Origin of the sequence: Rhodophyticola sp. CCM32 (genome assembly GCF_004751985.1) — a bacterium.
Lineage (GTDB): Bacteria > Pseudomonadota > Alphaproteobacteria > Rhodobacterales > Rhodobacteraceae > Rhodophyticola.
The window spans coordinates 2,676,549-2,730,915 of record NZ_CP038492.1 but is presented as its reverse complement, the minus strand read 5'-3'; the positions used below and the strand labels follow the sequence as shown (position 1 = coordinate 2,730,915).

Below are 54,367 nucleotides of genomic sequence, written 5' to 3'. Positions count from 1 at the left end.
CATCTGGATGGAAGGCGCCGATATCCTCCGCCTCGACAGTGCCGACCCCGCTGTTCTGGCCGAACAGCAGATGACCCGGGAGGGGGACCGGTTTGTGGTTTTCGCGGGCAAAGCCGCAACCTCGGCCCAGATCTCTCCCCGGCCGCTGCGGCTGACCGCGCTTGACCCGCAGGCGCGGTATCGCATCACCGTGCTGAACCGGGCCGATAGCCCCGCGCTCAGCCGGGGCACACCGATTTTGAAGACCGAGACTATTGAGGTTTCAGGCGCCTGGCTGATGCATCATGGTCTGGTCCTGCCGTGGAATTTCCCCGAAACCATTTGGGTGATCGAAGGAGAACGCCTGTGACATCTGATACGACATCTATGACGGCCCAATTCCCTGACCTGAAAGGAGCCTCGGTTTTCATCACCGGTGGCGGGTCGGGCATTGGCGCGACCCTGACCGAGGGGTTTTTGCGGCAGGGCGCGCGGGTGGCTTTTGTCCAGCGCTCCGACGCGTCCGGTTTTGCCACGCGGATGGAACAGGAGACCGGCAACCGGCCCTTGTTCATGCCCTGCGACATCACCGATATTCCCCGGCTGAAAGCCTGTATCGCCGAGGCTGCCGAGGCCCATGGTCCGGTGACGGTGCTGGTCAACAACGCAGCCAATGACAAGCGTCACACCACCGGGGAAGTGACCGAGGATTTCTGGGACTGGTCGCAGGCGATCAACCTCAAAGCCTATTTCTTTGCCTGTCAGGCGGTGATGGAAGGCATGCAGGCCGCCGGTGGTGGCTCGATCGTGAATTTCTCATCCGTGTCCTACATGATGGCCAATGCGGGCTATCCGTCTTATGCCACGGCCAATGGCGGGATCACCGCCATGACCCGCAGCCTGGCGCGGGAATTCGGGCCCGACAAGATCCGCGTCAATGCACTGATGCCTGGCTGGGTTCTGACCGAAAAGCAACTTGAGATGTGGGCCAACCCCGAGGACCTGGCCGACCATATGAGCAAACAATGCCTCAAAGAGCACCTTAGCCCTGCGGATATTCTGGACGGCACCCTGTTTCTGGCCTCGGAAAGCAGCCGGATGATGACCGGTCAGGTGCTGGTTATTGATGGCGGCGTGGTGTTTCCGGGATGAGCGCAGAAACCACATATGCGGACTGGATTGCTGTCGATTGGGGCACCTCGCGCTTGCGGGTCTGGGCGATGGGCCGGGATGGAACAGTGCGGGCGCGGGCGGCCTCTGACGAAGGGATGGGCGGGCTGGACCGTGACGGGTTTGAACCCGCGCTGTTGCAGTTGATCGAACCCTGGCTGGGGACGGGCATACAGCCGGTCATGGCCTGCGGCATGGTGGGGTCCCGTCAGGGCTGGGCCGAGGTTCCCTATGAAACCACGCCCTGCACCCCGACCGCGTTGCGCCCCATGGCCGTGCCCACGCAGGATGCCCGTATCCGCCTGTTCATCATGCCCGGTGTCAGTCAGGCCAGCCCGGTGGATGTGATGCGCGGGGAAGAAACCCAGATCTCCGGTTTTCTTGTAGAAGAGCCCTCCTTTGACGGGGTGGTATGCCTGCCCGGCACCCATACAAAATGGGTCCATATCAGCGCGGGCGAGGTGGTCAGCTTCCAGACCTTCATGACCGGAGAGATGTTCCAGTTTTTGTCCGAGCACAGCGTTCTGCGCCACGGTATTGCAGCTGACGGCACCGATGAGACCGTATTTGCAGAGACCGTGAGTGATGCAATCTCGCGCCCCGAAAAGATGGCGCAGCGCCTGTTTTCGATCCGCGCCGAAGGGATATTGCAGGGCCTAACCCCCCAGGCTGCCCGAGCCAGATTATCCGGTGCGCTGATCGGGGCAGAGCTTGCCGCCGCCCGGCCCTACTGGCTGGGCCAGCAGGTGGTGGTGGCGGGCGCGCCCGGGCTGACGGCACTATACAGTCAGGCGCTTGGCGCGCAGGGCGTTGACACGCGGGTTCTGGATGCCGGACCTTTGACATTGATGGGTCTGGGCCGGGCCTATGCCACCATATCGGAGACAATTTCATGAGCCGCCCCCTGATTGCCATTCTGCGCGGGATCACCCCGCCCGAGGCCGCCCCGATTGCCGAGGCCCTGATCGAGGCCGGGATCGACCGGATCGAGGTGCCGCTGAACTCTCCCGATCCGCTCGACAGTATCGCGATCATGGCGCAAAGCTTTGGCGATCAGGCCCTGATCGGCGCGGGCACGGTGCTGACCCGGCAGGATGTGGCCCATGTGGCCGGTGCGGGCGGGCGTCTGATCGTCTCGCCGAATTTCGATGCCGAGGTGGTGGCGGCCACCAAGGCGGCAGGCATGCAGAGCTTTCCCGGTGTGCTGACACCTTCGGAATGTTTTGCCGCTTTGAAAGGTGGGGCCGACGGGCTGAAGATCTTCCCAAGCAATCTGCTGGGGGTTGAGGGGCTGAAGGCGATCCGTGCGGTGCTGCCCCCGGGCACGCAGGTCTATATGGTCGGCGGCGTGGGGCCGCAGAATTTCGCCCAGTGGGTCGCGGCCAGCGCCGACGGGTTTGGCCTGGGCACGGGCATCTATACCCCGGGGTTGAGCCTGGCCGATGTCACCGTCCGCGCGGTCGAGATTGTGGCGGCCTATGATGAGGCCGTGGCATGAGCGCCGGGGTTTTCGACACCCGCAGCAATGAGCTGGGCGAAGGGCCCTTGTGGCATCCGCGGCTGGAGCAGTTGTTCTGGTTCGATATTCTGGGCAAGCGCCTGTTCACCAAACCCGGGGAGACCCGGCAGGAATGGCTGTTTGACCGCTATGTCTCGGCCGCGGGCTGGGTGGATGACCATGTGCTGCTGATGGCCAGCGAGACCGATCTGTTCTGCTTCGACATCACCACCGGTGCGCAGGACCATTTGGTGCCGCTGGACGCGGAGAATGCCGCCACCCGCTCCAATGACGGGCGCGCGGACCCGCATGGCGGGTTCTGGATCGGCACGATGGGCAAACAGGCCGAGCCTGAAGCCGGGGCGATCTATCGCTACTACCGGGGGGAGCTGCGGCGCCTTTATGACAGGATCACCATCCCGAATGCGATCTGCTTTGCGCCGGGCGGGGCGCATGCCTATTTCACCGATACGGCAGAACGGATCGTCTGGCGGCAGGTGCTGGACGGGCAGGGCTGGCCCGTGGGCACGCCCGAAATCTATCTCGACCATCGGGAGACCGGGCGGAACCCCGATGGCGCGGTGGTGGATCGTGACGGGCGGTTTGTCTGCGCCGAATGGGGATCATGGCGGGTGGCGGTCTATGACCCGTCGGGCCGGTTTCTGGAGGAGATCCCGCTGCCGGTCGAGCAGGTATCCTGCCCGGCGTTTGGCGGTGGCAGGCTGCATATCACCACCGCGCGCGAAGGGTTTTCGGCAGACCAGCGGGCGGCGCATCCGCAGGCCGGCATGACCTTTGTCACCGATACCGATCTTGTGGGACAGGACGAAGCCCGGGTCATCTTATGAAACGCACCCTCGGCACCTGCTATTATCCCGAGCACTGGCCCGAGGATATCTGGGCCGAAGATGCCAGGCGCATGGCCGATCTGGGTCTGACATGGGTGCGGATCGGCGAGTTTGCATGGAGCCGTCTGGAACCCGCGCCCGGCGATATGCAGTTCGACTGGCTGGACCGGGCGTTTGAGGTATTGGGTGCGGCGGGCCTGCGCGTCGTTCTGGGCACGCCCACCGCCACGCCGCCGCGCTGGATGCTGGACAGATATCCCGACATGCTGGCCCTTGATGCGCAAGGACGGCCGCGCGGCTTCGGCTCCCGTCGGCATTACTGTTTTTCCCATGACGGCTATCGCGATGAAGCGGTGCGGATCACCACCGCCCTGGCCGAACGTTATGGCCAGCATCCCGCCCTTGGCGCCTGGCAGACCGATAATGAATATGGCTGCCATGACACGGTGATTTCCTATTCCGATGCCGCCCGTGACGCATTTCGTATCTGGCTGGCTGACCGCTATGGCACGGCGGATGCGCTGAACCGGGTCTGGGGCAATGTGTTCTGGTCGATGGACTACACGGATTTTGACCAGATCGACCTGCCGAACCTGACCGTGACGGAACCGAACCCGTCCCATGTGATGGATTTCCGGCGCTTCTGTTCGGATCAGGTTGTGCGGTTCAACGCGGCACAGGTGGAGGTGATCCGCGCTCGGTCTGATGCGCCGATCAGCCATAACTATATGGGCCGGATCACCGAATTCGATCATTTCGCGACCGGCGCGGAAATGCAGATCGCCACCTGGGACAGTTATCCGCTTGGTTTTCTGGAGGACCGGCTGGAGGCGACCGCAGAGCATAAACGCCGCTATGCCTGTCAGGGGGATCCGGATTTTCAGGCGTTTCACCATGATCTTTACCGCAGCGTGGGCCATGGCCGCTGGTGGGTGATGGAACAGCAACCCGGCCCGGTGAACTGGGCCCCGCACAACCCCGCGCCCCTGCCCGGCATGGCCCGGTTCTGGACGTGGGAGGCTTTTGCCCACGGGGCGGAGGCGGTGTGCTATTTCCGCTGGCGGCAGGCGCCTTTTGCCCAGGAACAGATGCATGCGGGCCTGTTGCGCCCGGACAGTGCCGAGGCTGCGGGATATGCCGAGGCGGCACGTGTCGCGGCAGAACTGGCCCAGGCCCCGGAGGTGGAGCAGGCCCGGTCCCCCGTGGCGCTGATTTTCGATTATCAGGCCGCCTGGTCCTGGGAGGTGCAGCCCCAGGGCAAGGGGTGCGATTATTTCCGGCTGGTGTTCGAGATCTATCGCGGGCTCAGGAAACTGGGCCTGTCCGTCGATATCCTGCCGCCGGATAGGCGTGATTTCACCGGATACCGGATGATCCTCGCGCCGGGGCTGGAAATGCCGCCGGAGGGGCTGGTCGATGCGATTGCGGGCTCGGGTGCGCAGGCCCTGTTCGGCCCGCGCTTCGGGTCAAAAACCGCAAACTATGCGATCCCCGTGCCTTTGCCCCCGGCAATCTCTGGTCTCTCCGCTGTGGTGGCGCGGGTGGAGACCCTGCGCCCGGATATGCCGGTGGCTGTTGAGGGTGGCGGTGCGGTCAGATTGTGGCGGGAACATCTGGAGGGGCAGGCCGAGGTGCTGGATCGCGATGCGGCGGGTGCCCCTGTTTTGCTGCGTGCAGGCCCGGTGCAATATCTGGGCGGCTGGCCCGATCCGGCGTATCTGGCCCGCATTCTTGAGCGTCTGGCCGCTGCCTCAGGGCTGGAAACGGTTGCATTGCCGCAAGACATTCGTATCCGCCAATCCGGCCCCACGCGCTTTGTCTTCAACCACGGGCCGGAAGCGGTGACATTCGAAGGCCAGTCGATTCCGCCTGCGGGTGTCCTGCGCGGTTGAGGCGGGCTGGTCGATGTGACCCGTTTCGCGGCCTGTACAGGACCCCGCCTTTAACATGCGCCATGACGTATCGCTAATGTCCCGCGCGCGCCGAAGGCATGACAGAGGATTGGGGATGCAGGTTCAAGGCGGGGCGCTTGTCTTACGACCAAACCGGACTTTCAAAGAGGCGGCCCTGTTCGATCTATGCGCGGGACCAGGACGAAGCCGCTCTCGCGGCATTGGCGCACTTGGCGGGTGTTTGGCACTGATCCAGCTGTTTTGGAATTTTGCAGACCTGCCTGACGATTGAGGTTTCTCAATCGGACAGGAGGTTCCAATGACACAGGAGAAGGTGAGCCCGCTACGTGCTCGGATGATCGAAGATATGCGGATCAAAGGGCTCGGGGAGAGCTCGCAAAAGGCGCATATACGGGCTGTTCGTTATTTTGTAGAGTTCCTTGGCAGGTCGCCGGACACCGCGACGGAAGAAGACTTGCGGGCTTACCAGCTGCACATGGTCAACACGAACGTCACCCCATCGACTTACAACGTGCGGCTTGTCGGGTTGCGGTTCTTCTTCGAGACGACCTGCAAGCGCCCCGAGCTGAAGGACTGCCTGCATTTCCGCACGGAAGCACCGGTCACATTGGCCTCTTTTCCCTCTTTCGCCGCGATCTGAACTAAGGTCAGCTTTGCTGGCTTTTACGATTTTGGGTCAGTTGATGACGTAAAGGTTAAAACCGTCTGACGGTCTTACACCACTCTGCGTCGGATGATCCCGGGATTCTTGTCAGGCATTCTGGGGGCCCTTGCAGAAGGGCAGGGCGTGCCGCCTCACTATAGTTTTTCGGGTTTACCCTGAAACAGATGGTATCGAAAAACGCGGTCGAGCCAAAGGCGAGAGGCCGCTTTTTTCGATCCAGGGCTTATCCGAAACGCTTTATCGACCGGCTCAGCCCTTCGCCACCGGCGCGTTATAGGTCGCGTCAAGCCGGGACATCAGATAATCGGCGGCGCGCACAGGCGGGTATTTCGGTGTGCCGGTGCCCGGCAGGGCCTTCACCACCACATCGGGGTTCGCCTCCACAAAGAACGCCACCGATCTGCGGGCGCGTTTCGGGGGCAGCACCCGATGCGGCGTGGACACATAGATGTCATTGGTCCAGCGCATCAGGCAGTCGCCGATATTGACCACATAGGCACCCTCCACATGCGGTGCGTCGATCCAGTCAGCCCCGCGCGGTTTCACCTGCAACCCGGCCTCGCCATCGGTCATCAGAAGCGTGATGGCACCGTAATCCGTATGCGCCCCGGCCCCGATTTCCCCCTCGGTGCCGGTGCCGGGCGGGTAATGCAGCACGCGCAGCGCGGCCAGCGGGTCATGCAACGCAGTGTCGAAATGTGTCTCCGGCAGGCCCAGATCCAGCGCGACGGCGCGCATGATCCCGGTGCCAAGCGTCATTGCCGCATCGTAATAGGCCCGCATCGTGTCGCGAAACCCGTGCAGGTCGGGCCATTGGTTCACCCCGCGAAACGGCTCATTGGCCAGCACGCGGGGATCATCGGGGGCCAGATCCAGCCCCATGTTGAAGCTTTCCTTTCGATCCGCCGCGCCGCTGTTTTCATCCAGTGATTCCAGCCCGTCATGGGCCCAGCCCCGGTAATGCGGTGTCTTCAGGATCGAGATGTTCTGTTTCTCGGCCAGAGGCAGGGCAAAGAACCGGTCCGCTTGGGCGAAGACCTCCGCGCAAAGGGTTTGGTCCACGCCATGGCCTGTCAGCAGAAAGAACCCCGGACCCCGGGCCGCCGCCCCCAGATCGGCCACAAACCCGTCGCGATCCGCGCCGCCTGCAAATCTCTGCCAGTCCAGAATGGGGATCATGAGGGCACCTTTGATCTGGCGACGCGTCTGGCCGCAATTCCGATAAACAAGTCTACCTTCGCCGCGACCTTTTTCAAATGTGCAGCCCGGCTTTGTGATGTGGCTTTGTCGATCTTGTAACAGGCGGTGAAACTGGTTTTGCACCGTCTGGCGCAGATCAGGCGCAGGCCACGCAGCAAGGTGCGCCTGCCCGGGGCACCGACCAGTTGGGTCAGCCACCAACTGGCCCCACAGGTCGTGAACACGGCAAGCCGGGTGATATTGGTCAGGCCCGGGCGGATATTTGCGTCTGCGCCATCGGGCATTCTGAACGCAACGCCCGGCACCATCACCCGGTCAAGCCAGCCTTTCAGCATCGCGGGCAATCCGTGCCACCAGGTTGGATAGATAAAGATCATCGTGTCGCACCATTGAAGGTCGTCAATATCCTGTTGAACCGCTTGTGTGTTGCGGGCCGGATCGGGGTAGGCTTCAAGCTCCGCGCCGGTCAGCACAGGGGTGAAGCCCCGCCTGTAAAGGTCACTTACCCGCAGCTCCGTCCCTGCTGCGCGCAGCCCGTCCACGACCACGTCGCGGATTGCAGCAGTAAAACTGTCCGGGTGCGGATGGGTATAGACAACAAGGACGCGCATCGTGGAAAATCTTTCTGTGTCCTAATCGAAGACCTCTGAGTGGTGTTGACCCGCTCATATCGCAAAGCAGGGGGAACCGCATCCTTTCCCGGTAGAAAGGTGAGATGGCGCCGGTTGCGCTTGCTTTTGAGGTTGACGGACGGCCCCACCTGTCTTAGCACCGCCACCGGTCTGGCGGAGTAGCTCAGTTGGTTAGAGCAGCGGAATCATAATCCGCGTGTCGGGGGTTCAAGTCCCTCCTCCGCTACCATTATTTTCAACGACTTAGCCTAGTTGTTTGATCCCACAGTTTGATGGTGCGATCTGTTCTTTGGAATGGAAGGAAGCATTATGGGACAAGTACGTCACGGCTGCGCCACGACCTCTGGCCGTTCCGCACCAATCCAGTTCCTGAGTGCACGAAAACCCGACGCATTGTTGTTGAATTGGGCGTGCTGCCCTGTCTTGATCCGATGGACATCCAAATGCGCTTTGGAGATGTCGATCCCGATGCTATCCTTCATTGTCTTCGCTATGTCCTATGCTTGTCGTGCAGAGCTGCAAGCTGCTGCGTATCCGTTCAGGCCTCATGCAAAGACGGTGGATGATCACATTCTAAGACGGTTCATCACAACCGAGCCCGTCACGATCCAACCACCGCCGATGCCCGCCATGAAAGGCGTCGCGCGCATCGGCTCCATTTTCGCATGGAGACCAAGAAAATCATAAGACAAGCGTGTTGCAGTCATCCTGATTCAGGATTCCCAGATTGCTCATGATGTGATTCCTTGTGTGTGAGGCAGATATGGGGTCACAGATGGGCAAGCCACATCCGATAGAGTTACGCGAACGTGTTGTTGCGTTTGTGGATGAAGGACACGGTCACCGTGAAGCGGCACGACACTTTCGTGTGTCACCCCGGTTTGTGAACGACTTGATCAAACTGCGGCGCGAAACCGGGTCGCTGGCACCACGTCCGCAAGGCAACGGTGGCGGTCACGGCAAACTGGCGAGCGTAGCTGACTGGATCGAAGCCCGCGTGGCCGGGAAAGGAGAGATCACGCTCGATGAACTGGTCTCGGAGTTGGCCGAGACGCATGGTATCGACGTGCATCGCGGCCACATCAGGCCTTGAACATGAGGCCACCCGTGCCAGAAACTCTAATCAGAAATGACCCAAAGATTGGGGGCTAGACAATAGCCCTTCATGGCCAACTATCTGGACAGGCTGGCTTTCATCGACGAGACTTCGGTCAAGACCAACATGGCCAAGACAACCGGATGGGCTCCTTATGGCCAGCGCTTGGTCGATCACGCACCCTTCGGCCATTGGCGCACCCAGACCTTCATTGGTGCACTGCGCCATGATCGGTTGGACGCCCCATGGGTCATCGACGGGGCCATGAACAGCGAGATGTTCACCCTCTACACCGAAACCCAACTGGTGCCGACCCTGCGCGAGGGTGACGTTGTCATTCTTGATAACCTCTCCAGCCACAAGGCACCTGCCGCCGCTGAAGCTCTGCACAGCATCGGCGCATGGTTCCTGTTCCTGCCGCCATACAGCCCAGACCTCAACCCCATAGAGATGGCGTTCTCAAAGCTGAAATCCCTGATCCGAAAAGCCACCGCGCGAACATACGACCAGTTATGGGCCGCTGTCGGACAGGTCTGCGACCTCTTCTCAGAAGAAGAATGCTACAACTACTTCAAAGCCGCAGGCTATGAGGCCAATTGACTGCGATACGCTCTAGAATTTCAGACCAGTACTTTTAACAATTTCCGCTTTATTTATATGGCAGCTTTTGCAGCAGCAGTGCCCCGGCCAGCGGGGCGGCCGCGCAAAGCGCCAGAACCGGGCCGTACCCCGCCAGACCGAACAGCGCCGCCCCCATAAACGGGGCCAGCGCGAAGAACAGAAGCGATGGCAGGGACACCGCGCCTGACAGCGCCCCGAAATCCTTTTGCCCCAAGGTTTCGCGGGTGATCACCGGGCGCATGATGCCGACCACGCCATAGCCCGCCCCCTGCAGCAGCCCGAAACCCAGTACCAGCCCGGCGATCCAGCCAGCCGCCGCCATCATCAGCGCGCCGCCTGCCAGTGCCGCCATGGCGCATTGCGCGATGCGCAGGGCGGACAGGCGGTTGCCCATGGCCATCATCGCCACCCGGCCCGCCACCTGTGCCGGGCCGATTACCGCAGCGGTCAGGATCGCCATATCGTCGCTGACCCCCTGCGCGGCCATGATCGGCAACAGATGGCTGAGGAAAATACCGCTGGTCAGCGCGGCAAGGGCAAAGCCCGTGGCGATCACCCAGTATTCGGGCTGTCGCAGGACCGGGGGGCGTTTGCCCGTGGATGCCATAGTGCCGGATGTTTCGGGCGCGGGTGTGCGGGGGGCCTGTGTCTCCAGGCGTCGGGCCGCGACCCGTGCCAAAGGGGCCGCAACACCCAGCACCAACCCGGACATGATGATGATCGCCATCCGCCAGCCCCCCAACTGGGTCAGCCAATGGCTGAGCGGATAGGCCACTGTGCTGGCAAAGCCGCCCACAAGAGTGATGGCGGTGATGGCCGCCCGCGCGCCTGCGCCATAGGCCCGGGTGACGATTGCAAAACAGGATTCGTACAATGTCAGGCCCATGGTCACGCCGATTGCGGCCCAGATCAGGTAGAAGGCGGTAAGCGTTTCGACCCATATGAGGCTGAGCAACAGGCCCGCGCCCAGAACCGCGCCTCCGGGCATGCTGAACGGGGCCGCGCCCGCATCAATCAGGCGCCCGAACAGCGGCGCGCCAAGGGCATAGATCGCGATGGCGATTGTGAAGGCGCCCATGATCTCTGTCGTGGTCCAGCCGAATTCGGCCTGCCAGTCCAGCACCAGTGCCGGGAAGCTGTAGAACAGCCCGGCCCAGATGGTCACCTGCATCCCCATCAGCGCCAGAATGGCCCGGTCACGGATCGGTCCCATTATCATTGTCGGGCCATTTGCCGGTCTCTCAGAACCATTGCCCCGGTTCCATAAGCCCCAGTTGCATCAACTGTTGCGAGGACCATTGGAAACGCGCCGATTTATGCCAGCGGAAATCGGTGATCTCATGGCGGGATCCCGGGTTGGTTCTCAATGCCTTGGCCACGCGGAACGAACATAAAGCTGCCGACAGGGAATGATGCCAGGGGCAGGCATAGGTATTCATTTCTTCATCATTCAGCGTGTTGTCGTCGCGCAGCTGCAACCCGTGCTGTGCCTGAAACAGACCCACCCGGTCGATCTTGCGTTTGGGTTCGGGCACATGTTCCTCAAACCGCCAGCGCAATCCGCCATAGAAGTTCAATTGCCGCTCCAATACGGTGTCTTCCTGATCCCGCCTTGTGGCGGCGTAATAGCCCGAACTGTCCATATGGGCCGTATCCAGAGAGACGGCATCGGGATAGGCGGTCAGATCATCGGCATAAAGGTCGATCACATAGGTCAGAATCGAATTGCGCCGCTCTTCCATCACGAAGGTCACGGCCTCGCCGATATTGCGGTCTTCGCAGAACGGGAAGAACAGATACTCGCCATTGAAACAGTAATGGATCCATTCCTCCGGCACCTTGGCGATCAGTATGTTGACCACCTGCTGTGTCACGCCCGGCTGGCGGGTCCGGTGCCGGATGATATCAACCTGACCTCCGGCGATGATCTCATCGCTCAGGCTCACGCCCTCCGGGGCGACAAGAAACACCCGGGCAAAGCCCAGTTGCAGCACATGCATCACGGTCGATGTGACCTCGACCGCATCTTCGGCGATGACAATGGCGAACGGGCCTTTGCCGAACCCTGAGCTCGGGGCGGCACGGAATGCGCCAAGACTGGGATAGATCATTGCGACCTGCTTTACCTGACTGTCGGGCCAATCTGCCGCGCGCGTGGTAAGATTGCAATTGCCTGCCGTTGAAGGCCCCGCCCCCTTGCGGTACACGGCACCCCTGACCTCGTTGGGAACAGATGCATGACCACGCCGAAAAAGCTTTATGTCAAAACCTATGGCTGTCAGATGAATGTCTATGACAGTGAACGTATGGCCGAGGCCCTTGGCAGCAAGGGCTATGTGCAGACGGACACGCCTGACGATGCGGATATGATCCTGCTGAACACCTGCCATATCCGCGAGAAGGCGGCCGAGAAAGTGTATTCCGAACTGGGCCGGTTCCGTCCCCTGCGCGAGGCAAACCCCGATCTGAAAATCGGGGTTGCGGGATGTGTTGCCCAGGCCGAGGGCGAAGAGATCATGCGCCGTCAGCCGATGGTTGATCTGGTTGTAGGACCGCAAACCTATCACCGTCTGCCCGCGATGATCGACAGGCTGGCCGAAGGTGGCAAGGCGCTGGATACGGATTTCCCCGAAGAGGATAAATTCGCCCATCTGCCGAAGCCCCGCAAAGCCCCGCGCGGGCCGACCGCGTTTCTGACGGTGCAGGAGGGATGTGACAAGTTCTGCGCTTTCTGTGTTGTGCCCTATACCCGCGGGGCCGAGGTCAGCCGACCGGTGGACCGTCTGCTGCGCGAAGCCGAGGATCTGGTGGCACGTGGCGTGCGCGAGATCACGTTTCTTGGTCAGAACGTGAATGCCTATCACGGGGCCGGGCCCGGCGGGGCGGAATGGGGGCTGGCGCGTCTGATCCGGCGGATGGCGGATATCGACGGGCTGGAGCGTATCCGTTTCACCACCTCCCACCCCAATGACATGGAGGATGACCTGATCGCCGCTTTCGGCGATTGCGACAAGCTGATGCCCTATCTGCATCTGCCGGTTCAGTCGGGCTCTGACCGTATTCTGAAGGCGATGAACCGCAAACATACTGCCGAGACCTATATCCGGCTGATCGCGCGTATCCGCGACGCCCGGCCCGATCTGTTGCTCTCGGGGGATTTCATCGTTGGTTTCCCGGGGGAGGAGGAAGAGGATTTTCAGGCCACGTTGGGCCTTGTGGAAACCGTGGGCTACGGGCAGGCCTATTCCTTCAAATATTCTGCCCGTCCCGGCACCCCGGCGGCGGAACGCGCAGGTGTCGATGAGGCCGAAGCCAGTGACCGGTTGCAACGTCTGCAGGCGCTTTTGTCGCGGCACCAGCGTGCGGCGCAGGATGGGATGGTTGGCCGCGAGGTGAAGGTTCTGTTTGAAAAGCCGGGGCGGATGCCGGGCCAGATGGTTGGCAAATCAGACTATCTGCATGCGGTGCATGTGGAGGGGCCCGAAACCCTGCGCGGGCAGATCGCCCCGGTCAGAATCGTTGAAAGCAGCGCGAATTCTCTGGCCGGTCTGCTGATTTGAGCGCCTGTTTGCAGATATGAGGGCTGATCAGGCCTGCCAATCGTCTGATTGTTCGCTGATCACGCTTTGGTGTTCCGACGGATGGCCCTCATATGGGGTTGCGTCTTCGAGGCCGTATCTACATTTGGTGAAAAGTCCCTTCACAAGTCCGTAAAACTTGCTATCCTCCTGCACATAAATGGTGTTTTGCGCATGTCCTGCCAGGCTCTGTGCATCAAACCTGGAACTGGGGGATTTTGTTGTGGTGACACATTTCTCATCGGCCTTTGGGTCGATACTCAAGATAAGTTTATGTGGATTTGTACTTGGCGCGCTTGCGCTGTTTCTGCCCGCCGGGGCGGTGCAGGCACAGCAAGCCATCACCGGCACTGTGGAGCCGACGATCTGGATTGACCCGGACGGGTGTCATCACTGGGTCGCGGATGGCGGTGTGGAAGGCTATATGGAAGGCCGGGTAAATCCGCAAAACGGGCGGCCCGTCTGCATGGCGCTTAACACCTGCGCGGTGATGAATACCGATGTGCTGTTTGCAACCGACAGTGCGCGGCTGACCGGGTCGGGCCGGGCCCGGCTGGAAAGTTTTTTCCGCGATGCCGGCGCCTTTGCCTATGCGATTTACGGCCATACAGACAGCCGCGCCTCTGATGAATACAACATTCGCCTGTCGCAGCGCCGTGCGGCCTCGGTTGCCGGGGTGGCCCGGGGTGTGGGGGCCCGTGTGGCCCGCGAGATCGGGTTTGGGGAACGCCAGCCGGTCGCGCCGAACAATTCAGCGGCAAATATGCAGCAGAACCGGCGTGTTGAAATCGTGTGCTACAGGTGACGAATATGATCAGTCTTGAAAAATGGAAACGCCCGACAATTCTTGTCACCTGCGCCCTGGTGCTTGCTGGCTGTACCGAACTTTTCAATGGTGTGGGCCCGCATCGTGGCAGTGGCCCGCCATTACGTGCGATCGGTGAAGATACCGGCTATGACAGGGGCTCTCTCACCCAGCTTGAAGCGGGGATTTATGTTGACCCGGATGGCTGTCATATCTGGATGATTGATGACGGCCTGGAAGGATACTGGTCGCGGCGCCGCGATCCGGTCAGCGGGTTGCCGGTCTGTACGCCGATTGCGCCGCCAAATGCGATTGTGGGTGATATCCAGTCCGGGGCAGGCACGAGCGATCTGGTGCCACGTCGCAGGCGTTAAGGCAGGGCCAGAAGCAGCATCTGAGAAAGTATCAAAGGCGGCCCCTGAACGGGCCGCCTTTTTGCCGGAAAAGTCCCAAGACCCGCCTTTTTACGCCGGACCCGCCACAAGATGTTGCTTTGCGCCGTCAAGGTTGCCACAGTTGATCCAAGCTTTTGTGATGAGGAGTTCTCATTGGATCTGTCCACCCTGTCTGCGCCCCCGTCTGACCCTCCTGTGGAACTGCTGCTCGAATTTCCCGACAACCGGCTGCTGATCGAACTCTGTGGTGAGTTTGACCGCAATCTCGCACAGATCGAGCATCTGATGAGCGTGCAGATACTGCGCCGTGGCAATGTACTGGCAGTGCTGGGAGAGACCCGTGCCGAGGCGGCCGGAGTGCTTCACAAACTCTATGAGCGGACCGAAGCGGGCAAAACTCTGGAACCCGGGGATATTGATGCGGTGGTGCGGCTTGGCAATTCCGCAGAAGGCACGGGCGCGCGGGATGGCGACCAGATTGAATTGTTCAAGGGCGATCCGGGCGATCATCTTGAGATTCGCACCCGCAAGAAGACGGTGGAGCCGCGTACCCAGGCGCAACAGGCCTATGTACGGGCCCTGTATTCCAATGAGTTATCCTTTGGCATCGGGCCTGCAGGCACGGGCAAGACCTATCTGGCGGTGGCGGTGGCGGTGAACCAGATGATCAATGGTCATGTGGACAAGATCATCCTCAGCCGACCGGCGGTGGAGGCGGGGGAACGGCTGGGCTTTCTGCCCGGTGACATGAAGGACAAGGTCGACCCCTATATGCAGCCGCTTTATGACGCGCTGAATGATTTTCTGCCGGGCAAGCAACTGGCCAAGCTGATCGAGGAAAAGCAGATCGAGATCGCGCCTCTGGCCTTTATGCGGGGGCGCACCCTGTCGAATGCCTATGTGGTGCTGGACGAGGCGCAGAATGCCACCGCGATGCAGATGAAGATGTTTCTGACCCGTCTGGGCCAGGGCAGCCGGATGGTGATCACCGGCGACCGGAGCCAGGTTGATTTGCCGCGCGGTGTTTCAAGCGGCTTGCGCGATGCGGAGCGGATTCTGGAGGGGATCGGCGGGATCAGTTTCAATTATTTCACCGCCAAGGATGTGGTGCGGCACCCGATGGTGGCGAAAATCATCGAGGCGTATGATGCGGATGATCCGGCGGTTTAGGCGTTCTGGGTGCTGACAGGGGAGGATCGCCGCGCGATGCGCGTCGATCCGGGGGGCGCTGCCCCCCACACCCCCTGGGATATTTTTGAAGCAGAGAAGAGGGCCCTTGTGGGGATTGAATGTCTGATCGAGGACCCGGCCTGGGAAGAGGTGGGGCTGGACGGGCTGGCCGCGTGTGCCTGTGTGGCTGCGCTGGATGAATTGGGGCTGGCTGTTGCGCGGTTCGAGATCAGTGTGCTGGGCTGTTCGGATGCCCGCATTGCGGCGCTGAACGCTGATTTCCGTGCCAGACCGCAGCCGACCAATGTGTTGAGCTGGCCTGCCGAAGCTGTGGAGGTACTGCCCGGTGAGATGCCGGAATTGCCGGAGGTCACCGAAACCGGGCCAGCCCGTGAATTGGGGGATATCGCGATTGCCCATGGGGTTTGTACCCGTGAATCTGCGGCCGCCGGAAAGCCGTTTGAGCACCATGTCACCCATCTTCTGGTCCATGGCACGCTGCATCTGTTGGGTTTTGACCACATATCTGATGCAGATGCCGCCCTGATGGAGGGGTTGGAGACGCGCATCCTTGCAAGATTGGGTGTCCCTGACCCATATTGAGGTCACGCACCGCCCCCGGTGCGCATGTATTTTGGAAAGGAGCCATGAGCTCAACCCCTGACCCGTCGTCTAGTGCAGCGCAGGGCGCGCCTCAGACGGATGAGTTGCCAGAGAGAAAAACCGGCTTTTTTGCCCGGCTTTTTGGCACGACCCCCAAATCAGACACCAATAGGATGAACGGCATCCAGGTGCCGCCCCCGGAGGATGACCCGGAGGCGGCATTGCCCGTGGCTGGCATGTCCAATCTGCGCCGGTTGCGGGTGGAGGATGTGGCGATTCCACGGGTGGAGATCATCTCGGTCTCCTGCGATATGGAACAGGATGATCTGGTGGCGGTGTTCCGCGAAAGCGGCCTGACACGTTTGCCGGTTTATGACGGCACGCTGGATACGCCCATCGGCATGGTGCATCTGAAGGATGTGGCGTTGCGGTTTGGCTTCAATGGCGGTGGCGAGGGGTTTTCCCTGCGGACCATGTTGCGCCCGCTGTTATATGCGCCGCCCTCGATGCCGATCGGAGTGTTGTTGCAAAAGATGCAGACCGACCGGACCCATATGGCGCTGGTGATCGACGAATATGGCGGGGTGGACGGTCTGGTGACCATCGAGGACCTGATCGAGCAGGTGATCGGTGAGATCGAAGATGAACATGATGTGGAGGAAGACCTGCCCTGGGTGCAGGAAAAACCCGGGTCGTATCTGGCCTTGTCACGCGCGTCACTGGAGGAGTTTGAGGCAGAGGCCGGCCTGAAACTTCTGGATGAGGGCGACGAGGATGAGATCGACACCCTGGGCGGTCTGGTCTTTGTGCTGACCGGGAGAGTGCCGGTGCGGGGGGAGGTTATTCCCCACCCGTCGGGCGCGGAGTTTGAGGTTGTCGACGCGGATCCGCGCCGGATCAAGCGGCTGCGCGTGCGGCTTCCAAAAGGCGGCTGAGCGTGGCGGCAGCCCCCCGTGCGCTGCATTGGCTGGCGGCCCGGTCCTTGTCGCAGGCGGGCCTGTTGGCGCTGATTGCGGGCCTGTCCGGGGGGCTTGGGCAGGCACCGTTTGACCTGTGGTATCTGGCGATCCCCGGATTTGCGGCGCTGGTTCTGCTGGTCGCGTCAGCGCCGGTAGTCAGGCGTGCCGGGGCTCTGGCGCTGATTGGCGGCAGTGCGTATTTCGCCGTGGCGCTGTGCTGGATTGTCGAGCCGTTCTTTGTGGATGCCGCACGCCACGGCTGGATGGCGCCCTTTGCCATTCTGTTCCTGTCGGTCGGGCTGGCCCTGTTCTGGATGGCTGCCGGATGGGCCTCGTCCCGGCTGGTTGGCCGGGGCGGGCTGTTGCGGCGCGCGATGGCCTTTGCGGCGTTTCTGGCGCTGGTGGAATATGCGCGCGCTACGGTTCTGACCGGTTTTCCCTGGGCCCATCCCGGCCATATCCTGATTGACACGCCTCTGCTGATGGGTGCTGCGCTGATCGGGCCTCATGGCCTGACCCTGCTGGTTCTGGTTCTGGCGGTGGTTTTGGCCGTCCTGCTGGCCCGGTTCGGAATGCTGGCCGCCCTTGGTGCCGCGGCGCCGATTGTCGCGGTCATGATGCTGGCGGCCTTCCCGCCGGGGCCTGTGACGGCCATAGATGCCCCGGTGATCCGGCTGATCCAGCCCAATGCGCCGCAGCATCTGAAATGGCGGCCTGATATGATCCCGGTGTTTTTTGAGCGTGCCGTAACCCTGACCGCTGAACCGCCACAGATTGCGGGCCGGGAACCTGCGCTGGTGATCTGGCCCGAGACGTCATTGCCGGTTCCTTTGAACCAGTCCGAAGACTGGCGTGCTGTGATCTCTCAGGCGGCGGGGCCGGTGCCGGTGATCCTGGGCGCACAGCGTCTGGAAGGGGTGAGCGCCCGCAACGCGCTGGTGGTGCTGGATGCGTCAGGTGCGATTGCGGCGGTATATGACAAACATCATCTGGTGCCGTTTGGGGAGTATATGCCGTTCGGGGATGCGCTGGCCGGTCTTGGTATTCGGGGCTTCGCCACGGTTCTTCAGGCCGGGTATCGCCCGGGCGATGGCCCGGCATCGCTGGATCTTGGCGATCTGGGTCAGGCCTTTGCGATGATCTGTTACGAGACGATTTTCCCCGGATATATCCGTCAGGTGCCGCGCCCGGACTGGATGGTCCAGATCACCAATGATGCCTGGTTCGGTGAATTTTCGGGGCCGTATCAGCATCTGGCCCTGGCGCGCCTGCGCGCGGCGGAACAGGGCCTGCCACTGCTGAGGGCGGCCAATACAGGCGTGTCGGCGCTGATCGACGCGCGCGGGCAGGTGGTGCGCTTCCTGCCGCTTGGCGAAGCGGGCGTGCTGGATGTGGCCCTGCCACCGCCCTTGCCGCCCACGTTTTATGCGCGCAGCGGCGATTGGCCGGTGCTGTTTGTCATTCTGATCACGCTGGCGGGTATTGTGGTCACGGGGCGTCGCGACAGGCATTGAACCCGGGCGTGCTTGCGCGTAAGGCAGGCCGATACTTCCCCCACAACGGCTTCCTGACGTAGGGGTAGAACAGCAATCGGAGCATTTCCCATGTCGTCGCGTAAGAATTTCACCTTCACCTCTGAATCCGTATCAGAGGGTCATCCCGATAAGGTCTGTGACCGGATTTCAGACGCGGTTCTGGACGCGTTGATCGCAGAAGAACCCGAAGCCCGCGTGGCCTGTGAGACCTTTGCCACCACCAACCGTGTGGTAATCGGCGGCGAAGTGGGGTTGAGCGACAAGAGCAAGCTGGAAGGCTATATGGGCCAGGTCGAGGATATCGCGCGCGCCTGTATCCGCGACATTGGCTATGAGCAGGAGAAATTCCATCACCAGACGGTGGAGGTGACCAACCTGCTGCACCAGCAATCCGCCCATATCGCCCAGGGTGTCGATGCCAGCGGCAACAAGGATGAGGGTGCGGGCGACCAGGGGATCATGTTCGGCCATGCGGTGAACGAAACCCCGCATCTGATGCCGGCGCCGATCTGTTATGCCCATGGCATTCTGCGCCGTCTGGCCGAGGTGCGGAAATCCGGTGCGGAACCGGCTTTGGGGCCGGATGCCAAAAGCCAGCTGACCGTGCGCTATGCGGATGGCAAACCGGTGGAGGTGTCCTCGATCGTTTTGTCCACACAGCATCTGGATGAAAGCCTGAGCAGCGATGATGTGCGCGCGATTGTGGAGCCTTATATCCGCGAGGAATTGCCCGAGGGCTGGGTGACCGATGCCACCGAATGGTGGGTGAACCCCACGGGCAAATTCGTGATCGGCGGCCCCGACGGGGATGCCGGGCTGACCGGTCGCAAGATCATCGTCGACACCTATGGCGGTGCCGCGCCCCATGGGGGTGGCGCATTTTCGGGCAAGGACCCGACCAAGGTGGACCGCTCGGCGGCTTATGCCGCGCGCTATCTGGCGAAAAATGTGGTGGCCGCAGGGCTGGCCCATCGCTGCACGATCCAGCTGTCCTATGCGATCGGCGTGGCCAAGCCGCTGTCGATCTATGCGGATACACACGGGTCGGGCCAGGTGCATGAAAGCCGGATTGAGGCCGCAGTGGCGCAAATCATGGATCTGACCCCGCGCGGCATCCGCACCCATCTGGGTCTCAACAAGCCGATCTATCAGCGTACCGCGGCCTATGGCCATTTCGGACGCGCGCCCGAGGCCGATGGCGGGTTCTCGTGGGAGCGGACGGATCTGGTGGATGCGCTGAAAGCGGCGGTCTGAAGGGCGCGCGGCGCGGTTCAGCCATGGCGCCCGAACGTCCCCACCGAAATTTCTATGGCCGCCGCAAGGGCCAGCATCTGAAAGCCAGCCAGACGCGCTATCTGGAGGAGGATCTGGCGGCTTTGTCGCCCGGCCCGGTCGATTGGGATGTGAACCCGGATCGTGTGCCGCTGGATCTGACGGCGCTTTTTGGCGGGCGTGATGTCTGGCTGGAAATCGGTTTTGGCGGTGGCGAGCATCTGGTGCATCAGGCCGCGCGGAACCCGGATATCGGGATCATCGGCTGTGAGCCTTACATCAATGGCGTGGCGATGCTGCTTGGCAAAATCCGGGCCGCTGGCGTGAAAAATCTGGCGGCCTATCCCGGCGATGTGCGGGATCTGTTCGATGTGCTGCCGGCGGGGTCGGTGTCCAAAGCCTTCCTGCTGTATCCCGACCCCTGGCCAAAGGCGCGCCACCATCGGCGGCGGTTTGTAACGGCGGAGCATCTGGAGCCTTTGGCGCAAGTGCTGAAGCCGGGGGCAGAGTTTCGCGTGGCCACCGATATCCCCGATTATGTGCGCCAGACCCTGATCGAAGTGCCGAAAGCCGGGTTTGAATGGAATGCTCAGGGCCCATCGGACTGGCGGCACCCCTGGGCGGACTGGCTGTCGACCCGGTATGAACAAAAAGCGCTCCGCGAGGGGCGCGTGCCGCATTACATGACTTTTCTTCGTCAGGGGGCCGTTTCCGGGTAACCTGCAAGGACTGAGTCGTTTTTGATTTATTCCTTTTGGTTGCTCTGATGTCTGATATTCGCATTACAAATTGTCATGTCCATTTATTTGGCGCCCGGCATGTTCCCGACAATTATCCCTTTGCATGGTTGCGGCCCCTGAAATCGGTGCCGTTTCTGATCCGCTGCATATCCGGGTTTTTGCGGCTGATCGGGCAGCACCCGACAGCCGAGAAGGTGGATCGGCTGTACCAGTTCCAGGTTGAAGCGCAGCAGGCCAGCCAGCGCGCCGTGTTGGAACGGTTGCAGCGCCATTACCCCTCCAACACCCGGTTTGTGGTGCTGCCGATGGATTTGTCGCAGATCGGGTATGGCACACCTGCGATATCGCTGCGGGCGCAACATGATGAACTGGCGGCACTGGCCCAGAACCCTGATCTGGGCGGGGCTGTTCTGCCATTTGCCAAGATCGACCCGCGCGCGGACCCGGAAGGCCGGGAGCTTTGGCGCGCTCTGGAATGCCGCGACCGTTTCGGAAAACGGATTTTTCGCGGTGTGAAGATTTACCCGCGACTTGGCTATGCGCCGGATGATCCACGCCTGATGGCCCATGTCTATCCACGGATGCAGGCCGAGAGCCTGCCATTGATGACCCATTGTTCCCGTGGGGGTGTGCAGGGGCGCGATGTGTCGGATCATCGCGCCAACCGCTATACCGAACCCGATGCCTATCGGGAGGTTCTGCGGCAGTTTCGCGATCTGAGGGTGTGTCTGGCCCATTTCGGCGGGCAGAAGGACTGGGCCGCTTATGGTAACCCTGACCGGGTTGCGCCGGATGCCTATGAGGTTGTGAACAACTGGCAGGTGGGCATCCGCGAGATGATCACCTCGGGCGATTATCCCAATCTGTGGACGGATATCTCCTACACCCTGTTTCAGTTCGAGGAGAACATTGCGTTTCTGCGGCTTTTTCTGACCGGGGAGGGGGAGAAGGCCGAACGGTTGAGATCCCGGGTTTTGTTCGGGTCGGATTTCTACATGACACGTCAGGAGAAGCTGCCTGAAAAGGCGGTCTGTTTCCGTCTGCGCAATGCATTGGGGGAAGACCTGTTTCGTAAAATCGCCGATGAAAACCCGGTAATATGGTTGGGGGAGACCTGAACCTCGCGCGTTTGCTGCTGGTATCCCGGGCCGGGATTGGGTAACCGCATCGCCATTGAAACGCATGACAGGAAGAGGCGCGTATGTCGGCCCATGGTGATCCCGTTCCGATGACCTCCCGCCGGGGCGGGGCGTTGACAGGCGTGGCAGAGGTGCCGGGCGACAAGTCGATCTCGCATCGCAGTCTGATCCTGGGGGCGATGGCCGTGGGTGAGACGCGGATATCGGGCTTGCTGGAAGGTCAGGATGTCCTGGATACCGCGCGGGCCATGCGCGCCTTCGGGGCCGGGGTCACACAGCACGGACCGGGGGAATGGTCGGTTCATGGCGTGGGTGTGGGCGGGTTTGCCGAACCGGATCAGGTGATCGACTGCGGCAATTCCGGCACCGGTGTGCGGCTGATCATGGGGGCGATGGCAAGCTCTCCGATTTCGGTGACCTTTACCGGCGATGCCAGCCTGAACGGGCGCCCCATGGCGCGGGTGACCGACCCGCTGGCCCTGTTCGGTGCCCGGGCCGTGGGACGCGCGGGCGGGCGCCTGCCAATGACACTTGTGGGGGCGGCCGACCCCCTGCCTGTGCGCTATACGGTTCCTGTCCCCTCGGCGCAGGTGAAATCGGCGGTCTTGCTGGCGGGGCTGAATGCGCCGGGCCAGACCGTGGTGATCGAGCAGGAGGCGACGCGCGACCATACCGAACGTATGCTGGCAGGTTTCGGCGCCGAAATTGTGACCGATATCACCGATGAGGGAAGGGTGATCACCCTGACCGGTCAGCCGGAATTGCGCCCGCAGGATATCACCGTGCCGCGCGATCCTTCCAGCGCCGCCTTCCCGGTCTGTGCCGCACTGATTGTCGAAGGCTCCGATCTGCTGGTGCCGGGGATCGGGCTGAACCCCACCCGCGCGGGCCTGTTCGAGACATTGCGCGATATGGGGGCCGATCTGACCTATGAGAATATGCGCGAGGAGGGCGGGGAACCGGTGGCGGACCTGCGGGCGCGGTTTTCGCCCGATATGAAAGGGATCGAGGTGCCGCCGGAACGTGCGGCCAGCATGATCGACGAATATCCGATCCTGTCGGTTGTGGCCTCATTTGCCCAAGGGCAGGTGATGATGCGCGGGGTGAAGGAATTGCGCGTGAAGGAAAGTGACCGGATTGATGCGATGGCCAGCGGGCTGCGGGCCAATGGCGTGACGGTCGAGGATGGGCCCGACTGGTGGGCCGTCACCGGCATGGGACCGGGCGGGGTGCCCGGCGGTGGCTTGACAGAAAGCCATCTGGATCACCGGATTGCGATGTCATTCCTCTGCCTTGGGCTGGCCACGCAAGCGCCGGTTCGGGTTGATGATGCGGGGCCGATTGTCACCAGCTTCCCGATTTTCGAGCCGCTGATGGCGGGGCTTGGTGCGCGGATCGAGCGCAGCAACCAATGAATGCCGGCTCCTGCCTCTGCGGCGCGGTGCGCTATACTGTTGCCGACCTGCTCCGCCCGGTGATCGCCTGCCATTGCCAGCAATGCCGCAAGACCAGCGGGCACCATGTCGCGGCAACCTCTGCGCCACGGGAGGCGGTGGAGATCAAGGGCGCGGTGACCTGGTACGCGTCATCCGCGACGGCACGACGTGGCTTTTGCGGGATCTGTGGCAGCAACCTGTTCTGGGACGGGCCTGGCAGCAATCTGTCGATCTTTGCAGGTACGCTGGACGGTGATCCGGGGGTGCGGCTGACGGGACATATTTTCTGTGCCGATAAAGGCGCCTACTATGAAATCCTAGATGGGCTACCCTGCGCAGATGCGGATGACCCCGATTTGACCACACAGGTGTAGGGATGAGTTTTACAGTGGCCATTGACGGGCCTGCCGCGGCGGGCAAGGGCACAATCTCCAAGGCAGTGGCCGCGCATTTCGGATTTGCCCATCTGGATACCGGGCTGCTCTACCGCGCGGTCGGTCGGCGGATGTTGCGGGGGGAGCTGCCGCTGGCGGCGGCGCAATCCCTTGGTGCCGGGGATCTGGAAGGGGATGATCTGCGCGGCCCGGATGTGGCGCAGGCGGCCAGCAAGGTGGCCGTGATCCCGGATATACGTGCGGCCCTGATGGATTTCCAGCGGGCCTTTGCCAGCCGGGCCGGGGGCGCGGTTCTGGACGGGCGGGATATCGGCACGGTGATCTGTCCCGGCGCGGATGTGAAACTCTTCGTCACTGCCAGCCCTGAGGTCCGGGCTGAGCGGCGGTTTGCTGAACTGTCGGGCAAGGGGCTGGATGTGAGCTATGAGGGCGTGCTGGCCGATGTGCGTGAGCGGGATGCGCGGGATGCGGACCGCGCGGCGGCGCCGATGGTCGCGGCCGGGGATGCGATGGTGCTGGACACCTCGGAGCTGAGCATCGAGGCAGCGGTGGCCCGTGCGATAGCGGTGATCAAGGCGGCGCGATGAGGCTGGTCACCAAAGCGTGCGTTGGCGGGGACCATGGCTTGCGGTTAGGCTTGGTGGTGCCGACTGCCCGTAGGAGCGCCGCAATGCTGTTTCGAACTCTTTTGATCCTGACCTTTCTGGGTGCTGCGCCGCTTTCGGCACAGCCGGTGGAGCCGCTGATGAGTGTGGAGCGGATGCTGGGGATCCTGCTGGCGCTGGACCCTGAGGCGCGACCGGAGGGTCGGGGTGTTGAGTTGACCCTTGGCGATGTCCCGGTGCGGGTGGTGATGGATCCCCGCGCCAACCGGATGCGGGCGATGGTGCCGGTCGCCTCGGCGGACGGGTTGAGCGAGGCGGACCTGACCCGGATTATGCAGGCGAATTTCGATACCGCGCTGGATGCGCGTTATGCGATTGCGCAAGGGCGGCTTTGGTCGGTTTATATCCATCCGCTGGAGGAGCTGGGCCGGGATCAATTGATCAGCGGGATCGGGCAGGCGGTGAATTTGGCGCGCAGTTACGGGACGCTCTACACCAGCGGCGCGCAGATTTACGGACGTGGGGATAGCGCGGATATCTATACGGATCTGATCGAGGATCTGCTGGATCGCGGCGCGCCGCTTTAGCCGGGACGCAGGTATGGGAGCGTCGGGCCGGGGCTCTGCCCCGGACCCCGCAGTATTTTCGCGATAGAGAAGTGGTACGGACAGTCTTAGGAGACGTGTTTGGGTTGGGGCTTCTGGGCGTCAGCCCTTGCCAGCACCGGGTTGTCGGGGTATAGGGGCCGCGTCAAGTCGGCGGGCAACGTCGCAGATCGAGCAGGGTCGGGTTTTCCCCGGCCCTGATTGTTTTGCGGGGGTGTGCGCCAAAGACCAACCCCAAAGACCGGCGGAGACAACCGCACGGCCAGATAAAACCCTGATAAGGAACATAAAACCGCATGTGCGCTAAAGCAACGATGGAGGAATTCGAAGCCCTCCTGAACGAAAGCTTCGAAATTGACACGCCCGAAGAGGGTTCGGTTGTCAAAGGCAAGGTCATCGCCGTTGAAGCGGGCCAGGCCATCATTGATGTCGGCTATAAAATGGAAGGCCGCGTCGATCTGAAAGAATTTGCAAATCCCGGCGAAGCGCCCGAAATCAGCGTGGGCGACGAGGTGGAGGTCTACCTTCGCAATGTCGAAAACGCCAAGGGTGAGGCCGTTCTGTCCCATGAGATGGCCCGCCGCGAGGCTGCCTGGGACCGTCTGGAAAAAGCCTATGCCGATGAGAACCGCGTTGAAGGCGCGATCTTTGGCCGGGTCAAAGGCGGGTTCACTGTCGATCTGGGCGGTGCCGTGGCCTTCCTGCCCGGCTCTCAGGTCGATGTGCGCCCGGTCCGCGATGCCGGTCCGCTGATGGGTCTGAAACAGCCTTTCCAGATTCTGAAAATGGACCGTCGCCGGGGCAATATCGTGGTCTCGCGCCGCGCGATCCTGGAAGAATCCCGTGCCGAACAGCGCGCCGAGGTGATCGGCAAACTGGCCGAGGGCGATGTGGTCGATGGTGTGGTCAAGAACATCACCGAATACGGGGCCTTTGTGGACCTGGGCGGTGTGGATGGCTTGCTGCACGTGACCGATATGGCCTGGCGCCGCGTGAGCGACCCCAAAGAGGTTCTGTCGATTGGCGAAACCGTCAAGGTGCAGGTCATCAAGGTCAACAAGGAAACCCATCGTATCAGTCTGGGCATGAAGCAGCTTCAGGACGATCCATGGGATGCGGTGGAAAGCAAATATCCGCTGGATTCCACCCATACGGGCCGGGTCACCAACATCACCGATTACGGTGCCTTTGTGGAACTTGAGGCCGGTGTTGAAGGTCTGGTCCACGTGTCCGAGATGTCCTGGACCAAGAAAAACGTCCATCCGGGCAAGATCGTGTCCACCTCTCAGGAAGTGGAAGTCATGGTGCTGGAAATCGACACTGCGAAACGCCGTGTCTCGCTTGGCCTGAAACAGACCATGCGCAACCCCTGGGAAGTGTTTGAAGAGCAGTTCCCGGTCGGCACGCAGGTCGAGGGTGAGGTCAAGAACATCACCGAGTTTGGTCTGTTCGTGGGTCTGGAAAACGACATCGACGGCATGGTGCACCTGTCTGACCTGACCTGGGAAGGTCGTGGCGAGGATGTGATCGGCAATTACCGCAAGGGCGATGTGGTTCAGGCGGTCGTGTCCGAGATTGATACGGACAAGGAACGGATCAGCCTGTCGATCAAGGCCGTGGATGGCGACCCGTTTGCCGAAGTGGTTGATGGCGTCAAGCGTGGCTCGATCGTGACCGTGGCCGTGACCTCGATCGAGGATGGCGGGATCGAAGTGGAATATGAGGGCATGAAATCCTTCATCCGCCGCAGCGATCTGTCCCGTGACCGGGCAGAACAGCGCCCCGAACGGTTCCAGGTCGGTGACAAGGTCGATGCCCGCGTGACCAATGTGGATGCCAAGACCCGCCGTCTTGGCCTGTCGATCAAGGCGCGCGAGATCGCCGAAGAGAAAGAAGCGGTGGAGCAGTTCGGGTCATCCGACAGCGGTGCATCGCTTGGGGATATCCTGGGCGCGGCGCTGAACAAGGGCGACGACTGAGCCTTTCCCGCGACCCTGACATTGAAAAGCCCCGCTGGTTTTCGGCGGGGCTTTTTCTTTGTGGTCTGGACTGAGACCAAATTACCGCCCGAGGCCAATCCGAAGGCGCTTTACGCCTCCCCAAGGTCAGGCGCGGAGGTTTGAGCCATGGCGGCTCTCTGCACAAATCTGTGGATAACTCACGCGTATGCCATTGTTCGCCACATCGCTGTTACAAATCCGCGTCACGTCTTCCGCACGCGGCGGCGCACCATATCTGGTGGCGCCTTTTCGATATATCCAGGGAGACCCAGATGAAACGCGACGACATCATCAAAGACCCAAGCCATGGCAATAAGGCGGAAGCCTTCGAAGCCTTTGACGATATTCCCACCAATCCCAATCTTGGTAATACCATCGGCGATGTGATCAACCGCCGCTATGGCCGCCGTGATCTGATGCGGGGTGCTCTGGCCGTGTCTGCCACCACGGCGCTGTTCGGCACCTCGGCGATCATCGCGCCGAAACAGGCTGCTGCTGCCACAGCCGAAAACAGCCGCTATGTCTTTGATGAACTGACTTGGGGCAATGATGTGAACCATCACATCGCCGAGGGCTATAATGCAGATATCCTGATCCGCTGGGGCGACCCGATCTTTGCAGGCGTGGCTGCGTTCGACCCGCAGAACCAATCGCCCGAAGACCAGAAAATGCGCTTCGGCTACAACAATGACTATGTGGGCTTTGTTGAGCTTGAGCCCGGTCGTGGCATTCTGTGTGTGAACCACGAATACACCAATGAAGAGGTGATGTTCCCCGGTCTTGGACGGCAGGACCGTGACGGGTTCCAGGGCATGACCGAAGAGCTGGTGAATATCGAAATGGCGGCCCATGGCGGCTCTGTCTTCGAGATCGTGAAGAATGCCCAGGGGAAATGGGAGGTCGTGCTTGACAGCCCCTATAACCGCCGCATCACTGCGGGCGATACCGCGATGACATTTGACGGGCCTGCCGCCGGCCATGCACGGATGCAGACCGGGGCCGACCCAGAGGGCATGCATGTTCTGGGCACCATCAACAATTGCGCCGGTGGCATCACGCCTTGGGGCACCTATCTGATGGCCGAGGAGAATTTCCACGGGTATTTCTGGACCGATCTGGTCGATGGCGAGGGGGACCCGGATATCTCGGCCCAGCCCGAGGCTGAAAGCATGGCGCGCTATGGCACGCCGGGGCGTTGGTACGCCTGGGGCCAGTATCATGACCGGTTCAACATTGATCTGGAACCCAATGAGCCGAACCGCTTTGGCTGGATTGTCGAGGTCGACCCGATGGATCCGGCCTCGACCCCCGTCAAACATACCGCACTTGGCCGCTTCCGCCATGAGGGCGCAGAGTCGATCACCGCTGCGGATGGGCGTGTCGTGCTCTATTCCGGTGATGATAACCGGTTTGACTATGTCTATAAATTCGTCAGCGACGGCACTGTGTCCGCTGACCGGGCGGCCAATATGCGGCTGTTCTCTGAAGGCACGCTTTATGTGGCGCGCTATAATGACGATGGCACATTCATCTGGATGCCGCTTGTCCATGGCGAAGGTCCACTGACCTCGGAGAACGGGTTTGACAGCCAGGCCGATGTGATGATCGACACGCGGCTTGCCGCCGATCTTCTGGGGGCCACGCCGATGGACCGCCCCGAGGATATTCAGCCGCGTGGCGACGGGGCCGTCTTCGTCATGCTGACCAACAACTCGCGCCGCACGGCCGAACAGGTGGATGCGGTCAACCCGCGGCCGGAAAGCAATTTCGGCCATATCCTGCAAATGAACGAAGCGGGTGGTGATCACACGGCGCTGTCGGGCACCTGGGATATTCTGGTGCAATGCGGCGACCCGACGATTGCCGATGTGGGCGCCGTCTGGAACCCGGAGACTTCTGAAAACGGCTGGTTCGGCTCTCCCGACAACTGCGCTATTGACGATAACGGGCGTCTGTGGATTTCGACCGATCAGGGCTCTGGCTGGGGCCGCACGGGCAAGTCTGATGGTCTCTATGCGCTAGAGACCGTGGGCGATCTGCGCGGGTATTCCAAGCTGTTTTTCCGCTGCCCCGTAGGGGGAGAGCTTTGCGGGCCCTATTTTGCAGATAATTCCGAAACCCTGTTCCTTGCGGTGCAGCATCCCGGCACTGATGGCACCGGCGATTTCGCCGGGTTCGAGCGGAATTCAACCTTCGAAGACCCGGCCACCCGCTGGCCCGATTTTGCCGAGGGCATGCCGCCACGCCCGTCGGTTGTGGTTGTGACAAAAGAAGGTGGCGGTCAGATCGGCGTCTGATCCTGGGTCTTTGGAAACAGGTAAGGCCCCGCTTCGGCGGGGTCTTTTCATATTGTGGATTGTCAGCCGGCTTGTGCGCTGACGATGATCTGTGCCTGACCGCGAGATGGACAGATGCGGCGAGGGTCAGGTTTCGGTACGATGGTTTGTGCTCGCTCTCAGCCTCAGACTGCGGGCAAAGAGGATCAGAAATGTGCCCAGAAGAACGAGGCCAAGCAGATATACCGTCCCGATCTGGAAGCGAGATGTTTCGATAAGCCCCAACGCGACAGCAAGCTGTTCAAACACCAGCCCGAACACCGGAAGAAGTGAAATGGCCGCCGTATAGTTCTGCGTGCCAGCCAGACGGATCGACCAGAAGGCCAGCAGCATGGCGGGCGCCCTGAGGAAAATACCGACCGCCACGCTAGAAAGGATCAATGTCATATCAACCCTGCCATCGACTGATCCTGTTTGCACGATGCGTGCGGCCAGAAAGACAATTGCAGTCACAAGCAGAACCGCCCCTGTGAAACGTGTTCTGGCGCCCGGCAGGTCAGACCTGTTATCGGGATGTGCCTCGACCAGAAGCGACATGCCCGCCAGGCACAGGGCATTCAGCCCCATCAATCCCAGAACGGTGGTGCGAAACCCGGGTTCCAGTTGCAGGGCAAGCATGACAACCGCGCCGAGGGCCAGGCCATGGCCGACCCATTCAAATCGCGCGGGGCGCTGTCCCATGACGATCCAGACGATGATGGCAACAACCGGCAGGTTCAGCGCGCCGAATATTCCGGCCTCCGGCACGCTGACCCAGACAAGAACAGCCGTATAAAGCGCGGCTGACAAAACCCTTAAAGCCCCCAGAACCCATGTGGAGGGTCGTACAAAGCTTGTCAGGTCCAACCCTCCCTTACCGCTCAGGATCAGCAAGGCGACACCCCCGGCAAAAAGTTGCAGGAAGCTGAACATCCAGGGATCGAGATCATAAGCCAGCAAGAGAATACGGCTTACCACGCTCAGCAAGGCCCAGCACAGAATGGCACCTGTTGTGATCAGAAGGGCGGGTTTCATGGGAGGGTCCGGATTTGTCTGTCCTTCTCTGGATGGCAAATCCGGCACCCCGGCACCATTCCACAGGATGCTGCCATGTGTTACATATTCGTTTCATGGAATGGTCTGATCTGCGTATATTTCTGGCCGTGGCACAGCTTGGCAGTCTGCGCCGGGCGGCTGAGCGGCTTGGGGTGACCCAGCCAACGGTTGCGCGCCGGGTGCAGAAGCTGGAGGCGGATATCGGTTTTCCGTTATTCCTGCGCGATCGTGACGGGCATCGGCTGACCCCGGCCGGTGCGGACCTGCTGCCGGAAATTCGCGCGGTTGAAAGTGCCGCATTACGGGTTGAACAACGCACCCTTGGTGTCTCACAGCATCTGAAAGAAACGGTCCGTGTCGGGGCTGGCGAAACCTCGGCCGCTGTTCTGGCGCGGGGTTTGCATCTGCTTGGGGATGGCCCCGCAGTGGAACTGATCATCACCGACAGGCCATCCCCTTTTCAAACCCGGGCGCCTGAAATCCGTGTCCTGCATGACATGCCAAAAACGGAAACGGGCCTGACGCGGCGCGTGGGCTCGGTTGGCTGCGCGGTATACGGGCATGAAAGCTATGCAAGGGCGCGGGCTTTGCCGCTGTCCCGGGACGATCTGCGAACCCTTCCCTGGCTGGCATTCGTGGAAGAGCAAAGCCACTATGTCACCATGGGATGGTTGCAAGACCTGATGCGGGGCCGCCCTCCGGCCAGCCGGTTGATGAACACCGATCTGATGCTTGCGGCCGCAGCCAGCAAGACCGGCATTGCCGTTCTGCCCTGTTTCAAGGGGGATGCCAGTCCTGATCTCATGCGATTGTCTGAAGAGATCGATGCGCTGCGCGCCGAATACTGGACAATCATCCAGCCCGATCTTGCCCGGAACACGGCGGTGCGCGTGGTGTCAGACTGGATTGTGCAATGCTTCCGCGATATTAGAGCATAGTCCATTTAATCTGTAACACACATGCATTGCGCAGAGGGTATCGCCCGAACCGAGGGGTGGGCGAGAAGCGCCTGCCCCATGGGGTCGGCTCAGACGCTGCCCGGCGGGGCCGCCGGGCAGGAAGGTGATGTGGGGTGGTGTGGAATTTCAGGCCGAAGCTATAATCAGTTCGGTGGCGTTTCAGACCTGCCCTGAAATGGGGCGCATCAAACATTGCCTCAGAAATCGACCTGGACACCGGGCAGGTTCAACCCGCTCATCAGATCACGCACCTCCTGCCGGGCGGCAACATTCGAGATGTTCAGCCGCTCCACCCCCAATTCGCGCAAATCCAGAAGGGTCATGCCGGTGGGGAACATCTCGCGGAAAATCACCCGTTCGGAAAACCCGGTGCCAACGCGAAACCCGATACGCTCGGCCAGACGGTCCAGCGCGCCACCGACCTTGCGTTTGTTATGCATCTGCTGCGCCCCGACCCGGTTGCGCACCACGATCCAGTCGATCGGGTTCAGCCCGGCCTTGGCGCGCAACTGGCGCGCGTGCCAGACCATTTCAGAATAGACTGAAGGCCCCCGGATGTCATAGGTTTCCGGGTCGATGCGGGCCAGAAGGTCGAAATCCACAAAGCTGTCATTCATCGGGGTGACCAGCGTATCGGCCAGCGAATGCGCCACCTGGCTAAGCCGTGTATGGGAGCCGGGGCAGTCGATCACGATGAAATCGCAACGTCCCTCAAGCTCTGCCACGGCGGCAGAGAGGCGGCGGTCATAGATATTGTCTTCCGGGCCCAGTTGATCGGCACTGATCTGCGGCAATTCCATCAGCAGGGGGCAGGCGACATCCAGATCCCGGGCGGCAATGGTGTTCTGCCGGTTCTCGATATAGCGGTGGAAACTGCGCTGGCGCAGGTCCAGATCAAGCCCGCCGACCGTATGGCCCATGCGCGCAAGCGCCGTTGCAATATGCATGGCGGTGGTCGATTTGCCCGACCCGCCCTTCTCATTGCCCAAAACGATGATATGCGCCAAGCTCATTCCCCCGGAGTTCGCTGTCTGGCAGCCCTCATTTCGTGGGGCCACCGTATTTCGACGCAATATACGGAAGGGAACCGGGGCTGTTAAGCATCAAACCGACCCATTCCCTGATGAAGTCATAATTTCATGTCCCAAGACGGGATCGCTGCCCTGCGTTGGGAATGCAGGTTTGAAGGAAAGATCTGCCCGTACAAAAATCCATTTGTCCGCAACATCGCCCCCCGCTCAACAAAAAACGCCGCCCCGTGCGGGCGGCGTTTCGATCATCAGAAAAGCGCGACGTTCTACAGCACGCTGCCTGAAACCTGAGACATCGCGCATCACAAATACCCTGGGAACGCGAAGCGTGGCAGGGTATTTGTGATTCAAGTTTAAGGCAGGGTGCTTTAGAACCCCAGGCCTTCGTATTTCTTCTTGAACTTCGAGACGCGCCCGCCGGTATCCATCAGCCGGGAATTGCCGCCGGTCCAGGCCGGGTGCACCGACGGGTCGATGTCAAGTGCCAGGGTTTCGCCTTCGGCGCCCCAGGTTGATTTCATCTGGACAATATCGCCATTGGTCATTTTCACGTCGATCAGGTGATAATCGGGATGGATGTCTTTTTTCATCTCACCGCTCCTTCAGGCTTCAGCGCCGGATTTGGGCTTGTAATTGGTCACTTCGGCGATCCGGGCAGATTTGCCCCGGCGCGCGCGCAGATAATACAGTTTCGCGCGGCGCACACGACCCCGACGCACCACGGTGATGCTGTCGATATTGGTCGAATGCAGCGGGAACACACGTTCCACACCTTCGCCAAAGCTGATTTTGCGGACGGTGAAGCTGCCGGCAATGCCGTCGCCGTTCTTGCGGGCGATGCAGACACCTTCGTAATTCTGCACACGAGAGCGGGTGCCCTCGGTCACTTTATAGCCGACACGGATCGTGTCACCGGCTTTGAAATCGGGGATTTTGGCCCCGAGGGCGGCCACTTGTTCCGCCTCGATCTGTGCGATCAGGTTCATCGCAACTCTCCATATATGATCACGGTTTGCCCGCGAATGTGATGCCCCCTCAGAGCTCTTGGTCTCCGTCCGGGTCCCTACCATGCGTATCACAGTAAGCCCGCCAGAGGTCAGGGCGACGTTCCTTTGTCAGCCTTTCGGCCATTGCCTTCCGCCAGAGGGCGATTTTCGCGTGATGGCCTGAAAGGAGAATCTCAGGTATCTCGCGGCCTTCCCAGACGGCCGGTTTCGTGTAGTGCGGGTGTTCCAGCAGACCTTCAGAGAAAGACTCTTCCTCTGTTGATGCCTGATTCCCAAGCACGCGGGGTATAAGCCGGACAGTCGCATCAATCAAGGCTTGTGCCGCGATCTCCCCACCGGTGAGGACAAAGTCACCGATGGAGATCTCCTCAAGCCCGAAATGGTCGATCACCCGCTGGTCCACGCCTTCGAAACGCCCGCAGAGAAGGGTGATGCCATCGGCTTTCGCAAACCGTTCCGCATCCTTCTGGGTAAAGGGTTTGCCGCGCGGTGACAGATAGGCACGGGGCCAGCTTTCCGGGTTGTCCGGCGTGCCGGATGCGGCCGTGTTCAGGGCCTGGCCCAGCACATCGGGGCGCATCACCAGACCGGCGCCGCCGCCTGCGGGCGTGTCATCCACATTGCGGTGTCTGCCGCTGCCGAACGGGCGCAGGTCGATCGGCTCCAGTGCCCAAAGCCCTTCTTGCAGCGCTTTGCCGGTCAGGGACTGGCCAAGCACACCCGGAAACGCATCAGGAAAAAGCGTGAGCACCCTGGCCGTCCACGCCCCTTTCAGGCGCGGCGATGGCGTCATCAGATCGCGCGGTGTTGCGCTGGCAGAAATCGACAGGCGGCCATGGGATCGGGGGGTGTCAGCCACTTGCGCCCCCGATGGTCAGAGCCTCGAAAACCGGCTCGCGGATCGCCGCGATGACGCCGGCGCTGATCTCGTCATTGCTGAGCCAGCGTTTGCCGCCGCCCGGTTCGGGATGCCAGCCCAGGATCACAACCTGCCGGGCAATATCCGGCCTGGGGTTCGGGTCCCGCGCCGCGCGGGTTTGCAGATCGGCCGAGAGCGACCCGTGCACGCGGATGGAGCGACCGCCCGGTTTCAGCCGATCCTCGCAGGGGCGCACCAGCCCGGCTGCGGCATCATGCACCCAGGTGAGCACAAGGTCGAAATCCGATGGCAGCGCGGCGATCCTGTCGGCGGCATCCGGGTCCGCCCAGTCAAGCTGTAACGGGGTGGCCCCGAGCTTTGCGGCCAGCGCATCGGGGTGACGGGCAACCAGAGTCAGGTTTTGGCACTGAGCCGCGATCCATTCACTGGCCTGCGCCAGCATGCCGGTGCCGCCCACCACAAGACCCTTATCGAAGGCCGGGGTCATGGCTTGCTTTCCGGCGCATCGAACAACCCCTCGGGCGGGTCGATGATGATCCGCCCCGACGCCAGGTCGACGGTTGGTACGATGTCGGCGGTGAAAGGGACCAGCACGGTGCCGCCCGCCCCTTTGCTGCGCAGCTCCAACAGGTCAGAGGCGCCGTGATTATGCACCGCATGGACCTTTCCATGCTCCTGCCCGCCGGTGTCGATTACGGTCAGGCCAATCAGATCGGTGTGGTAGAATTCATCATCGGGCAGGGCGGGCAGGGCCGTGCGGGGGGCGTAAAGCCGTGTGCCGCGCAGGGCGTCGGCCTGTTCCTTGCCGGTGACGCCCGACAGGCGCACGGCAAAGCCGCTTTTGACCGGTCGGGTGATCTTCAGGGTAAAGCTGCGCTGGCCATCCTCGGTAGAAAGCGGGCCATAATCGCCAATCGCGGCGGGATCGGCAGTGAAGGATTTGACCCGTGCCTCACCTTTCACCCCGAAAGACCCGGTGATGGCCCCGACACATATGCGATCTGCCATGCCTCACCCCCCCGCGCAGAAACCGGTGCGCATCCATGTCCCGCCTGAATTGTCGCAACGGTCCTGCTGATACTGACGCTCGAACACCATACCGGCGACGAAGGCGACAATCAGCAGAAATGCAAGACGGATCAGGCGAAACATGTGCGACCAAACAGGTTGGGACGTATAGGATTGGCCCGGCCCCTGTCGGGCCGGACCGGATCAGCCGGATTATTCGGCTTTTTCTTCTTCGGCCGGGGCATCCTCGGTGGCGGCCTCTTCAACGGGCGCTTCCTCTGCGGGGGCTTCCTCGACAGCGGCTTCCTCTGCGGGGGTTTCCTCAACCGGGGTTTCTTCCTCTGCCGGGGCTTCGGCAGCCGCAGCGGCTTTCGCGGCTTTCTCTTCGGCACGCTCCACGGCCTTCTTGCCGGGCTCGGCTTTCTGCATATTGGCGCGCTCTTTCTTCTCGATCACGCCGGCGGCTTCCAGAAACCGCGACACACGGTCGGTGGGTTGCGCGCCCTGGCCCAGCCAGTGCTGCACACGCTCCATATCCATTTTCACACGCTCTTCGCTGTCTTTCGGCAACAGCGGGTTATAGGTGCCCAGTTTCTCGATATAGCGCCCGTCGCGGGGCATGCGGCTGTCTGCGGCCACAATGCGATAGAAGGGACGTTTTTTCGAGCCGCCGCGGGCGAGCCGGATTTTCATAGCCATGGGGTGATCTCCTTTGATGGCGTGGACAGGTATATAACTGCTATCATTGGTGTTTCTTGTGATGCTGAATGACTTCAGCGATGATGAAATTCAGAAATTTCTTGGCAAATTCCGGGTCCAGATCGGCCCGGCATGCCAGGTCTTCTAACCGCTCGATCTGCGTCGCTTCGCGGGCAGGGTCGGACGGGGGAAGGTCATGATCGGCTTTCAGCCTGCCGACCGCCTGGGTGTGCTTGAAACGCTCGCCAAGCGTATAGACCAGGATCGCATCCAGCCGGTCGATACTGTCGCGGTGGTCTTTCAGAAGCGTGGCGGCGCGGGTTGCGGCATCAGTCATGCCTGGACCTCCGTAGGGGCGGGTGGCGATATACCAGCGTGTCGGGTTTGGGTTTTGTCGCAGACGGGTCAAGCCGCGCACCAAGCCGTTCGGCCAGCGCAATGGACCGTATATTCCCGGGCGCGATATAGCTGACCGCTGTGGACCAGCGGAGCGTGTTATAGACATGGGCGCGAACCGCTGTCGCGGCCTCATAGGCATAGCCCTGCCCCTCGGCCCGGGGCCAAAGCAGCCAGCCGATCTCTTTCTCGGGCCAGCCTTCGGGATACCAGCATCCGATCAGGCCGATCGCGGTGTCATCTTCCTTGCGCGTGACCGACCACATGCCGAACCCGTGGATCGCCCAGTGGCCAATCTCGGCGGCAAAAAGCACCCAGGCCGGGCGTGGCTCCAGCGGGCCGCCGGTGAATTGCGACCGCTCAGAGGTGAAATAGTCCAGAAAGCCGGGCCAGTCGCGGGCGTCGGGCCCGCGCAGATGCAACCGGTCCGTGGTGAGGGTCGGGATCATGTCAGCGCCTCCGCTGCCGGGTGGCGCCAGATCGGCAGGGTGCCGAAAGCGTCGTGCTGGAAGGCCCCATCGGGGGTGCAGCCAAGGCGTTTGGCCAGGGCAAGTGAGCGCGTGTTCTCCGGGTCCACGCAGCTGACCAGCGTGGTCCAGCCAAGTGTACCATAGGCAAAAGCGCGGCTGGCCCGGGCGGCCTCAAAGGCCAGCCCCCGGCCTTCACCATCGGCAAAGACGGACCAGGCGATTTCCGGTTCGGGCCATTCCACCGGGTGGTGCAGGCCCACCACGCCAAGCGGCTGATCGCTGTCTTTATCGGCCATGATCCAGCGGCCATAACCCAACAGCACCCACTGACCGGTCAGCGCGCAGAATTGCTGCCACGCGTCAATGCGTGTGTTGGGGCCGCCCACGAATGACGCCCGGTCCGAGCCGCGAAACGCGGCATAGGCCTCAAAATCCGAGCGCCGGGGCGCGCGCAGGGTCAGCCGCTCGGTTGCAAGCGTAGGGATATGGATGCCCGCCGCGGTCATTTCTTCTTGCCGAAGCCCGACAATCCCGGCGGCAGGCCCGCACCGCCGCCAAGGCCCGGAAGACCGCCGGGCTGGCCCATCTGCCGTGCGGCCGCTTCCAGCGCTTTGGGGTCCATGCCGCCTGGGTCCATGTCTTTGAGGGCCGCCGGTGCGCCTTTGCCCATCAGTGCCCCCAAACCGCCCTTCATCAGGCCCTTCTTGCCCATTTTACCCAGCTTTTTCATTGCATCCGACATCTGCCGGTGCATCTTGATCAGCTTGTTCAGATCGCTGACCTCCTGCCCCGCGCCCGCCGCGATGCGTTTCTTGCGGCTGGCCTGCAACAGAGCCGGGTTGGCGCGTTCGCGTTTGGTCATCGAATCGACCAATGCGATCTGGCGGCGGATCACAGCGTCATCAAAGCCCGCATTATCCAGTTGTTTCGACATTTTCGCCATGCCGGGCATCATCGACATCATGCCCTCCATACCGCCCATTTTCAGCATCTGTTCCATCTGGGATTTCAGGTCGTTCATGTTGAACTGACCTTTCTGGAACCGCTTCATCATCCGCTCGGCCTGTTCGGCCTCCAGCGTTTCCTGCGCCTTTTCCACCAGCGCCACGATGTCGCCCATGCCAAGGATGCGACCCGCGATCCGATCGGGCTCAAACGTCTCGATCGCGTCCATCTTTTCGCCAAGACCGACAAAGCGGATCGGCTTGCCGGTGATCGCGCGCATGGACAGGGCCGCGCCGCCCCGGCCATCGCCATCCATCCGGGTCAGGACCACGCCGGTGACGCCGATCTTGTCGTCGAATTCCTGGGCCACATTGACCGCGTCCTGCCCGGTCAGGCCATCGACGACCAACAGCGTCTCGCGCGGGCCCGCCACATCGCGGACGGCTGCGGCCTGGGCAATCAGTTCCGCGTCGATATGCAACCGGCCCGCCGTGTCGAGCATATAGACATCATAACCGCCAAGGCTGGCCTGGGTTTTGGCGCGTTTGGCGATGGTCACCGGGTCTTCGCCTTTGACAATCGGCAGGGTGTCAACGCCGATCTGGGTGCCCAGGATCGCCAGTTGTTCCATCGCGGCGGGGCGGTTGGTATCCAGCGACGCCATCAGAATGCGTTTGCCCTCCCGCTCTTTCAGGCGTTTGGCAAGTTTGGCGGTGGTGGTGGTTTTGCCCGAGCCCTGCAGGCCGACCATCAGGATCGGTGCGGGCGGGTTGTCGATTTTCAGGGTGCCGGGGTCACCCGCGCCGGTGAGAGTGGCGATCAGTTCATCATGGACGATCTTGATGACCTGCTGACCGGGCGTGACCGATTTGGTGACTGCGGCACCGGTGGCTTTCTTTTCCACCGCTTTGATGAATTCGCGGGCGACGGGCAGGGACACATCGGCCTCAAGCAGCGCCACGCGCACCTCGCGCATGGCCGTGCGCACGTCATCTTCAGACAGGGCGCCCTGTTTGGTGAGACGGTCGAAGACGCCAGACAGGCGTTCAGAGAGGTTTTCAAACATGGGCCACGGCCCCCTTCGTTATCTCGGTTTGCCCCTTGCAGATAAGGGGCATGCGGAAATGCACCAAGACCCAACGTCATTTTCGCACGGGCGGCAAAACCAAACGGCTTTGCCCCCGTGGGCGAAACCTCGCTGACGGGGGGCGATCCTGTTTTCGGTCACAGGACCGGAACGCTGATGCAATCCGGTATTTCGTGCGGATTAGGGCAGTCAGGGGGGCAGAGTCAAGGGGCGGGTTTATGTGCAGTCGGCCTGCAGTGCGGTCACATCACCGGCCAGCATATCGCCATTGTTGGAATGCAGCTGAAAGGTGCGTCTGAGCGCCAGACTGTCCCATTCATCCTGCGTCATCGGCGGCACCGGTTCCGGGCGGGTGCCGGGGGTGCCGTAAAGTGTCAGCGCCATGGGCCCGTCAAAACGGCTGCCCGCGAAGGTGAAGCCGGTCACATGATGGGCATAGATCCCGACCAGATCAGAGGTGAAATCGCGGCTGGTGGTGATCAGGGCCCAGACCGGGCCGCTGATCGTGTCATTCAGCGCCATGGTGCCGGTGGCCAGATGCGCGGTCGAGCCGCCTTCCTGGCGAAAGCTGCCCTCGGTGGTGAACTCGGCATGGCCCATAAGCTCGGTCCCCGGGGGGATGTCGCCGACACCACGGGTGACCTCGATTGTAAACTCCAGCGCACAGGTTTGTGCCGCCAGCGACGCCGGGACTGCGAAAGCGGCACAAAGGAGCAAGGCAAAGCGCATGATAGGCAGTCTAGGGCATCTGTTCGGAACACACCAGTTTCGGGTCTCTTCGAGGGTCGGCATCCGGGAGGGCCTGATCAGGCGGCCAGGGCTGCGATCTGGCCATGGGCTTTTGCAACCGTGGCCTCGGCATCCAGGGCCAGCTGGTCGGCGGTGACACATTGCACATCCGTGATGCCGATAAAGCCCAGCACATGGGTCAGATAGCCGGTGGCAAAGTCGATATCCGAGCCTGCCGCCGTGCCGCCCGACGCAACGGCGACGATGGCGCGCTTGCCGCTCAGCAGGCCGACAGGGCCGTTTTCGGAATAGGAGAATGTGACACCGGCACGGGCCACCAGGTCGATCCAGGCTTTCAGCGCGGCGGGCACGCCGAAATTGTAGATCGGCAGGCCGATCACCAGGGTATCGGCGGCCTTGATCTCGTCAATCAGCCTGTCGGACAGGGCGAGTGCTGTGCGTTGCGCCTCCGTCCGCTCGGCGGCGGGCGTGAAATTGGCGGCGACCCAGGTCTCGTCAATCAGGGGCATGCCCTCGGCAAGGTCGCGGATGATGACCGGGATATCCTCACCCAAACGGGCAAGAATCCGGTCGGTCAGGTCGCGGGAGATGGAGCCCGCGCGCCGGGCGGAGGCGTCAATACGGAGGATGGAATCTGTCATGGGTCTGGCTTCTTTCACGGGTGTAAGCATGTCTGTGAGAGAAGAATTGGGACTTGCGTGAATGAACACAATATGCCCAAATACTCCATACTATGTGTAGGAGTGCACAGATATGTCCTTTGACCACTGGGATGAGATTCGCACCGCTTATCAGGTTGCGCGTATGGGCACGGTCAGCGGGGCTGCCGAAGTTCTGGGTGTGCATCATGCCACGGTGATCCGCCATATTGATGCCTTGGAGGGTCGGCTGGGGGCCAAACTGTTTCAGCGCCATGCCCGGGGTTATACGGCCACCGAGGCGGGGCAGGATCTGCTGACTGTCGCGGGCGGGGCGGATGACCAGTTCACGCAATTGGCCGGGCGGATCAAGGGCCGTGGGAATGAGGTGACCGGCGAATTGATCGTGACCTCGCTGGAGTCGCTGTCGCCGCTTTTCATTCCTGCCATTGCCCGGTTTCAGGACCAGCATGCGGAATTACGGGTGCGCCTTGTGACCGATAGTCGCCTGTTCCGGCTGGAATATGGTGAGGCACATGTGGCGATCCGCGCGGGTACTCTGCCCGATCAGCCTGACAATATCGTGCAGCCGTTTTTTACCCAGACCATCCGTCTGGCGGCCCATAAAAGCTATGTCGAGCAATACGGGATGCTGGATGATACCAATCTTGATCAGCACCGGTTCATCGGTTCCGCGGTTGAAACGCCGCGCGCGCCGTTTCTGCAATGGCTGGGCCAGATGGTCCCGGACAGCAGCATCTATTTCCGCACCACCGAAATGCGCGCGGTGAAAGATGCGGTACTAGCCGGGATCGGTATCGGGTTTCTGCCCGGCTGGGACAGGGATGGCACCGAGGATCTGGTCGATATGCTGCCCTCGCTGGAGGAATGGTCGGCCAAGACCTGGCTGGTCACCCATATGGACCTGCACCGGACCGCAAAGGTGCAGACCTTTCTGCGGTTTCTGAAGGAAGAGGTGAAAACCTGGCCGGTGGATTAAGGCCTGTGGGTGAGGCGCTGTCTCCGTCCCGGCAGGGTCATCTGGCGATGCTGGCCTTTTCGGCGCTGGTGGCCGGGTCGTTTTCCCTGGGCGGGCAGATCGCCAATGAGATCGCGCCCGCAGCCCTGAACGCTGTGCGGTTTGCCCTGGCAGCCGGGGTGATCGGGGCGGTGCTTGCGGTCCGTGGCGGCGGCTTTGGCGCGGTGATCGTGGCGCCGTGGCGGTATCTGGTTCTGGGCGGTCTGTTCGCGACCTATTTCGTGACCATGTTCGAAGGGCTGAAAACCGCGCCTCCGGTTTCGGCGGCGGCCGTGTTCACCCTGACACCGGTGATGGCGGCCGGGTTTGGCTGGCTGTTGCTGCGACAGGTGACAACGCCGCGCATCGCGCTGGCGCTGGCTGTCGGGGCGGTAGGGGCGCTTTGGGTGATTTTCCGCGCGGATCTGTCGGCGCTTCTGGCCTTCGAGATCGGTCGCGGGGAATGGGTGTTTTTCTGGGGCTGCATGTGTCACGCGGCCTATACACCTGCCGTGCGGTGGCTGAACCGGGGCGAACCGGTTCTGATCTTCACTTTCGGCACGCTTCTGGCCTGCGCATTTGTTCTGCTGATCTGGGGCTGGCATGACCTGCGGGCGACCGATTGGGGCGGGTTGCGCCCGCTGGTCTGGATCACGCTGTTCTATGTGTCGATCATTGCCAGTTCCACCACGGTGTTTCTGGTGCAGTACGCAACCCTTCGGTTGCCATCCTCAAAAGTGATGGCCTACACATATCTGACACCTTCCTGGGTGATCCTGTGGGAGATTGCCCTGGGGCAACCGGTGCCCGGCCTGCTGGTTCTGGGCGGCATAGTCTTGACCATTCTGGCCCTGTGGATGTTGTTGAAAGATGAGACCCCCGGCTTGAGCAAGATCAAGGAACGGGAGCCGGAACCACTTTAGACATCCAACTGCGACTGGAGGATCGACCATGCCGGCTGCCACCACCCGCGATGCGCTGATTGCCGTTACCACCAAGGAATATGCGAAGCTGAAGACGCTGATCTCCGGTCTTCCTGCGGATATGGCGCAACGGACATTCGACGATGACACCTCGATCAAGGATGTCATCATCCACCGTGCCCATTGGTGTGCGTTGTTTTTCAGATGGCTGGATCAGGCGGCGGCGGGCGGCCCGGTTTATATGCCCGATGAAGGTGTGAAGTGGAACCAGTTGAAACCCTATAATGCCGCCCTGCGGGAAAGATATGCGGATATGTCCTGGGCTGATGCCCAGGCTTGGCTTGACCGGGAGCATTCGCGTTTGCTGACCTTTATCGAGGCAGAGACGGATCAGAGCCTTTATGGCGGCCCGTTTCCAATGACCGAAGGCTGGACCACCGGGCGCTATGCGGAGGCCAGCGGGCCAAGCCATTACCGCTCAGCCGCGAAGTTCATCCGCGCCTGTTTGCGGTCTGCATAGGCATCACTCTGTCGGCAGGTCTTCCACCCGGTCGCGCATTTCCTCGGGGAAGGCCGAAAGCGGTACGCGGGCCATGTCATAGGTGATGGTGCCCAGGGGCGCGGGCAGGGCCACCATCTGCTGCATCGAATTGCCGGAACAGGTATAGGTGATCACCGGGTTGAAGCTTTGCGGCCCCGGTGGCGGCGCCACCGGCACCGTCGCACTGCCATCAGAGGTGGTGACCGTCATTTCCCCTGTCAGGCCGCCTGCGCCGCCGGGCAGATGACAGATATCCAGCATCCCACCCATCGCGGTGATATATCCCGCAGAGGTGATTGTCTGCGCATTCATCTCGACCCGGGTGATCTCGCCATCTTCATCCTCGAATGTGGCATTGCCATTGGCGCCCATCGGAAATGTCTCAAAAAACCCGTCCTCGTAGATGATCATTGCCACGGGACGTCCGAGATCGTTGAAACTGGCGCGGACATTGTCGGGCATGGCGCGCATCATGGCCTCCATCGCCTCGGGGATTGTGCTGGACCCGATCCAGGCGCCGACCAGACAGGTTTCAATTGGCCCGACCGGGCTTTCACAGGTCTGGGCCGCGCCGGGGCCAGCCAGGGCGGCTGTCAGAAACAGGGGCAGGCTGAAACGCATGGGATGTCCTTCCGATCAGGATCAGTTTTGCATAACATAAGACGGCCGGTCTGGGCCCGCAGTTCAATCATCGTTCAATGTGCTGTTCAGAAACGCCTCGAATGCATCCAGGTTCACCGGCTCGAACTGGCCGAAACCCTGCATCCAGACAGAGGCCTCTTTCATCGCGTCAGGGTCGAGTTTGCACCATTTGACGCGGCCACGCTTTTCCTGCGTGATCAGACCGGCCCGGGTCAGGATGGTCAGATGTTTGGAAATTGCGGCCAAAGACATCTCAAACGGCTCGGCCACGTCAGTGACGGCCATGTCATCCTCCAGCAGCATCGACAGGATGTGCCGGCGTGTGGGGTCGGCAAGGGCCGAGAAGGTGGTGTCAAGCGCGTGGGCCATGGAGATGTTAAACGCGGGAACCGGGGCAATCGTCAACCAGACGGTTGAATATGGGGCCTGGCGGCAGGATCGAGGCTTCTTTGTCACACCCTTATTAAATCAATTATTTTCAATGTCTTGGTGGGGATTCTCCTAGACCGCCCGCACATTGACTCTGCGCCACGCTCTGTTAGCTTCCGCCCGAGTTTCAAAGGGGTGTCTTGCCGATGCCGGACCAGCCTGATCCTGACCGCCTGAAGGCGCTGGAGGACCGGTTGAGAAAAGTCCGGCAATCGCAGGCTGAGACACCGCCGACGGAGACACATTATTCTCAGGCGCAGCATGCCTGGCGGATGGTGATTGAACTGGTGGCCGGTCTGGGGATCGGCTTTGGCATCGGATACGGGTTGGACGTGCTGATCGGCACCACGCCCTGGCTGATGCTGATATTTACGCTTCTCGGTTTTGTCGCCGGGGTAAAGACGATGATCCGCTCGGCGCAGGAGATGCAGCGCCAGGCAGAGGCGAAAGACGAAGGGGACTGACACGTGGCCATGGATACAAACACATCCGCCGATACCCAAACCGCGAAATCCGGGTCAAGCCGCACCATTGCCTTTGCTTTGATCGCGCTCGCGGTTGTGTTGATCATCCTCGGATTGGTGGATGATTATGAAAGCGGCCTGTCGATCCACCCCATGGACCAGTTTATCATCGCGCCATTTTTCGGTGACGGACCGATCCACTGGTACACGGTGACCAATACGGCGGTCTGGATGGGCCTGGGGGTTTTGGCGATTCTTCTGGTGATGGTGGTCGGCACGCGCGGGCGCGCGGTGATCCCCAGCCGGGCACAGTCGATTGCGGAACTGGCCTATGGCTTTGTGCGCAAGATGGTTGAAGACGTGGCGGGCAAGGATGCATTGTCGTTCTTTCCCTATATCTTCACCCTGTTTCTGTTCATCCTGTCGGCGAATTTTCTGGGTCTGATCCCGGGTAGTTTTGCACCCACCAGCCATATCGCGGTGACCGTGATCCTGGCGCTGGCGGTTTTCGTGACGGTGACAGTTCTGGGGTTTGTCAAAAACGGCGCCGGGTTTCTGGGGCTGTTCTGGGTATTCTCGGCGCCCCTGCCGCTGCGCCCGGTTCTGGCGATCATCGAGGTGATTTCCTATTTCGTGCGCCCGGTCAGCCATTCCATTCGTCTGGCGGGCAATGTCATGGCCGGTCACGCGGTTCTGAAAGTGTTCGCGGGCTTTGCCGGTGCCCTTGGCGCCGGGGCCATCGCCCCGATCTTCGGCATTGTTGCCATCTACGGGCTTGAGGTGCTGGTCAGCGCCATTCAGGCCTATGTCTTCACCATCCTGACCTGCGTCTATCTGAAGGACGCGCTTCACCCGTCACATTAATCCGGGCGGTCAGGGTTTCAAATTCAAGCCAATTCCAACGTAAGGAGAGACGATCATGGAAGGCGATATCGCAAATATGGGTCAATTCATCGGTGCAGGCCTGGCCGCTATCGGTTCAGGCGCCGCTGCCATCGGTGTGGGCCATGTGGCCGGGAACTTCCTGGCGGGTGCGTTGCGCAACCCGTCGGCGGCCGCTGGTCAGACCGCGACGCTTTTCATCGGCATCGCATTTGCAGAAGCACTTGGGATTTTCGCATTCCTGGTTGCTCTGCTGCTGATGTTTGCTGTCTGAGCCACCCGAACCTTCCTTACGTCCGGGTCATCGGCGATATGCGGGTGGCCCGGTGTAGTCCCGGTTCCAGGAGGACAAGATGGCCGATGAAGCCCTTGTAGCTGCAGAAGAAGCCGCCGGTGCGGCGGGCATGCCGCAGCTCGAATTATCCACGTTCCCGAACCAGATTTTCTGGCTCGTGCTGACGTTGATCGCGATTTACCTGATTCTGTCGCGCATTGCGCTGCCAAGGATCGGGGCGGTTCTGGCGGAACGTCAGGGCACGATCACCAATGACATTGCCGCCGCCGAAGATCTCAAACGGAAGGCCGGTGAAGCGGAAGACGCCTATAACAAGGCGCTGGCCGATGCCCGCACCGAGGCCGGAGAGATCGTCGCCGCGACACGCGCCGAGATTCAGGCGGAACTGGCAGAGGCGACCGCGCATGCGGATGCGGAGATTTCCGCGAAAGCCGCCGAAAGCGAAGCCCGGATTGCGGAGATCCGCGCCGGTGCGTTGCAAAGCGTGGAGGAGGTTGCCGGCGAAGCCGCAGCCGAAATCGTTTCGGCCCTGTCCTCGGGGCCCGCGGATGCCAGCGCGGTTCAGGCCGCTGTGGCCGAGCGCATGCAGGGAGGCGGCCAATGATACGGTTTGTCATCGGGTTTGGCCTGCTGAGCACGCCGGCCTTTGCGGCCGGCGGTCATGGCGGGTATGATTTCACCTCGTTCTTCGACACGAATTTCGTGGTGCTGATCGGCTTTCTGCTGTTTCTGGCGATTATCTTCTATTTCAACATCCCCGGAATGCTGGGGGGCATGCTGGACAGTCGCGCGGCACAGATCAGGGCCGATCTTGATGAGGCCCGTGCCCTGCGCGAAGAGGCACAGACGATACTGGCGAGCTATGAGCGCAAACAGCGCGAAGTTGCGGCCCAGTCAGAGCGGATTGTGGCAGCCGCCCGCGCCGATGCAACAGCCGCGGCAGAGCAGGCCAAAGAGGATCTGAAAACCGCAATTGCACGGCGTTTGCAGGCGGCGGAAGACCAGATTGCCAGTGCCGAACAATCGGCGGTGCGCGATGTGCGCGACCGGGCGGTTGAGGTGGCTGTGGCGGCTGCGGCGCAGGTGATCGCGGCGCAGACAACGGCGGCAGAGGCCAACAAGCTGATCGACGCGGCGATTGCGGATGTCGAGACGCGGCTGCACTGAACCAAACGCGCCTGTTTGATGCGAAAGCCCCCCGGCGGAAACGCACGGGGGGTTTTCTTTTGCGGCGGGTGGCAGCGGCGCGGCCCGCAAGCGGCCTTCCCGCTGCCTGTGCCTCTGGCAGGGATATTTTTGAAGCAGAGAAGGGGGTATAGCTTTTCGGGGTCAACCTGAAACAGGCCGTATCGAAAAGCGTGTTCGGGCCAAGGGCGAGAGGTGGCTTTTCGATACAGGGCTTGCCCGAAACGCTTCAGGATTTGGCAAATCTGTCAGCCCAGGTCGGGAGCAGATCATCCGGCGCGGTCGTGGCGTGATAGACCCCGCTTGCGATGGCGCGTGACAGGCACAGCGCCGCCCCATGGCCGAGGCTGAGCAGATCCGTTTCGGCTGTGGTCAGCGGTTTTGCCCCGGTGGCGGTGGCAAAGACCAGATCGCCATCCATCGGTGTATGGCTGGGATAGATCGCGCGGGCCATGCCGTCATGGGCGGCGACCGCAAGCCGGGTGGCCTGGGCCTGGGTCAGGCTCGCATCGGTGGCGACAATCGCGATGGTTGTGGCCTGCCCGCCGCCTTTGAGCGGTGTGGGCGCCGCAGGGTCAAATTTCGGTGCCGGGCCAAGCCCGCCGAATTCAGCGTTGAATTCATATGGTGCGGCCCAGAAATGCCCGGTTTCACCCATGGTCACCCGGCCAAGGGCGTTGACCGCAACCAGCGCCCCCACGGTATAGGGTCCAATCTGCAGCGAGGCCGAGCCAAGCCCGCCTTTCAGATCCGCCACCAGAGCACCGGTTCCGGCCCCTGCCGAGCCAAGCGGGAAGCTTTCCGCCGCCTTTTCCAATGCGGCGGCGCCCAAAGCCTTATAGGGGTTTTCATCCCAGTCCTTGTTGCCGCCATTGATCAGGTCGAACAGGATCGCGCCCGGAACAATCGGAACCACCACATCGCCCACGGGAAAGCCCCGGCCCTGACGGCAGAGCGCATCGGCAACGCCCGAGGCGGCATCCAGCCCGAAGGCCGAGCCGCCGGACAGCACCAGCGCATCCACCATCTGCACGGTTTTGTCAGGCGCCAGCAGGTCGGTTTCCCGTGTGCCCGGCGCGCCGCCCATGACATGCAAAGCTGCGGTGAAAGGCGCATCGCCCACCAGCACGCTACAGCCTGTCTTGATATGCGCATCCTCGGCATTGCCAACGCGGAGCCCCGCGACATCGGTGATCAGGTTTCTGGGTCCGGGCTGCATGTCAGGTCCTTTCGTTGATAGGCATCAGGCGATCTCCAGTCTTGGCGCGGCGGCCAGCAGGGCGCGGGTATAGCTGTGGCGCGGTGTGGTGAAGAGGGTTTCGGTTTCGCCTTCCTCGACGATCCGGCCAGCCTGCATCACCAGCACCCGGTCGGTGATCGCGCGCACCACATTCAGGTCATGGCTGATGAAAAGATAGCTGAGATGCAGCCGGGTTTGCAGATCGGCCAACAGGTCGAGGATCTGGGCACGGATCGAGACATCGAGGGCCGAGACAGCCTCGTCCAGCACCAGAATTTCGGGATGGGTGATCAGCGCCCGGGCAATGGCGATGCGCTGGCGCTGCCCGCCGGAAAACTCATGGGGGTATTTATGCATGTCGTCGGGTGCAAGCTGCACCGCCTCAAGCGCCCGGGCCACCCGGTCCCTCCGGTCGGCGCCCATGGGTGGGGACAGCATCAGGTGGAAAGGTTCGGCCACCAGGCGGTGCACCCGCCAGCGGGGGTTGAAACTGCCATAGGGGTCCTGAAACACGACCTGAATGCCCGAGCGGAGCGCATTGGGCATCGCCGGCCCCACGGGTTTGCCGAAGGCGGTGATCTGCCCCCCCTGGATCGGGTCAAGGCCCAGGATCGCGCGGGTCAGCGTGGATTTTCCGCAACCGCTTTCACCGACAAGGCCCAGGCTTTCGCCCTTGTGCAGATCGAAGCTGACACCATCCACCGCAGGGACCGGATCGCCCCGGGTCAGGCCCTTTCGCGGACCGGGATATTGCCGCAGGACGTTTCTGACCGACAGAAGCGGCGCGGGTTCCGCCCCGCCCGGCCGGTCGGGCTGATGGGCGGAGGCGGCGAAAAGGGCGCGGGTATAGGGGTGGCGTTGTTCGGTCAGAACCTGCGCTGTCGGCCCCTGTTCGACGATCTCGCCCTTTTGCATCACTGCCACCTGACCGGCCATATGGGCCACCACGGCCAGGTCATGGGTGATCAGCAGCAGTGACATGTTTTCCTCGGCCACCAGATCCTTCAGCAGGTCGAGGATCTGCGCCTGTGTGGTGACATCCAGCGCGGTGGTGGGTTCATCGGCGATCAGCAGGCGCGGGTGCAGCGCGATGGCGGCGGCGATGCAGACACGCTGACGTTGCCCGCCGGAAAGCTCATGGGGGAACCGGTCCATCCCGATCTGTTCAAGGCCGACACGGTTCAGCCGGTCGCGGGCGATGCGACGGGCCTCTGCCCGGGTCGCGGCGTTATGGATCAACAGTGTTTCGGCCACCTGATCGCCGATGGTCTGCACCGGGTTCAGGGCGGTCATAGGTTCCTGAAAAATCATGCCCAACTGGTTGCCGCGCAGCGCGCAAATCTCGGCCTCGGTTCTGTCCAGCAGGTCAATCTCGTCAAGCCGGGCCTGGCCCGTTACATCTGCCCCCTGCGGCAGAAGCTGCATCAGCGCCAGCGCAGTCATGGATTTGCCCGACCCGCTTTCGCCGACCAGACCAAAAATCTCTCCCTCCCCGATGTTCAGTGTGACATCTTTGAGGATTGGGGTGCCGTTGATCGAAAGGCTGAGCGTATCGACCGCAATCATATGCGTTGTCTCCGCAATCGGGGGTCCAGCACATCGCGCAACCCGTCGCCCATGAGGTTCAGACCAAGCACCATCAGCACGATGGCAAGCCCGGGCAGAACCGCCAGCATCGGATGGGTGTAGATCATCGTCTGCGCCTCGGCCAGCATCCGGCCCCAGCTTGGTATCGGGGGCTGGGCACCCAGACCTACATAGGACAGACCGGCCTCGGCCAGAATCCCGAGAGAGAACTGGATCGTCGCCTGAACAATCAGAAGATTGGCGATATTGGGCAGGATATGTTCGGCACTGATGCGGATTTTGCCCTTGCCCGCCGTGCGGGCGGCAAGAATGTAGTCAAGTGTCCACAGGCTCAGCGCGCCGCCGCGTGCGACACGGGCGAAGACGGGGATGTTGAAAATACCGATGGCGAGGATGGCGTTCAGCGCCGAAGGGCCGAAAACCGCAGTGATCAGAATGGCGATGACAAGGCTGGGAAAGGCAAAGATCAGGTCATTGCCGCGCATGATGACCTCATCCAGCAGGCTGCCTCTTGTCGCGGCTGCGGCCAGACCAAGGGGCACGCCAAGGGTGATGCCGATGCCCACGGCGACCAAAGCCACGGCGATGGAGGTGCGCGCGCCGACCATCAGCATCGACAGAAGATCGCGGCCAAACTGATCGGTGCCCAGAAGAAACCTGCCGTTGGCCGGTTGCAGACGATTGGCGATGACCAGATCGGTCACGTCATAGGGCGTCCACAGAAAGCTGATCAGCGCGGCGGCCAGAAACACCGATGACAGGGCAGCGCCGATCAGAAGGGAGGCAGGCAGGCGGGTCATTTGCGGCGCAACCTTGGGTCTGCGGCGGCATAGGCGATATCGACCAGAAAGGTGACCAGGATCACCGCGAAAACCAGAAGCATGGTGACGCTTTCAACCACCACCAGATCCCGCTGGGTGATGCCCTGAAAGATCAGCCGCCCGAGACCCGGAAGGAAAAAGACATTCTCGATAATGATCGCGCCTGCCAGCAGGAACGAGAATTGCAGCCCGATGATGGTCAGCACCGGGATCAGCGCATTGCGAAGCGCATGGCGCAGCATCGCCTGACGGCGTGTCAGGCCCTTGGCACGCGCGGTGCGCATGTAATCCTGACCCAGCGTGTCCAGCAGCGCAGAGCGCATGACCCGCGCCAGGATCGAGGCCTGCGGAAGCGCCAGTGCGATGGCCGGCAGGGTCAGCGATTTGACAGCCGCCAGCGGATCGGACCAGCCCGGAAACCCGCCGGCCGAGACCCATTGCAGGTTCACCGCGAAGACCAGCACCAGCAGCATGGCGAACCAGAAATTCGGCACCGCGATACCCAGTTGGGTGCCGCCCATGATGCTGTAATCGGTGGTGCTGCCCTGACGCGATGCCGCGATCAGGCCGATGGGAAAGGCGATCAGGGTGGACAGGGTCAGGGCATATCCGGTCAGTGGCAGCGACACCCAAAGCCGATCAAGGATCAGGTCAGACACCGGCACGCGATAGGTGTAGGAGGTGCCGAAATCGCCGGTCATCATCCCCGAAACCCAAGCCCAGTAACGTTCAACCAGGGTGCCGCCAAGGCCAAGCTCCTCGCGGAGGTTGGCGATCCCGGTTTCGGTCGCGTTCAGGCCCAGCATGAAGGCGGCAGGATCGCCCGGGATCACCTCGATCACCAGAAAAATCACCAGAGAGGCGGCAATCAGGCTGAGGCCGAGGGAGATCAGTCGGCTGAGAATATAGCGCAGCATAAGCGCGAGGTTATAGCGTTTCGACTTTACATTGAAGCCGTGCAACGGCTTTCGCGTTTGAGCCAAAGGCGAAAGGCAGCGAAAGGCGTTTCAACAGTAAGTCGAAACGCTTTAGACGCGGTCTGCATGATGGGCCAGAGCAGAGTTGAGATGGGCGCCGTGCCGTGTCAGGCGCCGGAAATCAGCAGTTCGGCCTCAACCTCGATCGCAAAATTCATCGGCAGGCCCGCAACCCCGATGGCCGAGCGGGCATGACGCCCGATCCCGGCGCCGAACACATCAAGGATCAGATCGCTGAACCCGTTGATCACCAGATGCTGCTGGTCATAGCCGGGCGCTGAGTTGACCATGCCAAAAACCCGCAGCCAGCCGGTGACGCGGGACAGATCGCCAATCTCGGCCTTCAGATTTGCCAGAACCGACAGCGCGATGTCCCGCGCCGCGTGTTGCCCCTCTTCTGTGGTCAGATCACGGCCCAATTGCCCGTATGGGCCCGCAATGGTGCCATCGGCGGCCTGTTTTGGATGGCCCGAGATCAAGACGCGATTGCCCCGCCGGTTCACGAATGTGAACGGCAGATGAAGCCCCGGTGCGAGGGTGACAGGTGCGGGCAGGTCCAGCCCCAGCTCGGTCAGGCGGTGTTCGGGTATGTGCATGGATGGCTCCGTTACTTGCGGTTCTTTTGGGAATGTCTTGGTCTGGATGCGTTCAGACCGACAGAATTGCAGACAGGTTTCGGAACACCAGTGCGGAAAACGCGTTGCCGGGCCATTTCATGAAACTGATACATTTCCGTTACGTCATCTTCACCAAGCCGGGCGACGACGCATTGTCACGTTTGCAACCCTTGGAGATATGTATGACGTCTCGATTTCTGACCCTGACTTCGGCTTTGTCCCTGATGGCCGGGCCCGCCCTGGCGGATATGAATTTCAACCGCATCGCCTCTTTCGCGGTGGTGGAGAACAGCCCGGAGGCGGAGGAAACCTCGGCCGAGATCATTGCGGCGACAGCGGATGGGATGACGCTGGTCTATACCGACAGCCCGCTGGAGGCGTTGGGGTTCATCGACATCACCGACCCGGCCAATCCTGAACCCGCCGGGATCATGGGTCTGGGTGGCGAGCCGACCTCGGTCGCGGTGACCGGGGCCTATGCGCTGGCGGGGGTGAATACCTCGGAAAGCTACACCGCACCGTCGGGATATCTTGTGGAGGTCAATATCGCTGAGCAGAGCGAGATGGGGCGCTGTGATTTGCCGGGCCAGCCGGATTCGGTTGCGATTGCACCGGACGCCTCATTTCTGGCGGTCGCGATCGAGAATGAACGCGATGAGGATCTGGGCGACGGGCGGGTGGGGCAGATGCCTGCGGGCTCTGTGGTCATGGTCGATCTGACATCCGAGGGTCTGCTTGATTGCGGCACGCTTCGGCTGGCCGATGTCACCGGTCTGGCCGAGATTGCACCGGAAGACCCGGAGCCGGAATATGTGTCGATCAACGATGAGGGCGAGGTGGTCGTCACCCTGCAGGAGAACAACCATATTGTTGTGCTGTCCTCCATCGGCGCGGTGTTGAGCCATTTTTCTGCCGGATCGGTCGATCTTGACGGGATTGATGTGGGTGAGGAACGCGCTTTCGCCTTTACCGGCAGCCAGCCGGGCCGGGTGCGCGAACCCGATGCGGTGACCTGGATCGACAACAGCCATTTCGCCATCGCCAATGAGGGAGATATGGATGGCGGCAGCCGCGGCTGGACGATTTTCAGCCAGGATGGCACGGTTGTCTATGACAGCGGCACATCGTTCGAACGGGCGATTGTCGAGATCGGTCATTACCCCGAACGGCGGTCCGGCAATAAGGGTGTTGAGCCGGAAAGCGTAACCTTCGCAGTCTTTGATGGCACACCGATGGTGTTTGTGGGGGCCGAGCGGGCCTCGGTTGTGGGGGTCTATGATGTGACCGACCTGGCCGTCCCGGTTCTGACGCAGTTGCTGCCATCCGGGATCGGGCCGGAAGGCTATGTGACCATCCCGTCGCGGAACCTGCTGATCTCCGCCAATGAAGTGGACGGGCTGGAAGATGGCGCGGCGCGCGCCCATGTGATGATCTTCGAATATCAGGATGCAGCCGCCAGCTATCCGCATCTGACCAGTGCGGGTATGGATGAGCTGACTGGCTGGGGCGCTCTCTCGGGTCTTGTGGCGGGGGATAACGGGCTGATCTATGCGGTCAATGACAGTTTCTATGCCATGCAGCCGACAATCTTCGTGATTGACCCAGGCGAAAGCCCGGCGCGGATTGTCGATGCCATCCGGGTGACGCGGGGTGGTCAGCCCGCGCAATTGCTGGATATGGAAGGCATTACGCTGGATGGAGATGGCGGGTTCTGGATCGCCTCGGAAGGCCGGACAGACCGGTTGGTGCCCCATGCGCTTTACCATGTGGGGTCTGACGGCGGGATCATGGATTACGTGCCCTTGCCGACAGAATTGCAGGCGGTGGAGCGGCGCTTTGGTTTCGAGGGTATCACCCTGGTGGGTGACACGCTGTGGATGGCGGTTCAGCGGCCCTGGGCGGATGATCCGGCGGGCCATAGCAAGCTGGTGTCCTACAATACCGAAAGCGAGGAATGGGGCGCGGTGCTTTACCCGTTGACCGAGCCCGCAACCGGCTGGGTCGGGCTGAGCGAGATCGTGGCCGATGGGGATTTTGTCTATCTGATCGAACGCGACAATCAGATCGGGGCGGCGGCGGCGGTGACCAAGCAGATCACCCGCATTCCGCTGGCTGATATGATGCCCGGCGCACTGGGCAGTGACCTGCCTGTCATGGCGCCGGAACTGGTGGTTGATCTGCTCCCCTATCTGACCTCAACCGGCGGGTTTGTCCTGGATAAGGTCGAAGGGCTGGCGATCATGGCGGACGGGACCATGTGGGCTGCCACCGACAATGACGGGGTCGATGACCATTCGGGCGAGACAATGTTTTTTGCGCTTTCGCCGATGTGATTGGGTATTTTGATCATGATCAGGCCCCTGCAGAGAGATCTGCAGGGGCCTTATTTTTGGCATCTAAAGCGTTTTGCGTTTTATATGAGGCAGTCCAATTGAAAACCGCGTTCGAGCCGAAGGCGAGAGGCAGCGGTTTTCAATGCAGATCAAACGCAAACCGCTATAGGGGATGTTGCCCCGGATAAGTGGGCGTATCATAGGGTGGTGACGCGCAAGATGGAGACCCCCCGATGACCGACCAGACACCCGCATCCGGCATGGCATTCAAAGCGATCCGGGCGATTGACTACACGGTCATTTTCACCCGCGAT

The 54,367-nt window shown here is 61.5% G+C and carries 64 protein-coding genes, 1 tRNA gene, 1 pseudogene and 1 riboswitch (2 of these 67 only partly in view); of the genes and pseudogenes, 38 read left to right on the top strand and 28 right to left on the bottom strand.

What is annotated here, in order from left to right:
• The 7 genes from E2K80_RS13295 to E2K80_RS13265 form a co-directional block, all read left to right on the top strand.
• Positions 1-349, top strand: the 3' end of a protein-coding gene (locus E2K80_RS13295) for an alpha-galactosidase (RefSeq protein WP_135376625.1). Its footprint begins 1,769 nt before the window's first position; only the last 349 of its 2,118 coding nucleotides appear in the window; the start codon falls outside the window, past its left edge; the stop codon is at positions 347-349.
• Between the two features lie 17 nt (positions 350-366).
• Positions 367-1,131 carry an SDR family NAD(P)-dependent oxidoreductase gene (locus tag E2K80_RS13290; RefSeq protein ID WP_135375437.1) on the top strand — a complete coding sequence of 255 codons (765 nt, stop codon included), beginning with the start codon at positions 367-369 and terminating at the stop codon, positions 1,129-1,131.
• The gene (locus tag E2K80_RS13285; RefSeq protein WP_135375436.1) at positions 1,128-2,045 is read left to right on the top strand and encodes a 2-dehydro-3-deoxygalactonokinase; all 918 of its coding nucleotides are present in this window, start codon (positions 1,128-1,130) and stop codon (positions 2,043-2,045) included. Before E2K80_RS13290 ends, E2K80_RS13285 begins: the two co-directional genes overlap by 4 nt.
• Positions 2,042-2,647, top strand: coding sequence for a 2-dehydro-3-deoxy-6-phosphogalactonate aldolase (locus tag E2K80_RS13280; RefSeq protein ID WP_135375435.1), 606 nt, complete (start codon positions 2,042-2,044; stop codon positions 2,645-2,647). Before E2K80_RS13285 ends, E2K80_RS13280 begins: the two co-directional genes overlap by 4 nt.
• The gene (locus E2K80_RS13275) at positions 2,644-3,495 is read left to right on the top strand and encodes an SMP-30/gluconolactonase/LRE family protein (protein ID WP_135375434.1); all 852 of its coding nucleotides are present in this window, start codon (positions 2,644-2,646) and stop codon (positions 3,493-3,495) included. The genes E2K80_RS13280 and E2K80_RS13275 overlap by 4 nt, the downstream gene beginning before the upstream one ends.
• Positions 3,492-5,387: a beta-galactosidase gene (locus E2K80_RS13270; protein WP_135375433.1), complete on the top strand. Its 1,896-nt coding sequence runs from the start codon at positions 3,492-3,494 to the stop codon at positions 5,385-5,387. The genes E2K80_RS13275 and E2K80_RS13270 overlap by 4 nt, the downstream gene beginning before the upstream one ends.
• Positions 5,388-5,706: 319 nt before the next feature.
• Positions 5,707-6,048 (top strand): site-specific integrase, encoded by a 342-nt coding sequence (locus E2K80_RS13265; protein WP_135375432.1) that lies wholly within the window; start codon positions 5,707-5,709, stop codon positions 6,046-6,048.
• 273 nt (positions 6,049-6,321) lie between these two features.
• On the opposite strand, the gene E2K80_RS13260 is transcribed toward E2K80_RS13265, so the two are convergent.
• Positions 6,322-7,251, bottom strand: a complete 930-nt coding sequence (locus E2K80_RS13260; protein WP_135375431.1) for an isopenicillin N synthase family dioxygenase — start codon at positions 7,249-7,251, stop codon at positions 6,322-6,324.
• The gene (locus E2K80_RS13255) at positions 7,248-7,883 is read right to left on the bottom strand and encodes an NAD(P)H-dependent oxidoreductase (protein WP_135375430.1); all 636 of its coding nucleotides are present in this window, start codon (positions 7,881-7,883) and stop codon (positions 7,248-7,250) included. The genes E2K80_RS13260 and E2K80_RS13255 overlap by 4 nt, the downstream gene beginning before the upstream one ends.
• A gap of 173 nt (positions 7,884-8,056) precedes the next feature.
• Between E2K80_RS13255 and E2K80_RS13250 the strand changes: the two genes are divergently transcribed.
• Positions 8,057-8,133 (top strand) — tRNA-Met (locus E2K80_RS13250).
• Between the two features lie 94 nt (positions 8,134-8,227).
• On the opposite strand, the gene E2K80_RS19165 is transcribed toward E2K80_RS13250, so the two are convergent.
• Positions 8,228-8,386, bottom strand: coding sequence for a hypothetical protein (locus E2K80_RS19165; protein WP_168193192.1), 159 nt, complete (start codon positions 8,384-8,386; stop codon positions 8,228-8,230).
• Between the two features lie 84 nt (positions 8,387-8,470).
• Positions 8,471-8,611, bottom strand: a complete 141-nt coding sequence (locus tag E2K80_RS19160; RefSeq protein WP_168193191.1) for a hypothetical protein — start codon at positions 8,609-8,611, stop codon at positions 8,471-8,473.
• 68 nt (positions 8,612-8,679) lie between these two features.
• On the opposite strand from E2K80_RS19160, the gene E2K80_RS19325 reads away from it, so the two are divergent.
• Positions 8,680-8,997, top strand: a complete 318-nt coding sequence (locus E2K80_RS19325) for a helix-turn-helix domain-containing protein (protein WP_135373741.1) — start codon at positions 8,680-8,682, stop codon at positions 8,995-8,997.
• Positions 8,998-9,087: 90 nt separating this feature from the next.
• A pseudogene (locus E2K80_RS19320) lies at positions 9,088-9,600 on the top strand (IS630 family transposase); the annotation flags it as partial.
• 49 nt (positions 9,601-9,649) lie between these two features.
• Here E2K80_RS19320 and E2K80_RS13235 read toward each other — a convergent pair.
• Together E2K80_RS13235 and E2K80_RS13230 are read right to left on the bottom strand one after the other, a co-directional pair.
• Complete coding sequence (locus E2K80_RS13235; RefSeq protein ID WP_135375428.1) at positions 9,650-10,840, bottom strand: MFS transporter; 1,191 nt, start codon at positions 10,838-10,840, stop codon at positions 9,650-9,652.
• Between the two features lie 22 nt (positions 10,841-10,862).
• Positions 10,863-11,732: a hypothetical protein gene (locus E2K80_RS13230; protein ID WP_135375427.1), complete on the bottom strand. Its 870-nt coding sequence runs from the start codon at positions 11,730-11,732 to the stop codon at positions 10,863-10,865.
• Between the two features lie 126 nt (positions 11,733-11,858).
• Here E2K80_RS13230 and miaB point away from each other — a divergent pair, with 126 nt between their 5' ends.
• The 16 genes from miaB to E2K80_RS13150 all read left to right on the top strand — a co-directional run bounded on the left by miaB (position 11,859) and on the right by E2K80_RS13150 (position 29,155).
• Entirely contained in the window at positions 11,859-13,181 is a 1,323-nt protein-coding gene (gene miaB / locus E2K80_RS13225; protein WP_135375426.1) for a tRNA (N6-isopentenyl adenosine(37)-C2)-methylthiotransferase MiaB, read from the top strand.
• A 241-nt stretch (positions 13,182-13,422) separates the two neighbouring features.
• A complete protein-coding gene (locus E2K80_RS13220; RefSeq protein ID WP_443216532.1) occupies positions 13,423-14,004 on the top strand; it encodes an OmpA family protein in 582 nt (193 codons plus the stop codon).
• Between the two features lie 5 nt (positions 14,005-14,009).
• Entirely contained in the window at positions 14,010-14,378 is a 369-nt protein-coding gene (locus tag E2K80_RS13215; RefSeq protein WP_210405389.1) for a hypothetical protein, read from the top strand.
• A gap of 111 nt (positions 14,379-14,489) precedes the next feature.
• On the top strand, positions 14,490-15,569 hold the full coding sequence (locus E2K80_RS13210) for a PhoH family protein (protein WP_135375424.1): 1,080 nt from the start codon (positions 14,490-14,492) through the stop codon (positions 15,567-15,569).
• 108 nt (positions 15,570-15,677) lie between these two features.
• Entirely contained in the window at positions 15,678-16,172 is a 495-nt protein-coding gene (gene ybeY / locus E2K80_RS13205) for an rRNA maturation RNase YbeY (protein ID WP_135375423.1), read from the top strand.
• Positions 16,173-16,216: 44 nt separating this feature from the next.
• The gene (locus tag E2K80_RS13200; protein ID WP_135375422.1) at positions 16,217-17,107 is read left to right on the top strand and encodes a hemolysin family protein; all 891 of its coding nucleotides are present in this window, start codon (positions 16,217-16,219) and stop codon (positions 17,105-17,107) included.
• A 2-nt stretch (positions 17,108-17,109) separates the two neighbouring features.
• A complete protein-coding gene (lnt, locus tag E2K80_RS13195; RefSeq protein WP_238475537.1) occupies positions 17,110-18,645 on the top strand; it encodes an apolipoprotein N-acyltransferase in 1,536 nt (511 codons plus the stop codon).
• Positions 18,646-18,679: 34 nt separating this feature from the next.
• Positions 18,680-18,729, top strand: a riboswitch (SAM-SAH riboswitch).
• Between the two features lie 6 nt (positions 18,730-18,735).
• The gene (gene metK / locus E2K80_RS13190) at positions 18,736-19,920 is read left to right on the top strand and encodes a methionine adenosyltransferase (protein WP_135375421.1); all 1,185 of its coding nucleotides are present in this window, start codon (positions 18,736-18,738) and stop codon (positions 19,918-19,920) included.
• Positions 19,921-19,943: 23 nt separating this feature from the next.
• Positions 19,944-20,657, top strand: a complete 714-nt coding sequence (gene trmB / locus E2K80_RS13185) for a tRNA (guanine(46)-N(7))-methyltransferase TrmB (protein WP_135375420.1) — start codon at positions 19,944-19,946, stop codon at positions 20,655-20,657.
• 47 nt (positions 20,658-20,704) lie between these two features.
• Positions 20,705-21,796: an amidohydrolase family protein gene (locus E2K80_RS13180; protein ID WP_135375419.1), complete on the top strand. Its 1,092-nt coding sequence runs from the start codon at positions 20,705-20,707 to the stop codon at positions 21,794-21,796.
• A gap of 83 nt (positions 21,797-21,879) precedes the next feature.
• Positions 21,880-23,232: a 3-phosphoshikimate 1-carboxyvinyltransferase gene (gene aroA / locus E2K80_RS13175; RefSeq protein ID WP_135375418.1), complete on the top strand. Its 1,353-nt coding sequence runs from the start codon at positions 21,880-21,882 to the stop codon at positions 23,230-23,232.
• Entirely contained in the window at positions 23,229-23,627 is a 399-nt protein-coding gene (locus E2K80_RS13170; RefSeq protein ID WP_135375417.1) for a GFA family protein, read from the top strand. The genes aroA and E2K80_RS13170 overlap by 4 nt, the downstream gene beginning before the upstream one ends.
• Before the next feature lie 2 nt (positions 23,628-23,629).
• The gene (locus E2K80_RS13165) at positions 23,630-24,235 is read left to right on the top strand and encodes a (d)CMP kinase (protein ID WP_135375416.1); all 606 of its coding nucleotides are present in this window, start codon (positions 23,630-23,632) and stop codon (positions 24,233-24,235) included.
• A gap of 83 nt (positions 24,236-24,318) precedes the next feature.
• Entirely contained in the window at positions 24,319-24,840 is a 522-nt protein-coding gene (locus E2K80_RS13160) for a hypothetical protein (protein ID WP_135375415.1), read from the top strand.
• 314 nt (positions 24,841-25,154) lie between these two features.
• Entirely contained in the window at positions 25,155-26,837 is a 1,683-nt protein-coding gene (gene rpsA / locus E2K80_RS13155) for a 30S ribosomal protein S1 (protein ID WP_135375414.1), read from the top strand.
• Positions 26,838-27,130: 293 nt separating this feature from the next.
• Positions 27,131-29,155 (top strand): PhoX family protein, encoded by a 2,025-nt coding sequence (locus E2K80_RS13150; protein WP_135375413.1) that lies wholly within the window; start codon positions 27,131-27,133, stop codon positions 29,153-29,155.
• A gap of 126 nt (positions 29,156-29,281) precedes the next feature.
• Here the strand turns inward: E2K80_RS13150 and E2K80_RS13145 are convergent, their stop codons facing one another.
• Positions 29,282-30,208, bottom strand: a complete 927-nt coding sequence (locus E2K80_RS13145; RefSeq protein WP_135375412.1) for an EamA family transporter — start codon at positions 30,206-30,208, stop codon at positions 29,282-29,284.
• Between the two features lie 77 nt (positions 30,209-30,285).
• Between E2K80_RS13145 and E2K80_RS13140 the strand changes: the two genes are divergently transcribed.
• Positions 30,286-31,167: a LysR family transcriptional regulator gene (locus E2K80_RS13140; protein WP_168193190.1), complete on the top strand. Its 882-nt coding sequence runs from the start codon at positions 30,286-30,288 to the stop codon at positions 31,165-31,167.
• A 218-nt stretch (positions 31,168-31,385) separates the two neighbouring features.
• On the opposite strand, the gene E2K80_RS13135 is transcribed toward E2K80_RS13140, so the two are convergent.
• On the bottom strand, positions 31,386-32,195 hold the full coding sequence (locus E2K80_RS13135) for a division plane positioning ATPase MipZ (protein ID WP_135376623.1): 810 nt from the start codon (positions 32,193-32,195) through the stop codon (positions 31,386-31,388).
• Between the two features lie 132 nt (positions 32,196-32,327).
• Between E2K80_RS13135 and E2K80_RS19150 the strand changes: the two genes are divergently transcribed.
• Complete coding sequence (locus E2K80_RS19150; RefSeq protein ID WP_135375410.1) at positions 32,328-32,510, top strand: hypothetical protein; 183 nt, start codon at positions 32,328-32,330, stop codon at positions 32,508-32,510.
• A 77-nt stretch (positions 32,511-32,587) separates the two neighbouring features.
• On the opposite strand, the gene rpmE is transcribed toward E2K80_RS19150, so the two are convergent.
• The 13 genes from rpmE to E2K80_RS13070 form a co-directional block, all read right to left on the bottom strand.
• Positions 32,588-32,809, bottom strand: coding sequence for a 50S ribosomal protein L31 (gene rpmE / locus E2K80_RS13125; RefSeq protein WP_135375409.1), 222 nt, complete (start codon positions 32,807-32,809; stop codon positions 32,588-32,590).
• 12 nt (positions 32,810-32,821) lie between these two features.
• Positions 32,822-33,205 carry a 50S ribosomal protein L19 gene (gene rplS, locus E2K80_RS13120; protein WP_135375408.1) on the bottom strand — a complete coding sequence of 128 codons (384 nt, stop codon included), beginning with the start codon at positions 33,203-33,205 and terminating at the stop codon, positions 32,822-32,824.
• Positions 33,206-33,254: 49 nt separating this feature from the next.
• Positions 33,255-34,019: a tRNA (guanosine(37)-N1)-methyltransferase TrmD gene (gene trmD, locus E2K80_RS13115; RefSeq protein ID WP_135376622.1), complete on the bottom strand. Its 765-nt coding sequence runs from the start codon at positions 34,017-34,019 to the stop codon at positions 33,255-33,257.
• A 58-nt stretch (positions 34,020-34,077) separates the two neighbouring features.
• Positions 34,078-34,593: a hypothetical protein gene (locus tag E2K80_RS13110; protein ID WP_135375407.1), complete on the bottom strand. Its 516-nt coding sequence runs from the start codon at positions 34,591-34,593 to the stop codon at positions 34,078-34,080.
• Positions 34,590-35,114, bottom strand: a complete 525-nt coding sequence (gene rimM, locus E2K80_RS13105; protein ID WP_135375406.1) for a ribosome maturation factor RimM — start codon at positions 35,112-35,114, stop codon at positions 34,590-34,592. Before rimM ends, E2K80_RS13110 begins: the two co-directional genes overlap by 4 nt.
• A 3-nt stretch (positions 35,115-35,117) precedes the next feature.
• Positions 35,118-35,258, bottom strand: coding sequence for a hypothetical protein (locus E2K80_RS19145; protein WP_168193189.1), 141 nt, complete (start codon positions 35,256-35,258; stop codon positions 35,118-35,120).
• Positions 35,259-35,327: 69 nt separating this feature from the next.
• Entirely contained in the window at positions 35,328-35,813 is a 486-nt protein-coding gene (gene rpsP, locus E2K80_RS13100; RefSeq protein WP_135375405.1) for a 30S ribosomal protein S16, read from the bottom strand.
• Positions 35,814-35,856: 43 nt separating this feature from the next.
• The gene (locus E2K80_RS13095; RefSeq protein WP_135375404.1) at positions 35,857-36,150 is read right to left on the bottom strand and encodes a chorismate mutase; all 294 of its coding nucleotides are present in this window, start codon (positions 36,148-36,150) and stop codon (positions 35,857-35,859) included.
• Positions 36,143-36,658 carry a GNAT family N-acetyltransferase gene (locus E2K80_RS13090; protein ID WP_135375403.1) on the bottom strand — a complete coding sequence of 172 codons (516 nt, stop codon included), beginning with the start codon at positions 36,656-36,658 and terminating at the stop codon, positions 36,143-36,145. The genes E2K80_RS13095 and E2K80_RS13090 overlap by 8 nt, the downstream gene beginning before the upstream one ends.
• The gene (locus E2K80_RS13085) at positions 36,655-37,185 is read right to left on the bottom strand and encodes a GNAT family N-acetyltransferase (RefSeq protein WP_135375402.1); all 531 of its coding nucleotides are present in this window, start codon (positions 37,183-37,185) and stop codon (positions 36,655-36,657) included. Before E2K80_RS13085 ends, E2K80_RS13090 begins: the two co-directional genes overlap by 4 nt.
• Positions 37,182-38,690 carry a signal recognition particle protein gene (gene ffh / locus E2K80_RS13080; RefSeq protein ID WP_135375401.1) on the bottom strand — a complete coding sequence of 503 codons (1,509 nt, stop codon included), beginning with the start codon at positions 38,688-38,690 and terminating at the stop codon, positions 37,182-37,184. Before ffh ends, E2K80_RS13085 begins: the two co-directional genes overlap by 4 nt.
• A gap of 237 nt (positions 38,691-38,927) precedes the next feature.
• Entirely contained in the window at positions 38,928-39,440 is a 513-nt protein-coding gene (locus tag E2K80_RS13075) for a hypothetical protein (RefSeq protein ID WP_135375400.1), read from the bottom strand.
• A 77-nt stretch (positions 39,441-39,517) separates the two neighbouring features.
• Positions 39,518-40,102, bottom strand: a complete 585-nt coding sequence (locus E2K80_RS13070) for an FMN-dependent NADH-azoreductase (RefSeq protein WP_135375399.1) — start codon at positions 40,100-40,102, stop codon at positions 39,518-39,520.
• A gap of 112 nt (positions 40,103-40,214) precedes the next feature.
• Between E2K80_RS13070 and E2K80_RS13065 the strand changes: the two genes are divergently transcribed.
• The 3 genes from E2K80_RS13065 to E2K80_RS13055 are packed head-to-tail and all read left to right on the top strand — an operon-like array spanning position 40,215 to position 42,560.
• Positions 40,215-41,099, top strand: coding sequence for a LysR family transcriptional regulator (locus tag E2K80_RS13065; protein WP_135375398.1), 885 nt, complete (start codon positions 40,215-40,217; stop codon positions 41,097-41,099).
• A 47-nt stretch (positions 41,100-41,146) separates the two neighbouring features.
• Positions 41,147-42,040, top strand: coding sequence for a DMT family transporter (locus tag E2K80_RS13060; protein WP_443216556.1), 894 nt, complete (start codon positions 41,147-41,149; stop codon positions 42,038-42,040).
• A gap of 28 nt (positions 42,041-42,068) precedes the next feature.
• Entirely contained in the window at positions 42,069-42,560 is a 492-nt protein-coding gene (locus E2K80_RS13055; RefSeq protein ID WP_135375396.1) for a ClbS/DfsB family four-helix bundle protein, read from the top strand.
• Positions 42,561-42,563: 3 nt separating this feature from the next.
• Here E2K80_RS13055 and E2K80_RS13050 read toward each other — a convergent pair whose 3' ends face one another.
• Positions 42,564-43,202 carry a hypothetical protein gene (locus tag E2K80_RS13050; RefSeq protein WP_135375395.1) on the bottom strand — a complete coding sequence of 213 codons (639 nt, stop codon included), beginning with the start codon at positions 43,200-43,202 and terminating at the stop codon, positions 42,564-42,566.
• Positions 43,203-43,265: 63 nt separating this feature from the next.
• On the bottom strand, positions 43,266-43,592 hold the full coding sequence (locus E2K80_RS13045; RefSeq protein WP_135375394.1) for an ArsR/SmtB family transcription factor: 327 nt from the start codon (positions 43,590-43,592) through the stop codon (positions 43,266-43,268).
• 206 nt (positions 43,593-43,798) lie between these two features.
• Here E2K80_RS13045 and E2K80_RS13040 point away from each other — a divergent pair, with 206 nt between their 5' ends.
• The 5 genes from E2K80_RS13040 (at position 43,799) to E2K80_RS13020 (ending at position 46,460) form a co-directional block, all read left to right on the top strand.
• The gene (locus E2K80_RS13040; protein WP_135375393.1) at positions 43,799-44,116 is read left to right on the top strand and encodes an AtpZ/AtpI family protein; all 318 of its coding nucleotides are present in this window, start codon (positions 43,799-43,801) and stop codon (positions 44,114-44,116) included.
• A gap of 9 nt (positions 44,117-44,125) precedes the next feature.
• The gene (locus tag E2K80_RS13035; RefSeq protein ID WP_135376621.1) at positions 44,126-44,980 is read left to right on the top strand and encodes a F0F1 ATP synthase subunit A; all 855 of its coding nucleotides are present in this window, start codon (positions 44,126-44,128) and stop codon (positions 44,978-44,980) included.
• Positions 44,981-45,035: 55 nt separating this feature from the next.
• Positions 45,036-45,272 carry a F0F1 ATP synthase subunit C gene (locus E2K80_RS13030; protein WP_018302205.1) on the top strand — a complete coding sequence of 79 codons (237 nt, stop codon included), beginning with the start codon at positions 45,036-45,038 and terminating at the stop codon, positions 45,270-45,272.
• A 79-nt stretch (positions 45,273-45,351) separates the two neighbouring features.
• The gene (locus E2K80_RS13025) at positions 45,352-45,897 is read left to right on the top strand and encodes a F0F1 ATP synthase subunit B' (RefSeq protein WP_135375392.1); all 546 of its coding nucleotides are present in this window, start codon (positions 45,352-45,354) and stop codon (positions 45,895-45,897) included.
• Entirely contained in the window at positions 45,894-46,460 is a 567-nt protein-coding gene (locus tag E2K80_RS13020) for a F0F1 ATP synthase subunit B (protein ID WP_135375391.1), read from the top strand. Before E2K80_RS13025 ends, E2K80_RS13020 begins: the two co-directional genes overlap by 4 nt.
• A 247-nt stretch (positions 46,461-46,707) precedes the next feature.
• Here E2K80_RS13020 and E2K80_RS13015 read toward each other — a convergent pair whose 3' ends face one another.
• The 5 genes from E2K80_RS13015 to E2K80_RS12995 form a co-directional block, all read right to left on the bottom strand.
• On the bottom strand, positions 46,708-47,697 hold the full coding sequence (locus E2K80_RS13015) for a P1 family peptidase (protein WP_135375390.1): 990 nt from the start codon (positions 47,695-47,697) through the stop codon (positions 46,708-46,710).
• Between the two features lie 24 nt (positions 47,698-47,721).
• On the bottom strand, positions 47,722-49,284 hold the full coding sequence (locus E2K80_RS13010; RefSeq protein ID WP_135375389.1) for an ABC transporter ATP-binding protein: 1,563 nt from the start codon (positions 49,282-49,284) through the stop codon (positions 47,722-47,724).
• Positions 49,281-50,105, bottom strand: a complete 825-nt coding sequence (locus tag E2K80_RS13005) for an ABC transporter permease (RefSeq protein WP_443216531.1) — start codon at positions 50,103-50,105, stop codon at positions 49,281-49,283. Before E2K80_RS13005 ends, E2K80_RS13010 begins: the two co-directional genes overlap by 4 nt.
• Positions 50,102-51,043, bottom strand: coding sequence for an ABC transporter permease (locus E2K80_RS13000; RefSeq protein ID WP_135375388.1), 942 nt, complete (start codon positions 51,041-51,043; stop codon positions 50,102-50,104). Before E2K80_RS13000 ends, E2K80_RS13005 begins: the two co-directional genes overlap by 4 nt.
• A gap of 167 nt (positions 51,044-51,210) precedes the next feature.
• Complete coding sequence (locus E2K80_RS12995) at positions 51,211-51,699, bottom strand: RidA family protein (RefSeq protein ID WP_135375387.1); 489 nt, start codon at positions 51,697-51,699, stop codon at positions 51,211-51,213.
• 203 nt (positions 51,700-51,902) lie between these two features.
• Between E2K80_RS12995 and E2K80_RS12990 the strand changes: the two genes are divergently transcribed.
• Together E2K80_RS12990 and E2K80_RS12985 are read left to right on the top strand one after the other, a co-directional pair.
• Positions 51,903-54,053, top strand: a complete 2,151-nt coding sequence (locus tag E2K80_RS12990; protein ID WP_135375386.1) for an esterase-like activity of phytase family protein — start codon at positions 51,903-51,905, stop codon at positions 54,051-54,053.
• A gap of 233 nt (positions 54,054-54,286) precedes the next feature.
• Positions 54,287-54,367: the 5' portion of a VOC family protein gene (locus tag E2K80_RS12985; RefSeq protein WP_135375385.1), read on the top strand. It continues 333 nt past the right edge of the window; 81 of the gene's 414 nt are visible here — the first part of the coding sequence; the start codon lies at positions 54,287-54,289; the stop codon falls past the right edge of the window.

Coding starts and splice junctions, on each gene's coding strand:
- E2K80_RS13290 (WP_135375437.1), top strand. CDS start 367: ATGACGGCCCAATTCCCTGACCTGAAAGGAGCCTCGGTTTTCATCACC.
- E2K80_RS13285 (WP_135375436.1), top strand. CDS start 1,128: ATGAGCGCAGAAACCACATATGCGGACTGGATTGCTGTCGATTGGGGC.
- E2K80_RS13280 (WP_135375435.1), top strand. CDS start 2,042: ATGAGCCGCCCCCTGATTGCCATTCTGCGCGGGATCACCCCGCCCGAG.
- E2K80_RS13275 (WP_135375434.1), top strand. CDS start 2,644: ATGAGCGCCGGGGTTTTCGACACCCGCAGCAATGAGCTGGGCGAAGGG.
- E2K80_RS13270 (WP_135375433.1), top strand. CDS start 3,492: ATGAAACGCACCCTCGGCACCTGCTATTATCCCGAGCACTGGCCCGAG.
- E2K80_RS13265 (WP_135375432.1), top strand. CDS start 5,707: ATGACACAGGAGAAGGTGAGCCCGCTACGTGCTCGGATGATCGAAGAT.
- E2K80_RS13260 (WP_135375431.1), bottom strand. CDS start 7,251: ATGATCCCCATTCTGGACTGGCAGAGATTTGCAGGCGGCGCGGATCGC.
- E2K80_RS13255 (WP_135375430.1), bottom strand. CDS start 7,883: ATGCGCGTCCTTGTTGTCTATACCCATCCGCACCCGGACAGTTTTACT.
- E2K80_RS19165 (WP_168193192.1), bottom strand. CDS start 8,386: ATGAAGGATAGCATCGGGATCGACATCTCCAAAGCGCATTTGGATGTC.
- E2K80_RS19160 (WP_168193191.1), bottom strand. CDS start 8,611: ATGACTGCAACACGCTTGTCTTATGATTTTCTTGGTCTCCATGCGAAA.
- E2K80_RS19325 (WP_135373741.1), top strand. CDS start 8,680: ATGGGCAAGCCACATCCGATAGAGTTACGCGAACGTGTTGTTGCGTTT.
- E2K80_RS13235 (WP_135375428.1), bottom strand. CDS start 10,840: ATGATAATGGGACCGATCCGTGACCGGGCCATTCTGGCGCTGATGGGG.
- E2K80_RS13230 (WP_135375427.1), bottom strand. CDS start 11,732: ATGATCTATCCCAGTCTTGGCGCATTCCGTGCCGCCCCGAGCTCAGGG.
- miaB (WP_135375426.1), top strand. CDS start 11,859: ATGACCACGCCGAAAAAGCTTTATGTCAAAACCTATGGCTGTCAGATG.
- E2K80_RS13215 (WP_210405389.1), top strand. CDS start 14,010: ATGATCAGTCTTGAAAAATGGAAACGCCCGACAATTCTTGTCACCTGC.
- E2K80_RS13210 (WP_135375424.1), top strand. CDS start 14,490: ATGTTGCTTTGCGCCGTCAAGGTTGCCACAGTTGATCCAAGCTTTTGT.
- E2K80_RS13200 (WP_135375422.1), top strand. CDS start 16,217: ATGAGCTCAACCCCTGACCCGTCGTCTAGTGCAGCGCAGGGCGCGCCT.
- metK (WP_135375421.1), top strand. CDS start 18,736: ATGTCGTCGCGTAAGAATTTCACCTTCACCTCTGAATCCGTATCAGAG.
- trmB (WP_135375420.1), top strand. CDS start 19,944: ATGGCGCCCGAACGTCCCCACCGAAATTTCTATGGCCGCCGCAAGGGC.
- E2K80_RS13180 (WP_135375419.1), top strand. CDS start 20,705: ATGTCTGATATTCGCATTACAAATTGTCATGTCCATTTATTTGGCGCC.
- aroA (WP_135375418.1), top strand. CDS start 21,880: ATGTCGGCCCATGGTGATCCCGTTCCGATGACCTCCCGCCGGGGCGGG.
- E2K80_RS13170 (WP_135375417.1), top strand. CDS start 23,229: ATGAATGCCGGCTCCTGCCTCTGCGGCGCGGTGCGCTATACTGTTGCC.
- E2K80_RS13165 (WP_135375416.1), top strand. CDS start 23,630: ATGAGTTTTACAGTGGCCATTGACGGGCCTGCCGCGGCGGGCAAGGGC.
- E2K80_RS13160 (WP_135375415.1), top strand. CDS start 24,319: ATGCTGTTTCGAACTCTTTTGATCCTGACCTTTCTGGGTGCTGCGCCG.
- rpsA (WP_135375414.1), top strand. CDS start 25,155: ATGTGCGCTAAAGCAACGATGGAGGAATTCGAAGCCCTCCTGAACGAA.
- E2K80_RS13150 (WP_135375413.1), top strand. CDS start 27,131: ATGAAACGCGACGACATCATCAAAGACCCAAGCCATGGCAATAAGGCG.
- E2K80_RS13145 (WP_135375412.1), bottom strand. CDS start 30,208: ATGAAACCCGCCCTTCTGATCACAACAGGTGCCATTCTGTGCTGGGCC.
- E2K80_RS19150 (WP_135375410.1), top strand. CDS start 32,328: ATGTCCCAAGACGGGATCGCTGCCCTGCGTTGGGAATGCAGGTTTGAA.
- rpmE (WP_135375409.1), bottom strand. CDS start 32,809: ATGAAAAAAGACATCCATCCCGATTATCACCTGATCGACGTGAAAATG.
- rplS (WP_135375408.1), bottom strand. CDS start 33,205: ATGAACCTGATCGCACAGATCGAGGCGGAACAAGTGGCCGCCCTCGGG.
- trmD (WP_135376622.1), bottom strand. CDS start 34,019: ATGACGCCATCGCCGCGCCTGAAAGGGGCGTGGACGGCCAGGGTGCTC.
- E2K80_RS13110 (WP_135375407.1), bottom strand. CDS start 34,593: ATGACCCCGGCCTTCGATAAGGGTCTTGTGGTGGGCGGCACCGGCATG.
- rimM (WP_135375406.1), bottom strand. CDS start 35,114: ATGGCAGATCGCATATGTGTCGGGGCCATCACCGGGTCTTTCGGGGTG.
- E2K80_RS19145 (WP_168193189.1), bottom strand. CDS start 35,258: ATGTTTCGCCTGATCCGTCTTGCATTTCTGCTGATTGTCGCCTTCGTC.
- rpsP (WP_135375405.1), bottom strand. CDS start 35,813: ATGGCTATGAAAATCCGGCTCGCCCGCGGCGGCTCGAAAAAACGTCCC.
- E2K80_RS13095 (WP_135375404.1), bottom strand. CDS start 36,150: ATGACTGATGCCGCAACCCGCGCCGCCACGCTTCTGAAAGACCACCGC.
- E2K80_RS13090 (WP_135375403.1), bottom strand. CDS start 36,658: ATGATCCCGACCCTCACCACGGACCGGTTGCATCTGCGCGGGCCCGAC.
- E2K80_RS13085 (WP_135375402.1), bottom strand. CDS start 37,185: ATGACCGCGGCGGGCATCCATATCCCTACGCTTGCAACCGAGCGGCTG.
- ffh (WP_135375401.1), bottom strand. CDS start 38,690: ATGTTTGAAAACCTCTCTGAACGCCTGTCTGGCGTCTTCGACCGTCTC.
- E2K80_RS13075 (WP_135375400.1), bottom strand. CDS start 39,440: ATGCGCTTTGCCTTGCTCCTTTGTGCCGCTTTCGCAGTCCCGGCGTCG.
- E2K80_RS13070 (WP_135375399.1), bottom strand. CDS start 40,102: ATGACAGATTCCATCCTCCGTATTGACGCCTCCGCCCGGCGCGCGGGC.
- E2K80_RS13065 (WP_135375398.1), top strand. CDS start 40,215: ATGTCCTTTGACCACTGGGATGAGATTCGCACCGCTTATCAGGTTGCG.
- E2K80_RS13060 (WP_443216556.1), top strand. CDS start 41,147: ATGCTGGCCTTTTCGGCGCTGGTGGCCGGGTCGTTTTCCCTGGGCGGG.
- E2K80_RS13055 (WP_135375396.1), top strand. CDS start 42,069: ATGCCGGCTGCCACCACCCGCGATGCGCTGATTGCCGTTACCACCAAG.
- E2K80_RS13050 (WP_135375395.1), bottom strand. CDS start 43,202: ATGCGTTTCAGCCTGCCCCTGTTTCTGACAGCCGCCCTGGCTGGCCCC.
- E2K80_RS13045 (WP_135375394.1), bottom strand. CDS start 43,592: ATGGCCCACGCGCTTGACACCACCTTCTCGGCCCTTGCCGACCCCACA.
- E2K80_RS13040 (WP_135375393.1), top strand. CDS start 43,799: ATGCCGGACCAGCCTGATCCTGACCGCCTGAAGGCGCTGGAGGACCGG.
- E2K80_RS13035 (WP_135376621.1), top strand. CDS start 44,126: ATGGATACAAACACATCCGCCGATACCCAAACCGCGAAATCCGGGTCA.
- E2K80_RS13030 (WP_018302205.1), top strand. CDS start 45,036: ATGGAAGGCGATATCGCAAATATGGGTCAATTCATCGGTGCAGGCCTG.
- E2K80_RS13025 (WP_135375392.1), top strand. CDS start 45,352: ATGGCCGATGAAGCCCTTGTAGCTGCAGAAGAAGCCGCCGGTGCGGCG.
- E2K80_RS13020 (WP_135375391.1), top strand. CDS start 45,894: ATGATACGGTTTGTCATCGGGTTTGGCCTGCTGAGCACGCCGGCCTTT.
- E2K80_RS13015 (WP_135375390.1), bottom strand. CDS start 47,697: ATGCAGCCCGGACCCAGAAACCTGATCACCGATGTCGCGGGGCTCCGC.
- E2K80_RS13010 (WP_135375389.1), bottom strand. CDS start 49,284: ATGATTGCGGTCGATACGCTCAGCCTTTCGATCAACGGCACCCCAATC.
- E2K80_RS13005 (WP_443216531.1), bottom strand. CDS start 50,105: ATGACCCGCCTGCCTGCCTCCCTTCTGATCGGCGCTGCCCTGTCATCG.
- E2K80_RS13000 (WP_135375388.1), bottom strand. CDS start 51,043: ATGCTGCGCTATATTCTCAGCCGACTGATCTCCCTCGGCCTCAGCCTG.
- E2K80_RS12995 (WP_135375387.1), bottom strand. CDS start 51,699: ATGCACATACCCGAACACCGCCTGACCGAGCTGGGGCTGGACCTGCCC.
- E2K80_RS12990 (WP_135375386.1), top strand. CDS start 51,903: ATGACGTCTCGATTTCTGACCCTGACTTCGGCTTTGTCCCTGATGGCC.